Origin of the sequence: Bradyrhizobium cosmicum, assembly GCF_032290525.1 — a bacterium.
Taxonomy (GTDB): Bacteria; Pseudomonadota; Alphaproteobacteria; order Rhizobiales; family Xanthobacteraceae; genus Bradyrhizobium; species Bradyrhizobium cosmicum_A.
Map to the genome: position 1 here is coordinate 1 of NZ_JASXTA010000036.1, position 47,647 is coordinate 47,647.

Annotated in this window: 42 protein-coding genes and 5 pseudogenes; 30 read left to right on the top strand and 17 right to left on the bottom strand. The window is 62.8% G+C overall.

Translation table 11 applies throughout. The annotated features are described in order from the left end of the window. Positions 1 to 726: pseudogene (locus tag QSV46_RS36565) on the top strand (DNA-binding response regulator); the annotation flags it as partial. A 98-nt stretch (positions 727 to 824) separates the two neighbouring features. Here the strand turns inward: QSV46_RS36565 and QSV46_RS36570 are convergent. Then, positions 825 to 1,238: an SRPBCC family protein gene (locus tag QSV46_RS36570; protein WP_314963281.1), complete on the bottom strand. Its 414-nt coding sequence runs from the start codon at positions 1,236 to 1,238 to the stop codon at positions 825 to 827. A gap of 250 nt (positions 1,239 to 1,488) precedes the next feature. Here QSV46_RS36570 and QSV46_RS36575 point away from each other — a divergent pair, with 250 nt between their 5' ends. The 3 genes from QSV46_RS36575 to QSV46_RS36585 all read left to right on the top strand — a co-directional run bounded on the left by QSV46_RS36575 (position 1,489) and on the right by QSV46_RS36585 (position 4,950). Continuing rightward, complete coding sequence (locus tag QSV46_RS36575) at positions 1,489 to 2,937, top strand: GH1 family beta-glucosidase (protein ID WP_314963283.1); 1,449 nt, start codon at positions 1,489 to 1,491, stop codon at positions 2,935 to 2,937. A gap of 120 nt (positions 2,938 to 3,057) precedes the next feature. Next, the gene (locus tag QSV46_RS36580; protein ID WP_314963286.1) at positions 3,058 to 4,290 is read left to right on the top strand and encodes an acetyl-CoA C-acetyltransferase; all 1,233 of its coding nucleotides are present in this window, start codon (positions 3,058 to 3,060) and stop codon (positions 4,288 to 4,290) included. A 357-nt stretch (positions 4,291 to 4,647) separates the two neighbouring features. After that, a complete protein-coding gene (locus QSV46_RS36585) occupies positions 4,648 to 4,950 on the top strand; it encodes an HU family DNA-binding protein (protein WP_014493658.1) in 303 nt (100 codons plus the stop codon). Positions 4,951 to 5,022: 72 nt separating this feature from the next. Here the strand turns inward: QSV46_RS36585 and QSV46_RS36590 are convergent, their stop codons facing one another. The 4 genes from QSV46_RS36590 to QSV46_RS36605 all read right to left on the bottom strand — a co-directional run bounded on the left by QSV46_RS36590 (position 5,023) and on the right by QSV46_RS36605 (position 8,686). Next, positions 5,023 to 5,178, bottom strand: coding sequence for a hypothetical protein (locus QSV46_RS36590; protein WP_314963306.1), 156 nt, complete (start codon positions 5,176 to 5,178; stop codon positions 5,023 to 5,025). A 4-nt stretch (positions 5,179 to 5,182) separates the two neighbouring features. After that, a complete protein-coding gene (gene lon / locus QSV46_RS36595) occupies positions 5,183 to 7,576 on the bottom strand; it encodes an endopeptidase La (RefSeq protein WP_314963309.1) in 2,394 nt (797 codons plus the stop codon). 8 nt (positions 7,577 to 7,584) lie between these two features. Continuing rightward, on the bottom strand, positions 7,585 to 7,968 hold the full coding sequence (locus QSV46_RS36600; RefSeq protein WP_314963312.1) for an Hsp20/alpha crystallin family protein: 384 nt from the start codon (positions 7,966 to 7,968) through the stop codon (positions 7,585 to 7,587). Positions 7,969 to 8,119: 151 nt separating this feature from the next. Then, the gene (locus tag QSV46_RS36605; RefSeq protein WP_314963314.1) at positions 8,120 to 8,686 is read right to left on the bottom strand and encodes a ferritin-like domain-containing protein; all 567 of its coding nucleotides are present in this window, start codon (positions 8,684 to 8,686) and stop codon (positions 8,120 to 8,122) included. Positions 8,687 to 9,017: 331 nt separating this feature from the next. Between QSV46_RS36605 and QSV46_RS36610 the strand changes: the two genes are divergently transcribed. Both QSV46_RS36610 and QSV46_RS36615 read left to right on the top strand, forming a co-directional pair. Continuing rightward, on the top strand, positions 9,018 to 9,671 hold the full coding sequence (locus tag QSV46_RS36610) for an L-fuculose-phosphate aldolase (protein ID WP_314963317.1): 654 nt from the start codon (positions 9,018 to 9,020) through the stop codon (positions 9,669 to 9,671). Positions 9,672 to 9,675: 4 nt separating this feature from the next. Then, entirely contained in the window at positions 9,676 to 11,463 is a 1,788-nt protein-coding gene (locus QSV46_RS36615; RefSeq protein WP_314963320.1) for a chloride channel protein, read from the top strand. 7 nt (positions 11,464 to 11,470) lie between these two features. Here QSV46_RS36615 and QSV46_RS36620 read toward each other — a convergent pair whose 3' ends face one another. Continuing rightward, positions 11,471 to 11,728 carry a DUF2798 domain-containing protein gene (locus QSV46_RS36620; protein WP_314963323.1) on the bottom strand — a complete coding sequence of 86 codons (258 nt, stop codon included), beginning with the start codon at positions 11,726 to 11,728 and terminating at the stop codon, positions 11,471 to 11,473. A 305-nt stretch (positions 11,729 to 12,033) separates the two neighbouring features. Here QSV46_RS36620 and QSV46_RS36625 point away from each other — a divergent pair, with 305 nt between their 5' ends. After that, the gene (locus tag QSV46_RS36625; RefSeq protein WP_409997256.1) at positions 12,034 to 12,450 is read left to right on the top strand and encodes a hypothetical protein; all 417 of its coding nucleotides are present in this window, start codon (positions 12,034 to 12,036) and stop codon (positions 12,448 to 12,450) included. A gap of 531 nt (positions 12,451 to 12,981) precedes the next feature. Here QSV46_RS36625 and QSV46_RS36630 read toward each other — a convergent pair. Continuing rightward, positions 12,982 to 13,866, bottom strand: coding sequence for a hypothetical protein (locus QSV46_RS36630; protein WP_314963328.1), 885 nt, complete (start codon positions 13,864 to 13,866; stop codon positions 12,982 to 12,984). Between the two features lie 949 nt (positions 13,867 to 14,815). Here QSV46_RS36630 and QSV46_RS36635 point away from each other — a divergent pair. From QSV46_RS36635 to QSV46_RS36655, 4 genes and pseudogenes are all read left to right on the top strand, one after another. Next, positions 14,816 to 15,037, top strand: a pseudogene (locus QSV46_RS36635) (DNA/RNA helicase domain-containing protein); the annotation flags it as partial. Between the two features lie 300 nt (positions 15,038 to 15,337). Further along, complete coding sequence (locus QSV46_RS36645) at positions 15,338 to 16,813, top strand: hypothetical protein (protein WP_314963337.1); 1,476 nt, start codon at positions 15,338 to 15,340, stop codon at positions 16,811 to 16,813. Between the two features lie 14 nt (positions 16,814 to 16,827). Beyond that, positions 16,828 to 17,364: a hypothetical protein gene (locus QSV46_RS36650; RefSeq protein ID WP_314963339.1), complete on the top strand. Its 537-nt coding sequence runs from the start codon at positions 16,828 to 16,830 to the stop codon at positions 17,362 to 17,364. Beyond that, positions 17,327 to 17,512 (top strand): hypothetical protein, encoded by a 186-nt coding sequence (locus tag QSV46_RS36655; RefSeq protein WP_314963341.1) that lies wholly within the window; start codon positions 17,327 to 17,329, stop codon positions 17,510 to 17,512. The genes QSV46_RS36650 and QSV46_RS36655 overlap by 38 nt, the downstream gene beginning before the upstream one ends. Positions 17,513 to 17,846: 334 nt before the next feature. On the opposite strand, the pseudogene QSV46_RS36660 reads toward QSV46_RS36655, so the two are convergent. After that, positions 17,847 to 18,053, bottom strand: a pseudogene (locus QSV46_RS36660) (PRC-barrel domain-containing protein); the annotation flags it as partial. Between the two features lie 540 nt (positions 18,054 to 18,593). Between QSV46_RS36660 and QSV46_RS36665 the strand changes: the two are divergent. Beyond that, positions 18,594 to 18,815, top strand: coding sequence for a hypothetical protein (locus QSV46_RS36665; RefSeq protein ID WP_314963343.1), 222 nt, complete (start codon positions 18,594 to 18,596; stop codon positions 18,813 to 18,815). Positions 18,816 to 18,981: 166 nt separating this feature from the next. On the opposite strand, the gene QSV46_RS36670 is transcribed toward QSV46_RS36665, so the two are convergent. From QSV46_RS36670 to QSV46_RS36680, 3 genes are all read right to left on the bottom strand, one after another. After that, positions 18,982 to 19,551, bottom strand: coding sequence for a hydrolase (locus QSV46_RS36670; RefSeq protein WP_314963344.1), 570 nt, complete (start codon positions 19,549 to 19,551; stop codon positions 18,982 to 18,984). Between the two features lie 288 nt (positions 19,552 to 19,839). After that, positions 19,840 to 20,088, bottom strand: coding sequence for a hypothetical protein (locus QSV46_RS36675; RefSeq protein WP_314963346.1), 249 nt, complete (start codon positions 20,086 to 20,088; stop codon positions 19,840 to 19,842). Position 20,089: 1 nt separating this feature from the next. Continuing rightward, entirely contained in the window at positions 20,090 to 20,317 is a 228-nt protein-coding gene (locus tag QSV46_RS36680) for a hypothetical protein (protein ID WP_314963348.1), read from the bottom strand. 168 nt (positions 20,318 to 20,485) lie between these two features. Between QSV46_RS36680 and QSV46_RS36685 the strand changes: the two genes are divergently transcribed. Together QSV46_RS36685 and QSV46_RS36690 are read left to right on the top strand one after the other, a co-directional pair. Further along, positions 20,486 to 21,412 (top strand): Ku protein, encoded by a 927-nt coding sequence (locus QSV46_RS36685; RefSeq protein ID WP_314963349.1) that lies wholly within the window; start codon positions 20,486 to 20,488, stop codon positions 21,410 to 21,412. 20 nt (positions 21,413 to 21,432) lie between these two features. Continuing rightward, on the top strand, positions 21,433 to 21,654 hold the full coding sequence (locus QSV46_RS36690; protein ID WP_314963351.1) for a hypothetical protein: 222 nt from the start codon (positions 21,433 to 21,435) through the stop codon (positions 21,652 to 21,654). A gap of 102 nt (positions 21,655 to 21,756) precedes the next feature. Here the strand turns inward: QSV46_RS36690 and QSV46_RS36695 are convergent, their stop codons facing one another. The 6 genes from QSV46_RS36695 to fixL form a co-directional block, all read right to left on the bottom strand. Next, entirely contained in the window at positions 21,757 to 22,029 is a 273-nt protein-coding gene (locus QSV46_RS36695; protein WP_314963394.1) for a hypothetical protein, read from the bottom strand. A gap of 693 nt (positions 22,030 to 22,722) precedes the next feature. Beyond that, on the bottom strand, positions 22,723 to 22,932 hold the full coding sequence (locus QSV46_RS36700; RefSeq protein ID WP_409997257.1) for a hypothetical protein: 210 nt from the start codon (positions 22,930 to 22,932) through the stop codon (positions 22,723 to 22,725). A gap of 514 nt (positions 22,933 to 23,446) precedes the next feature. Then, on the bottom strand, positions 23,447 to 24,145 hold the full coding sequence (locus QSV46_RS36705) for a helix-turn-helix domain-containing protein (RefSeq protein WP_314963354.1): 699 nt from the start codon (positions 24,143 to 24,145) through the stop codon (positions 23,447 to 23,449). Between the two features lie 84 nt (positions 24,146 to 24,229). Further along, a complete protein-coding gene (locus QSV46_RS36710; protein ID WP_314963357.1) occupies positions 24,230 to 24,670 on the bottom strand; it encodes a response regulator in 441 nt (146 codons plus the stop codon). 43 nt (positions 24,671 to 24,713) lie between these two features. Continuing rightward, a complete protein-coding gene (fixJ, locus tag QSV46_RS36715) occupies positions 24,714 to 25,331 on the bottom strand; it encodes a response regulator FixJ (protein ID WP_314963359.1) in 618 nt (205 codons plus the stop codon). Between the two features lie 3 nt (positions 25,332 to 25,334). After that, a complete protein-coding gene (fixL, locus tag QSV46_RS36720) occupies positions 25,335 to 26,852 on the bottom strand; it encodes a sensor protein FixL (protein WP_314963361.1) in 1,518 nt (505 codons plus the stop codon). 208 nt (positions 26,853 to 27,060) lie between these two features. Here fixL and QSV46_RS36725 point away from each other — a divergent pair, with 208 nt between their 5' ends. From QSV46_RS36725 to QSV46_RS36800, 16 genes and pseudogenes are all read left to right on the top strand, one after another. Further along, entirely contained in the window at positions 27,061 to 27,894 is an 834-nt protein-coding gene (locus tag QSV46_RS36725; protein WP_314963363.1) for a universal stress protein, read from the top strand. A gap of 39 nt (positions 27,895 to 27,933) precedes the next feature. Then, the gene (locus tag QSV46_RS36730; protein ID WP_314963365.1) at positions 27,934 to 28,359 is read left to right on the top strand and encodes an HPP family protein; all 426 of its coding nucleotides are present in this window, start codon (positions 27,934 to 27,936) and stop codon (positions 28,357 to 28,359) included. Positions 28,360 to 28,570: 211 nt separating this feature from the next. Then, positions 28,571 to 30,220, top strand: a complete 1,650-nt coding sequence (gene ccoN / locus QSV46_RS36735; protein ID WP_314963368.1) for a cytochrome-c oxidase, cbb3-type subunit I — start codon at positions 28,571 to 28,573, stop codon at positions 30,218 to 30,220. Positions 30,221 to 30,230: 10 nt separating this feature from the next. Continuing rightward, positions 30,231 to 30,965: a cytochrome-c oxidase, cbb3-type subunit II gene (gene ccoO, locus QSV46_RS36740; RefSeq protein ID WP_314963369.1), complete on the top strand. Its 735-nt coding sequence runs from the start codon at positions 30,231 to 30,233 to the stop codon at positions 30,963 to 30,965. A gap of 13 nt (positions 30,966 to 30,978) precedes the next feature. Next, a complete protein-coding gene (locus QSV46_RS36745) occupies positions 30,979 to 31,143 on the top strand; it encodes a cbb3-type cytochrome c oxidase subunit 3 (RefSeq protein WP_314963372.1) in 165 nt (54 codons plus the stop codon). Positions 31,144 to 31,149: 6 nt separating this feature from the next. Then, positions 31,150 to 32,025, top strand: coding sequence for a cytochrome-c oxidase, cbb3-type subunit III (gene ccoP, locus QSV46_RS36750; RefSeq protein ID WP_314963375.1), 876 nt, complete (start codon positions 31,150 to 31,152; stop codon positions 32,023 to 32,025). A gap of 109 nt (positions 32,026 to 32,134) precedes the next feature. After that, positions 32,135 to 33,601, top strand: coding sequence for a cytochrome c oxidase accessory protein CcoG (gene ccoG / locus QSV46_RS36755; protein ID WP_314963378.1), 1,467 nt, complete (start codon positions 32,135 to 32,137; stop codon positions 33,599 to 33,601). Positions 33,602 to 33,616: 15 nt separating this feature from the next. Further along, positions 33,617 to 34,102 (top strand): FixH family protein, encoded by a 486-nt coding sequence (locus QSV46_RS36760; RefSeq protein ID WP_314963381.1) that lies wholly within the window; start codon positions 33,617 to 33,619, stop codon positions 34,100 to 34,102. An 11-nt stretch (positions 34,103 to 34,113) separates the two neighbouring features. After that, positions 34,114 to 36,306 carry a cation-translocating P-type ATPase gene (locus tag QSV46_RS36765; RefSeq protein WP_314963384.1) on the top strand — a complete coding sequence of 731 codons (2,193 nt, stop codon included), beginning with the start codon at positions 34,114 to 34,116 and terminating at the stop codon, positions 36,304 to 36,306. Beyond that, the gene (ccoS, locus tag QSV46_RS36770; protein ID WP_314963386.1) at positions 36,306 to 36,497 is read left to right on the top strand and encodes a cbb3-type cytochrome oxidase assembly protein CcoS; all 192 of its coding nucleotides are present in this window, start codon (positions 36,306 to 36,308) and stop codon (positions 36,495 to 36,497) included. The genes QSV46_RS36765 and ccoS overlap by 1 nt, the downstream gene beginning before the upstream one ends. A 485-nt stretch (positions 36,498 to 36,982) precedes the next feature. Then, positions 36,983 to 37,510, top strand: a pseudogene (locus QSV46_RS36775) (transposase); the annotation flags it as partial. 652 nt (positions 37,511 to 38,162) lie between these two features. After that, positions 38,163 to 38,365: pseudogene (locus QSV46_RS36780) on the top strand (cold-shock protein). A 787-nt stretch (positions 38,366 to 39,152) separates the two neighbouring features. Beyond that, on the top strand, positions 39,153 to 39,467 hold the full coding sequence (locus QSV46_RS36785) for a hypothetical protein (RefSeq protein ID WP_314963388.1): 315 nt from the start codon (positions 39,153 to 39,155) through the stop codon (positions 39,465 to 39,467). 821 nt (positions 39,468 to 40,288) lie between these two features. Then, positions 40,289 to 43,825: a DUF5801 repeats-in-toxin domain-containing protein gene (locus QSV46_RS36790; RefSeq protein WP_314963389.1), complete on the top strand. Its 3,537-nt coding sequence runs from the start codon at positions 40,289 to 40,291 to the stop codon at positions 43,823 to 43,825. A 448-nt stretch (positions 43,826 to 44,273) separates the two neighbouring features. After that, on the top strand, positions 44,274 to 45,917 hold the full coding sequence (locus QSV46_RS36795) for a type I secretion system permease/ATPase (RefSeq protein ID WP_409997258.1): 1,644 nt from the start codon (positions 44,274 to 44,276) through the stop codon (positions 45,915 to 45,917). Next, complete coding sequence (locus QSV46_RS36800) at positions 45,914 to 47,224, top strand: HlyD family type I secretion periplasmic adaptor subunit (RefSeq protein WP_314963391.1); 1,311 nt, start codon at positions 45,914 to 45,916, stop codon at positions 47,222 to 47,224. Before QSV46_RS36795 ends, QSV46_RS36800 begins: the two co-directional genes overlap by 4 nt. Positions 47,225 to 47,647 lie beyond the last annotated feature (423 nt).

Consider the following 47,647-nt stretch of genomic DNA (forward strand, 5'->3'; position numbering starts at 1 on the left):
GCGGATAAAGCGGACCACGGTTACTCGCAGCATGCGTCAGGGTCTGCAAAGCCGGCCACCGAGATGGCCGAAGCGAACTCCCTACCGGGCCATGGCGTCGGCGATGACGATGAGCATGATTCCCCTGCTTCGGACGGTTCGCCAGAGCTAGCGCGCATGGCAGAACCGGGCGACGCCAAACACGACAAGTCGGGGCACTCAAGCTCTGCAAACGCACCGCAAGCAGCCGAGAGCGTCGAAACGGCGGATAAAGCGGACCACGGTAACTCGCAACATGCGTCAGGGTCTACAATGACGGCCACCGAGATGGCCGAAGCGAACTCCATACCGGCCCACAGCGTCGGCGATGACGGTGAGCATGATTCCCCTGCTTCGGACGGTTCGCCAGGGCCAACGAGGACGGCAGAACCGGCCTTCGCGGAGCATGGCAATTCGGGGCAGGACTTACCGTCAGATGCCGCAAAGCCGGCTAAGGCAGCGCCCGAGACTGGCGGTGCGCATCGAGAACTGGTGTTCCACTTCGACGGCGGGGCAACGCCTTCCCCTCTCGTCGCGGGAGTCGAGCCTAGAGAGCTCCACGATTCGCGCGGCCCGCCCGGTCACGATGCGGACCTCGATGTCATCGTCAAAACTTCCCCCCATGCATTGGACGAACACGTGGCCAACCACGGCAATCATGCAACGCATCATGCCATTGTACCTGCGCCGCATGACCTGCTGATCTAAAGTGTTCGCCATTGACTAAGAAGGCGCGCGACAGCGAGGCCGGATGCTGAGCAGGTGGCCACTTGCTTCCCAAAGGCATGCGCTCTTCCTCCTCACATTCACGACGTTTTCTTCGCCTCCACGTACCGTGCGAAATTGTCGAGGATGGCCTGCCAGCCGCCTTGCTGCTGCTCGACCGAGTGCGTCGGCTCGCTGTCGAAGGCGACGCGGACGACAATGCCCTTCGGGCCGGGCACGAACTCGACTTCGGCCTTTCGATCGCCGAACGCATATTCGATCCGCTTGTGCTCGTCGATCTTCGTGTAGGTGCCGGCGAAGTCGAAGCCCATGCTGCCATCCTTGGCCTCCATGCGCGATGAGAAGGCGCCACCTTCGCGCAGGTCGACCGTCGCCTTGGTGGTATGCCAGTCGTCGGACGCGGCGTTCCACTTCATGATGTCGGCAGGCGTCGTATAGGCGCGCCAGACCTGATCGATCGGGGCTGCGACGCTGGTTTCGACGGTGATCCTCATGGGGCATTGCTCCTGGTTCGAATGTGTCCATCCAAGGACGGTCGAGACTGGACCATGCCGACAAGGTCGAGCCGTCAATCGGCAAAAATATGGAAAATGCGTTATCACATGTCCCTTGGGAGGCAGAGCGGCATGCTGCAACTCGGACAACCGGTCCGAACCCGGCGGGCGGTTCGGCCGCCGGCACTTTTCAAACCGCCCGCAAGCCGCCATTGTGCCGCCGCCATGACGCAGAAGCGGAGCAGTATCAATGTCGGACAAGGTCTCGCGTCGCCAGTTTGCCACGCTGGCGGGACTGTCCGCGGCCGGGATCGCACATCCTCTGCAGGCGGCGGAGACGCAGCGGGGCATGGACGGCTTCCCGGCGGGCTTCGTCTGGGGCACGGCGACCTCGTCCTATCAGGTCGAGGGCGCGGTCAACGAGGACGGGCGAGGGGCCTCGATCTGGGACAAGTTCGTCCGAATCCCCGGCAAAATCGAGGACGGCACCACCGGTGACCGCGCCAACGAGCACTATCACCGCTACAAGGAGGATATCGCGCTCATCAAGGAGCTCGGCTGCAAGGCCTACCGCTTCTCGGTCGCGTGGCCGCGGCTGTTTCCGGACGGTGACGGCAAGCCGAACCCGAAGGGACTCGATTTCTACAACCGCCTGATCGACGAGCTCCTCAAGAACGGCATCGAGCCGTGGCTGACGCTCTATCATTGGGACCTGCCGCAATCGCTCCAGGACCGTTTTGGTGGCTGGCGCTCGACGGAGACCGGCAAGATCTTCGGTGACTATGCGGCCTATGTCGCCGGGCATCTGACCGATCGGGTGAAGAACGTGTTCACGCTGAACGAGAGCGGACGCTTCGTCTATTTCGGTTATGGCATCGGCATTGACGCACCGGGCGTGACGCTGCCGCAAGCCGAGGTCAACCAGATCAGGCACAACAGCGCACTCGCGCACGGGCTCGCGGTGCAGGCGGTGCGCGCCCATGGCCGCCGCGGCACCCGCGTTGGTCCGGCCGAGAACATCGATGCCTGCGCGCCCGCGATCGACACGCCGGAGAACGTCCGCGCTGCCGAGATCGCGCTGCGCGAGATGAATGCCGGCTATCTCAACGTCATCATGACGGGCGACTACACCGACGCCTTCCTGAAATTCGCCGGGCGTGACGCGCCGAAATACACCGACGCGGAGCTGAAGATCATTTCCTCGCCGGTCGATTTCCTCGGCCTCAACATCTACGCGCCGCAGAACTACGTGGTGGCCTCCGACCAGGGCGCGGGCTTCATGCCGCTCCCCATCCCGAAATCGTTCCCGCACATGAATTCGGACTGGCTGCGCGTCGGGCCCGAGACGATCTACTGGGTGCCGAAGCTGGCCGCAAAGATCTGGAAGACGGATGCGATCTATATCAGCGAGAACGGCACCTCCGGCGACGACGTCGTCACGCCCGATGGCAAGATCTACGACACCGACCGCATCATGTATCTGCGCAACTACCTCGCCCAGCTCCAGCGCGCGACCGCCGAAGGGGTGCCGGTGCGCGGCTACTTCCTCTGGAGCCTGATGGACAATTTCGAGTGGGTGTTCGGGCTGAACAAGCGTTTCGGCCTCTATCACGTTAATTTCGACACCCAGGTCCGTACGCCGAAGCTCAGCGCGAGCTTCTATCGCAACGTAATCGCGAAGAACGCGGCGGGGGCGTAGCGCGGCCGGATTTTACGCGTAGCGGAAAATCCGGGTCGCGGGCGTAAACGCCGCGCATTGACTCCGCTTGCCCTGTGATTCAAAACCGCACTTGACACTCGTAACAAGAGGACAACGCCCATGACCGACGCGCTCATCATCGATGCCTGCCGCACCCCGCGCGGCGTCGGCAAGGCTGGCAAGGGAGCTCTCTCGGGCATTCATCCGCAGCAGTTGGGCGCGACCGTGCTGGGCGCGCTCGCCGAGCGCACCGGCATCAATACTGCTGATGTTGACGACATCGTCTGGGGCTGCAGCGCGCAGGTTGCGACGCAAAGCGGCGATCTCGGCCGGATGTCGGCGCTCGATGCCGGCTACGACGTGCGCGCCAGCGCCGTGACGCTGGATCGTTTTTGCGGCTCCGGCATCACCAGCGTCAACATGGCGGCATCCTCGATCATGGCGGGCTCCGAAGACCTCGTCATCGCCGGCGGCTGCGAGATGATGTCGATGGAGGGACGCCGCGGCGGCGGCCCGCTGATGATGGACGGCGGCAATCTGCGTCTGAGGGCAAAGCATCCGCAGTCGCATCAGGGCGTCTGCGCCGATGCGATCGCGACGATGGAAGGCATAACCCGAGGGGACGTCGACGCGCTTGGGCTGGAGAGCCAGAAGCGCGCGGCGCAGGCGATCGCAAACGGCCACTTCAAGAAGAGCCTTGTGCCCGTCCATCGCGAGGACGGCAGCCTCGCGCTCGACCACGACGAGTATCCCCGGCCGCAGACCACGATGCAGGGGCTGAGTGCATTGAAGCCGGCGTTCCCCGCGATCGCCGACTACGCGCTCGACGACAAGGGCACGACCTATCGCGGCCTCATTCTGCAAAAATATCCGGACCTCGACATCGATTTCATGCACCACGCCGGCAACTCCTCCGGCGTCGTCGACGGCGCCGCCGCGATCCTGCTGGCTTCACCGTCCTACGCCAGGGCGCATGGCCTTAAAGCCCGTGCCCGCGTGGTGGCGATGGCGAACATGGGGGACTCGCCGACCTTGATGCTGAACGCGCCGGTGCCCGCGACCCGCAAGGTGCTGGCCAAGGCCGGACTGACCATCGACGACATCGACCTGTTCGAGATCAACGAGGCGTTTGCGGTGGTCGCGGAAAAATATATCCGCGATCTCAAGCTCGATCGCGCCAAGGTCAATGTCAATGGCGGCTCGATCGCGCTCGGTCATCCGATCGGCGCCACCGGCTCGATCCTGATCGGCACGGTGCTCGACGAACTCGAACGGCGCGACCTCAGGCGCGGTCTCGTCACCATGTGCGCCGCCGGCGGCATGGCGCCGGCCATCATCATCGAGCGTATCTAGCGCGAGCGAAGCTCGTCGCGCCCCCGTAAAAACAGGGTGAGAGAGCAGCCGAGACGCCGCAACACGACGATCTAGCCTTATTTTTTAGGGTGAATCGCGACCGGCCTCGCACAAAGAGGCCGGTCGTCGCTTGTCGAAAGCAGCGAATCAGCTTTAGCAAGGCTGCTTGCGGGCCTTTGAAACAAGGCAAAAACCGCTGCCGGAGGCGCCTTCCGCTCAGGAAGTGGCTAAAAAGCAGGGTTTTTTGCCACAGGGGGCCAAAAAAGCCCGTAAAATCGCGACAAAACTGTGCAGAAGGCTCTAGTGCCTTCAACGGTTGGTCTACTATGCAACCGGCAACGAATCAGAGGAGACACGATGCCAACCCAAATGTCCAAATCGCAGCTGATCGAAAAGATTGCGACCGCCACCGAGCTTTCCAAGCGCGACGTCAAGAGCGTCATGGAGACGCTGACCGACGTCGGCCACAAGGAGCTCAAGAAGAACGGCCTGTTCCTGGTGCCGGGCTTCGCCAAGTTCGTGGTCATCAAGAAGCCCGCGACCAAGGCGCGCAAGGGCACCAACCCGTTCACGGGTGAAGAGATGATGTTCAAGGCCAAGCCGGCCCGGAAGATCGTCCGCGCCCGTCCGGTCAAGGCCGCCAAGGACGCGGTGGGCTAACAACGCAAAGGCCCCCTCGGATAGGTGGGGACCTTTTGTTTGGGGCTGCCGCGAGGGCTTGAGACGGAGGGCTCAACCCTTGCGGCGCTTCACCCGGACTGGCACGGGCTGAAGCCGCGGCCCGGGCGCCGGAAGCGCATCGCGAATCCGGTCGATGGCACGATCGAGCAATCGACGCAGCCGCTGCGTCTTCCGCGATCTTTTCGCGTCTTCCAGCAGTTTCTTCATCGCCTTACTCCGCCGCTTCGACCCTGGCATCCGCCGGCTCGAGCGCTGCGGCGATGGCCTCGTCGACGCGCTCCAGCCAGATGAATTCGAGGTTGTCCCGCGCGCTCTTCGGGATGTCGTCATAATCCCGCTTATTGCGCGCCGGCAGCATCACCCGCTTCAAGCCTGCGGCCGCCGCCGCGACCACCTTTTCCTTGATGCCGCCGACCGGCAGCACCAGGCCGCGCAGCGAGATCTCGCCGGTCATCGCCGTATCGCTACGCACCGTGCGATTGGTGAGCAGGGACGTCAGCGCGGTGAACATCGCGACCCCCGCGCTTGGTCCGTCCTTCGGGGTTGCACCCGCCGGGACGTGAACGTGGATGTCGCTCTTCTCAAACAACTGCGGATCGATGCCGAGCTGCGAGGCCTTGCTCTTCACCAGCGTCATCGCCGCCTGCACGCTCTCGCGCATGACGTCGCCGAGCTGGCCGGTCAGGATCATCCCGCCTTTGCCTGATACGCGCGAGGCCTCGATGAACAGGATGTCGCCGCCGACCGGCGTCCAGGCAAGCCCGGTGGCCACGCCCGGAATGCTGGTGCGCTGCGCGATCTCGCCCTCGAAGCGCGGCTGGCCGAGCACGGTGGCGATGTCCTTCGGGCTCACCACGACCTTGGCAGTCGAGCCTTCGGCGACCTGCACCGCGGCATGGCGAAACACCTTGCCGATCTCGCGCTCGAGGTTACGCACGCCGGCCTCGCGGGTGTAACCCTTGACGATCAGCTTCAGCGCCTCCGGCTCGATCTCGGCCTGTTCGGGCGTGAGGCCGTTGGCCTCCAGCTGCCGCCTCACCAGATAGCGCTTCGCGATCTCAAGCTTCTCCTCTTCGGTGTAGCCGGCGAGGCTGATCAGCTCCATGCGGTCCAGCAGCGGACCCGGAATCTGGTCCAGCATGTTGGCGGTCGCGATGAACACCACGCGCGACAGGTCGAACGGCACGCCCAGATAATTGTCCCGGAACGTCCCGTTCTGCTCGGGGTCGAGCACCTCCAGCATCGCAGCGGAAGGATCGCCCTGCACGCCGCGGCCCATCTTGTCGATCTCGTCCAGCATCATGACGCAGTTCCTCGCGCCCGCCTTCTTGATGCCCTGGATGATGTTGCCCGGCAGCGCGCCGATATAGGTGCGCCGGTGGCCGCGGATCTCGGCCTCGTCATGCACGCCCCCTAAGCTGACGCGCACGAAGGGGCGATCCATCGCGCGTGCGATGGACTGGCCGAGCGAGGTCTTGCCGACGCCGGGCGGACCGACGAAGCACAGGATCGGCGCCTTGCCCTGCGGGGCCAGCTTGCGCACCGCCAGATATTCGATGATCCGGCTCTTGATTTTCTCCAGGCCGAAATGATCGGCGTCGAGGATGCGGCGCGCCTCCTTGATGTCGATCGGCTTCTCCGCGGGCAGTGCCCAGGGCAGCTCGATCAGCCAGTCCAGATAAGTGCGGACCATGCCGGCTTCGCCGGCAGCCTCGGGCATGCGCTCGTAGCGGCGCAGCTCCTTCCTGGCGTGCGCGTCCGCCTCGGGCGGCATGTCGGCCTTGGCGATGGCGGCCGTCAGCTCGGCGACCTCGGCCGCCTTGCCGTCGCCTTCGCCGAGCTGGCGCTGGATCGTCGCCATCTGCTCGCGCAGGATCGCCTCGCGCTGCCGCTCGTCGAAGCTGGCGCGAGTCTTCTGGCCGATCTCGTTGCTGATGCGCAGCACCTCCAGCCGCTCGGCCAGATGCTTCGACACCTTCTCGACGCGCAGGGCGAGATCGATGGTCTCCAGCACCTCCTGCTTGTCCTGAGGTTTGATGTCCATGAACGAGGTCGCCAGATCGGCCAGCGCACCGGGTGCGGTGGTGCTCTGGAACATCGCGACCAGCTCGGGCGGCGCCTGCGGCAGCAGCTCGATCGCCTCGATGGCCTGGCGCTGCAGGTTCAGCGCGTGCGCCTCGATCTCGGGCGAGCTCGTGGTCGGCTCCGGAATCTGCTGGAAGCGCGCAGATGGGAACGGCGTCCCCGGCAGAAAGTCGAGGATGCGCGCGCGCTGTACGCCCTGGCAGACGATGTGGTGGGTGCCGTCGGGTGCGGTGATGTAGCGCACGATGTTGGCGATGGTCGCGACCCGGTAGAGATCGTCAGGCCCGGGCTCCTCGATCTCGGGGCTGCGTTGCAGGACGATGCCGACCGGCCGCTGCTCGCGCAGTGCCTGCTGCGCGGCGGCGATGGACTTCGCCCGGCCGATCGCGATCGGCGCAATGGCGCCGGGAAACAGCACCATCTCGCGCACGGGGATGATGATCAGTGCGTCTTCGGGAATCTTCACGTCAGGACCGTTTTGGGAATTCGTCTGTTCGTTATTCATCTGTTCGGGGGCCATGATCGACCTCAGGATTTGGCGAGGCGCAGTGCGACGCAGCCGTCCATCACGAAGCGGCTGATGGCGTAGCGGCCAAGGGGCAATGCAATGCGGCGCTCAAAACGTCCCTGCGGCAGCTCGAGCCGGTGGATGCGGGCGTTGCGAAGCTCCGGCGGAAGCGTGCGGTGGCCGGAGATGACGAGCACGCCGTCAAGGATCACCGTCTCGACATTGTCAGGGTTGACGCCCGGAAGCGCGACCAGGATCAGAAGCTCATGCTCGGTCTCGAGCACGTCGATCGGCGGCTCCCAGCAGGCTTCCTGGCGGCCGAACTGCTGGCGCATGCGTTCGCCGCGGGTCAGTTGGTCCAGGGCTTCGGACAGCATCCAGTCGAAGGGATTTTTGGGTTGCATGATGCGGGCTCGGCGGTGGGAAAGCCAGCATATGGGGCTGGTTCCGGGGAAATCCAGTCCAGCGGCGCGCACGTGCCATGCGCCATCGTGCGATCCGCGAAAAGCAACGCCGCGGCCCTGCCGCGGCGTCCGTTATCAGACGATATCCGGCTCAGGCCGCTTGGCGATATTCTTCTTCCGCCTCGAGGTTGATGACGGAGGTGGCGAGCTCGGTCAAAGCGTGGTCGGTCGCCTCTTCCTCGTCCAGCGTGTCCTGGAGCAGCCTTGCGGCGTCCTGCATGCCGAGCTCCTCGGCCCAGGTACGTAACGTGCCGTAACGGGAGATTTCGTAGTGCTCGACCGCCTGCGCGGCTGCGAGCAAGCCGGCGTCGAGGGCAGGCGCGTTCTTGAACTCCTTCATGATCTCGGCGCCCTCGTCGGTGATGCCGTTGATCGCCTCGCAGGGCTTGCCGCGCGCCGGCTTGCCCAGCATCTTGAAGATCTGGTCCAGACGTTTGACCTGACCCTGCGTCTCGCGCAGGTGCTTGTTGAAGGCGGCTGCGAGATCCTTGGAGTTGGCCGCCTTGGCCATCTTGGGCAAGGTCTTGATGATCTTGTTCTCGGCGAAATAGATGTCCTTGAGCGTCTCCAGGAACAGGTCGCTCAACATCTTTGGCGCCTGACGGGCGCGGCGCGTCGATGACTTCTTGGTTGCGCGTTTCTTCGTTTTCTTGGCCATAAATCCTCCTGTCGAGGTGAACGGGAAGGCCCCTCCTTCCTCTATCCTCGCGCGATCAAGACGCGGCGAAGCCAAAGGTTCCCATTTTGCGAGGCCCGTCAGTTTTCACGCCTGGTCAGGCCGCGCGCTTTGGCTGCCCGGGGGTATCAAGCCAGACCGAGCAGGGATTGCCGCACCGAATTGCCCTTCGGCTCGCCGCCCCGTGCGGTGAAGTCGCCCGCCGTCGGCAAGACGGGCCTTGATCCGGCCGCTTTCGCTTGCACTGCCACATTGCTTTGACGTACTCCCGGTCTAACAAACGTCCATCGCAAGAAATCGAGATGAAATCGGGATGTCGGTGACCGCGGACGAACTCGCCAAAAGACAGGCCATCATCGACGCCTGCCGCCGCATGAATGCGCTCGGCATCAACCAGGGCACCTCGGGCAATATCAGCGTCCGGCATGTGGACGGGCTTCTGATCACGCCGACCAGCGTGCCCTATGACGCCATGACGCCCGACCAGATCGTCTTCATGGCGATGGACGGCTCGCATGCCCCCAGCCAGAAGCCGTCCAGCGAGTGGCGCTTTCATCTGGACATCCTGAAGGCGCGGCCCGACGTCGACGCCGTGGTGCACGCCCATCCGACCTACTGCACCATTCTGGCGATCATGGGCAGGGAGATCCCCCCCGTGCACTACATGATCGCGGCAGCCGGCGGCGACAGCATCCGCTGCGCGCCCTATGCCACCTTTGGAACAGCGGAGCTTTCTGAGCATGCGGTGCGGGCGCTGGAGGGCCGGCTCGCCTGCCTGCTCGACCATCACGGCATGATCGCGGTCGGCAAGACCTTGGAGAAGGCGATGTGGCTTGCCGTCGAGGTCGAGACGCTGGCAAAACAATATCACGGCTGTCTCCAGATCGGGACACCGCCGCTGCTCTCGAGCGACGAGATCGAACGGGTTCGCCAGCGCATGTCCGGCTACGGCATGTCGGAAGGGTAGGCGGGTGTTCGTGCGGATCAGACACCTCGTCGATCGCAAGGGGACAAACCGCACCATGGTTCGGCTGCGGGCGCTGCTGCGCAGCAACGAATTCTATTTGATCCCGCTGGCGCTGGTGATCGGCACGCTGGCCGGCGCGATCGTGACGCTGATGGCGGAGATCGCGCAGATCGCCCATGTGGTGATCTACGGCATTCCCATTGACGTCCGCCTGTCGGCCAATACGCACGTCAGTCCCTGGGCCGCGCTGATCGCGCCCGCGCTGGGCGGGTTGGCGCTCGGTATCATGGAGTGGTGGCGGCGGCGGCTGAAGATCTCCAACGCGGTCGATCCGATCGAGGCGAACGCGCTGCGTGGCGGCAATCTGTCGATGCGCGACAGCGTGGTGGTGTCGAGCCAGACACTGATCTCGAACGGCTGCGGCGCCTCGGTCGGCCTCGAGGCCGGCTATACCCAGATCGGCTCCGGCATCGCCTCGCTGTTCGGCAAGTTCTTCAATCTCCGCCGTAACGATCTGCGCCTGATGGTCGGTTGCGGCGCCGCCGCTGCGATCGCGGCGGCGTTCGGCGCGCCGATCACCGGGGCCTTCTATGCCTGCGAGCTGATCGTCGGCGTCTATTCGGTCAGCAGCGCCGCCCCGATCCTGGCGGCTTCGCTGGCCGGCGCGCTGACCGCGCAATGGCTCGGCGGCGCGCCGTACTCCCTCGAAATTCCCAAGGTCAGCGCCGTCGGCGTCGAGCAATATCTCGCACTGATCGGGCTCGCGCTCGTCACCAGCGGCGTCGGCATCGCGGTGATGCGCTCGTCCTCGACGTTCGAACGCCTGTTCAAATGGCTACCGGTCTGGCTGCGCCCGGTGATCGGAGGCCTCATCGTCGGTGGCTTTGCGATTCTCACGCCGCAGGTGCTGGCGGCTGGCCACGGCGCCATGGTGCTCGATCTGTTTCACGACATGACGATCGGCCTGATTGCGCTGATCATTGCCCTGAAGGTGACGGCCTGCCTGATCTCGCTTGCGTCGGGCTTCCGCGGCGGGCTGTTCTTCGCCTCGCTGTTCGTGGGCAGTCTGATCGGAAAGTTTTTTGCCGCGGTGTTGCTCTTGATCAGCCCGAACTTCGTGATCGACCCGCTGGTGGCGATGCTGACAGGCATGGCGACGCTCGGCGTTGCCATCGTCGGCGGTCCCCTGACCATGTCGTTCCTCGTGCTCGAGATGACCCGCAATGTCGACGTCACCGCGGTGGTGCTGGCCGGCTGCATCGTCACCTCGATCTGCGTCCGTTTCATGTTCGGCCACTCGTTCTCGACCTGGCGCCTGCATCTGCGCGGCGAGACCATCCGCAGTGCCAACGACGTCGGCTGGCTGCGCAACCTCACCGTCGAGCGGCTGATGCGCTCGGACGTCGGCAAGGTGCCGTCGACGACGACGATCGCCGCGGCCCGCCGCGAATTCGCGCTGGGCTCGCGGCCCGGAATCGTCATCGTCAACAATGCCGATGAATATGTCGGCCTCGTCCTGCTGCCGGACCTGTTCTCCGGCGATCTCGACACCATCGCCGACGACATCCAGGTGATCGAGCTCGCACGCCTGACCGAGATCGTGCTGATCCCGGAAATGAACGTGAAGTCGGCGATGGCGGTGTTCGACGAAGCCGAGGCCGAGATGCTGGCGGTGGTCGATTCCACCGACAGCCGCAAGGTGGTCGGCTTCCTCACCGAGACCTTCGTCCGCCGCCGCTATGTCGAGGAGATCGATAAGGCGACGCGCGGCGTGCTGGGCGCGCTGACGTAGGCGCCTTTTATCGGCCTGGCTGAGATGGTGGAGCGACGAGGCAGGCCACGATCCGGCGGACCAGCGGCAGCACCATCAGCAGCGTCGGAAACGCGACGAGCCATGACAGCGCCCAGGCGCCGGGCCAGGTGGCCAGGAACGCCGGCGTTGCGCCGAGGCTGCGCAGCGTCGAAATGACCGACACCACCGCCGTCATGAGGATGGACAGCACGAATGGCATCACGATCGGCGCATAGCGCGCCGGCAGTTTGCGAACCGCAATCATCTGATTTCTCTTGGGGAGTAGGACGCGTCAGTCACGGTGAACCCTGAAAAATGGCATCGATCCCGACGGCGTCGGTTGATGCGTTGGTTCACGTAAACGCTTACGGCGACCGCAAAACGGCGCGGCTGTTCATTATCCGCTCATGTTGAATGGCGCAAGGTGCATCAGGTCGTTCGGTTTACAATCGTTCAAACGTGGCAGATTGCCGCGATCATGAAACCATTTCAGTGCTTTGCGCGTTGTAGACTGTTTACTTATGTCTCTTTGGGCGAGAACAGAGGACCGTCAAAATGAGTGTTAGACCCATGATTTTCGCGTCCGGCCGCAGCACGCTGATGGCCGCGTTCGCAAGCCTCGCCCTGGTCGCGGCTGCCGCATCGCCGTCCACCGCGGCCTCGTCGGGAACGCTCGTCAAGGCGGCCGTCGCGGGCCAGGCCGCGTCCGACGCCACCGATTTCAGCGCCGCCAGGCGCCGTTACTATCGCCGCGGACCGAACGGGGCCGCCCTTGCCATCATGGGTGCAGCGACTGGACTGGCGATCGGAGCGATCGCCGAAAGCCGTCGCCGCGACTATTACGAGAACCAGTACTACTATGATCGCAGTCCGGGCTATTATGGTGGTCACACGTATTACGGCGGTGGTTACCGGCAGCCCTATGCCGGCGGCTGGACTCCCGCCTATCGCCAGGACCCGCGCGTCTGGGGTGATCCGCGCTATTGATGCGTGGTCGGCCGTGGCCGGATTGCACTTCGCTGCATCCGGGCGATAGGCCCGCGTCCTTGGCCGGCGGCCAAAACACCCGCCGGGCTGTCAATCCGTCCGCGCGAAAATATTTCGCTTTACCGAAATTCGGTTTTAGCGTATCTCTCGCCTATCCCGGCTCATCCTTGAGGGGCGATCGTACGTCGTCACGATACGCGAGCCGGGCTTGCGGTGGACGCGGCAGCGTCGGCATGAGAGGTGCGGGCAGGGCGGGTAGTCCCTGTGAGCTCGCGGCCGCGTGCGGACGAGCGGCGCTGTCAGGTTCGTCTCGCCAGTAAGTTTCCGGCTCCGTCGACAGGGCCGGGAATACTGCGGCGAAATGGCGGGCCGCGCGTACGGCAAAACCGTGTGGTCCTGGCGTCCAGCGAATACTTCGGTTCCGCGATTGTTAGAAAATTGCTTTAGAATCAATCTCTTATGATTTTGAGGGTGCCTAAGTGTGGCACGCTCGGCGAAGAGCGGGCCCCATTAGGCCCTAGCCCGGTTCAGTTAGGGATCGACGGACACCTCTTCCCCGTCGTCCCAACGATTGAAGTAGACGCGATAACTCGAGCCCGAGAGCTCTTCTGATCCTTGGCCTGATTTAGCGTCCTCCGGGCGGCACACCGTGGCTGTGGTGTACTCTTCATCAGCTCCCGATCGCGCCTTCGCGAAAGCGCTTGGCGAGCTCTTCACCGCCCGCGCCACTGTGTCCAGCCACTCCTGCCAACGTGAATCCGCGCGCTTGCCGCGTCCCGTCCAGAGACCGAGGAACCGTCCCTTCGAATCGCAGAGAAGTGACGTCTCAACGTCGGCGTACGTCTGGAAATGCTCGGCCCTTAGGTGAGCAAGGCCCGTAGTCCTTGCGATGTTCTTGACGCCACCGCCCAGGGCATCTTTGATCGCCTGACAAGACAAGCGAGGCTGCGTCTCGATGGGCGGCCGGTACGAGAAGTGGGTGTCGAAACTGGGTTGAATAGAAAGATGGGCGCGACGCAGACCCTTGCCCACTGCCTTCTTGTACTCAACCTTATACGCCGCGATTGTGATCTCTGAAGACCCGCTAACCGGCGTTGGGTCACTAGGGCACGCAGTGGTCTGCCCATCCGCGATGGCATCCTTTTCCAGTCGAATGAATATGCTCTGGACGGCGTCCGGCGTCTGGTCGGAATCCACTGCGAAGATGATGGCCTTGGCGTAGGAGGCCCACTTGGCCTGCGGAGAGGGACCGTCCTCGTAAAGTCCCGTTCCGATATGGGTAAATCCGTTCTCGTCGCAGCTAAGACCGGTTTCCACCTCCGGGAAGTTCTCAATCTCGTACGATTCCTCCCCTTGGAACTGCTTCTTCTCAAGCTTCCACCTCAGTGGTGGCACAACATCACCGAAGATCCTCAAGCCCTCGTTTAAGCGCGTTTGAAATGCAATGCAGCCGGCAAGTCTGCCAGTCGCCGTCGCTTGGAATGTCGAGGCTGTCGGTTCTTCCGTCCTCCGAGTAGCTGTCGAAGGATATGACGTCGCCAACTCAGCCGAAGCAGGCTCGCGGTCGAGATAATGGAGAAGTGCTCCGACCAAAATTGCGGTACCCACCGAGATCAAACGACCAAATGAACCTAGTCGGGCAGGAGGATTATCCGTCCTCTTGGCGAGCTAACCTCATTGAGGTCTCGGGAGACCTCGAGAAGGGGGATGACAATCTGTTTGCTGCAAGAACATCAAACGTAACTAGGGCTGTCGTTACTTTTCGAAGTGATGGGGGAAGTTTGCTAGCCAGGATTGGGATCGGTGAGCTCATCCGCTCGAAGGGATTTTCCACTCTGGTCCCGGCAAACGCGCGGTGTGCATCGGCGTGCGCGCTCGCGTGGCTCGGCGGTACACGACGCTACATGTCGCCAGACGCAAGAGTCGGATTCCACGCCGCCTACAACCGGACTTCGGGCAACGAGACGGGCGTTGGAAATGCGCTTCTAGGCGCATACGTCAATAAGCTTGGTTGTCCTATTTGGCGGTAGTTTACATCACGCAAGCGTCGCCGACATCCATGACATGGCTAAGCGCAGAGGATGCCAAGAAGAATGAGATCGATGTCACGCTCGTCGAGCCGGCCTCGTCGACATCAAGTGATCGCGGCAAGGAGGGAGACGCGTTAGCCGCGCGGGCCTCGATCAAGAAGCTGGACCAATACCCCCTCGTCGTAACCCGAGATCTGGAAGCAGCTCGGGCATGGCTTCGTAGCCGGGCGCGGGGGGGCAGAGCGCATTGGACTAGTTGCATCTTTCAATGCCATCCGTCTCAAGCCAGTCGGCATATTTGTTAAGGCCAAGACTGACCGGCCACCTGGCTCCTCGATGGCAAGGATGATGTGCGTTCATCGTACGCGCTCGAGCATGTCGCTACCGAGTTTGATGTTCAGGGCTCGACGCTCGACTGGGTCGGAATGTGTTGGGATGCAAATTCCGACGCGAAAGCGGTGCGTGGAAGCCGTATTACTTTCGCGGTCCTCGGTGGGAGCGCGTCCAAGATCCCACTCGAGCGGCTTACTTGGCTAACGCGTATCGCGTGCTCCTAACCAGGACTCGGCAGGGCATGGTGATCCTGGTGCCGCACGGGTCGGAGTTGGATTCGACACGGGCGCCGAATTTCTACGACGACACGTTTTCGTTCCTGCTCGACTGCGGGATAGGGCGGTTGTCGTCCCAATCAAGCGATCGCGCTCGGCTCGATCGCGAAGAACATCGTCGCTCCCGTTCATATCGTTACGAAAGGCCGCATCAACGAGAGCCCCGGTTGCATTGCCCGGACCCGCGACTTCATCGACTATCGGTCGGGGGTACCGTCTTGGGTTCTGATTGATTTTGACTCCAAGGGCATGCCTTCGGAAGTCAAAGCCGAGATCGATGCCAGCGGCGGCATGTGGGAGTGTCTGCTTAAGATCGCTCCTGGTCTCGCGCGCGCCGCCCGCGTCAGCCGCTCCAGCACAAGCGCTGGATTGGCTCGTGGCGACACCGGTGAGCTGATCCCCGGCTCGGATGGCGAACATCACTACTTGCTCGTCGCTGACGGTGGCGACATCGAGCGCTTCTTGAACGATCTGCACGATCGATGCTGGTTGAATGGATTCGGCTGGCACATGATCAGCCGTGCGGGCACCTTGCTCGAGCGGAGCATCGTGGATCGCATGGTGGGCTTTGGCGAGCGTTTGTGCTTCGAAGGTGCCCCCTTGCTCATCCCGCCGCTTGTCCAGAACTCTTCGAAGCGAGAGCCCCGCGTCTTTGACGGCCAAACGGTTGACTCCACTCGCGTCGTGCCGGCGCCGACCGAATACGACCGGCACCGGATCAACTTGGCAAAGGATGAAAGCAAGCGAGCTTTGAGCAAAGCTGCCGCCGAGGTCGCGAACAAGCACGACCAAGATCTCGCCAAGGCCGTCTCAGCTCGGTCAGGCACGCCGATCGCTACCGCGTTGCGTCTGATTAAAGCGCGGCACCAGGGCGTGCTCTATCCGGACATTGAGTTGGAGTTTGATCGCCTTGGTAGCGTCACCGTCGGCGCCGTCCTGGCGACGCCGGAGCATTACGTGAATGAAACGCTTGCCGATCCGCTGGAGGGTGTGTCGTACGGTCGCTGCAAAGCCATGGTCATGCTAGGACGCGAGGGCGATCTCGTGATCCATTCATTTGCTCATGGTCGTTCGTTCTATTCCCTGCGTTACGATCTGGCATCAGCAAAGGCGACCATCACCGCCGGAACCGCTGCTGGGATGGTGGATCACGCGATGGCGATCCTCGCCCAAGCCAAGCTCGAGCTGAACGAGCTCGACGAGTTTGCTGCGTCCGTGGCAAAGGCGGCCGGCGTGAGCGTGCGCACAGTCAAGGCGCGCATGAACAACGAACTCGCTGAGCGAAAGATCCAGGCGCGAAAAGTTGCTGCGGAAGCGGCGACCGATGCGCGTATTGTTCGCCCGCTTCCGTACGCAAATGAGGAATTGTTGCCGACGGTCACATTCATCGACACCGTTCTCGCAAAAGACAACAGCCCTGAACCCCCGATGCGCAACGCAAACGGTGTTCCTGTTCGGATTGACGAAAAAGAGCCATGGGCTCTCCATCTTCTGACGTCCGCGTCGGCGAACGCAACTGCTCGACCCGACGAACTGATGAAGGCGCCGACCCAGCCGGTGATCACCGAGCTGACGGCGAGCAGTCTGCAGATGCTGATCGAGAAGCATCTCCGCTGGGAGAAGGCTCGCTGCATGAAAATTGTCTCGATCGGGTCCTTCCCAGGCCCAAGCTACTGCGGGTCACACTTGTGCATGACATATTTGTACGGTATGGTACAAAATTAGGGGTCAGTAGGAAAATGGCTACGATAGCTCAAGCGGCAGCTCACATCTGTTGCTCGCGGTCTCAGTTCGATCAATACCTCGCCGAGGGCGTGATCACCCGGCAGCCCTCCGGCAGATATGTTCTCGACCAGGTCCGTCGAGAGGTTTTGGCGCACCTGCGGTCTGTCGCCGCCGGTCGCGGAGGTGCAGCGGGCAATAATCTTACCGAGGAGCGCACGCGCCTTGTCGCCGCGAAACGTCGCCGCGAGGAGCGCCAGGACGCCATTGAGGCAGGCGAGGTTGTGCAGCTTGACTTAATTTGCCGCTGTCTCGAGCAAACTCTCTTGGGCATGCGCAATCGTCTGCTCAACCTGCCAGGCGAGACTGCCTATTTGCTTGCATTGCGTCCGCAGGCCGAATGCTACGAACTTATGAACGACGCCGTGCGCGTCGCACTCGAAGAGATTGCCGATCCGGCTTGGACTGCGGCTCAGATCGCCTCTGCAGGCCTCGTGAGCAAGGGAGTGAAGACTGATGGCAAAGAAGAAGATGACGTTGCCGATGTTGCTTGAGAGTGAACCGCGCGCCGGCTTTCGTATTCTCGCCAACGGCGAGGTGGAGATGATGACGGAGACTGAAACGTACGCGCTGGTCATGCGCGCTATCCGCGAGGGTATGCGGCGTACTGGCTGGCCGCCGTTGAAGCGGACACTGCACTGATACGCCTGAGCGGTTCTATCGGTCACAGCCATGTGGTGGATGGAGTGATATTAACCGGTGGTCCGCTTGCATAGCCCGCGCGCCAGTATGCCGGGTAATGAGCGCAGCCAGTTGCTCGGGCGGGCGATCTCGGTTGATCTGCATGATGGAAGGAATTCTCTACGAGAGTGCCAACGTCGACATCTGGCGGCTGATGCGTGATCAGCGGTCCGGAGCCGCACTGGTGGGGTATCAATCGTCAGTTCCGGTGGGCGGACGTCCTGATCGAAATCGGAATGACGATTCCGAGCTCATCGCGGCGACGATCTCGAACGGGCATCGCGAGGCCGGGCTAGTAGCCGCCAAGGTTGGTGTCGTATTTCAGCGATTGCCACGGAAGCGAGTAATGGTCGTCACCGATTCCGAAGAAGCGGCCAAAGCCCAGCACCGCATTAGCGACTTTGCCGCTGATCTTGTCGATCATCACCCGTTCGATCGAGCCGATGCGCTGACTGTCGGCACCATAGACCGCGGTCCCTTCGACCTTGTCGCTGCCGATCAGATTTCCTGTTTCGCGTACTTCTTAGGCCATGCGAGATCTCGTCCCATGATTGGGAGCAACCTGGGGCAGTCTCGCTCGATCCTACTGAATCCTATCTGCAGTGTCGCAGGGGCCTGTCCGCTGGCGAGGCTCGGACGGTTGGACCTCACATGAAGGCGATGGCGACCCCAGTCCAGAGTGTACAGGCCGGTCATGGTTGCGCCGAGACATACGTCCGCCATGATCCGCGGGGAGTTTAAGGAGCCTCGGCACTCGCTGTTCCGTTCAGGTTGCTCAGCGGATCGACGCGCCGCGCCCGACATCGTTCCGGCAACGCCGGCTTGCTCGAGTCGAGGCAGCCCGGCTGACCGTTTGGGCGAAGGCGCCGAGCGGACGGAACGATAACGCGACGACATCTTTGACTCGCTGGACCACAGCCCGCCGTTTGAGTACGGCGCCTGTAGCGGATAGCCAAAGGCTCGAAGGCCCGCTGTTCAAAAACATGCGCTCGCGCGGATAGCCAAAGGCGGTGGTCCCGTTCCGGGCGGTGAAAGAATCAGCTTGAAGAAACCGGCGAAAACGCGCGAAGAACTCGAAGCCGCGATTAGGCTGGAGATGGAAGATATCTGCGAGTTGCCGACGGATATCGCCATCTCGGTCGTGCCCTCTCAGGACACCTGGAAGGTAGCGATCATGACGGACGGACAGCTGGATGCGGGGCGGGCCGAGATGATCGAAACCATCGCGGACCGGCTGCGCACCGAGTTCGACTTGAGAAGCTGAACAAAGGGCTTCGCAGCGTGCTCAGGTCGTCCGGCAAACGGCCGCGGCGGCGAGGAGTGCCGAGATGGCGTGGCCTGTAACTCCGCCCCCAAAGCCCCTAGGAGTCCCAACGCGGGGCTTGCTCATCCTTCATCTCAGGCGAGCGCTACCTTGCCATGCGCATCCGTTAGGCTGATTGGTGCAGACGGCGGTGACTTGGGAAATACCACCTCATGACCTGTCGCAGCTTGTCGGAATCTTCCCGCGCCCAGTTGCGCATGATCTCGCACCCGAAGGAGATCGCAGTAATGGGCCATGCCCCCGCCTGAATCATTCGGTCAAACGCGCGCTCATGCGCGGCCGGCGAGATGCCGCCCACGGCATCGGCAACCGGATAGACCTCATAGCCTTCAGCCAGCATGTCGAGGGTCGGAAAGGCCAGGCAGACCTCGGTCCAGAGCGCGCCGATAACCACCTTGCGCCGCCCCGTGTCCTGGACGGCCTTGCGGAAGTCCTCGTCCTCCCAGGCATTGACGCCCGTGCGGTCGATCTCTTCCACGCCCGGCAGCGCCTCTCGGATCGCCGGAATCGTGCCTTCGTTCACGCCCATCGCCACTGCGACCGTCGAGAGCACGACTGGGATATCGTAGGCTCGCGCGAGTTTGCACAGCGCAACCGCATTGAGGGTGATCTCCTCACGCGAGGACGACGTCACGGACGAATATTGCTCGGGCTGATAATCGATCAGGACCAGCACGCAGTTTTGCGGGGTCAGAAGATGATCGGCCTTGGGATCGCGGACGGGTTCGGGCTGGATCTTTGCCACGTTGTTCCTCTCGAGTTCTAACTGAAGCTGTCGCCATTGATGATCTGAACTTGTAGCAGACACAATCACGTAGCGGGTCGCTGGAGAGCGACGGGAGTAGCAGACTATCGGATCATGGCAAGGGAGCCGGCGCCACATTGGACGGGGTGGCGATGCGGAAGATGCATCCCGCCATGTTCAAGCAACCTCCGCACGCTCCGTGCGAACGAACCTCGAGCTTCACAACGTGCTCAGATCGTCGGGCACCTCGCCGAACTTCAGGATCACGGTCGCGTCTCCGAAGTCGCCCGTCGCAGGATCCCCGCTGCGGCTGAACGCGACGGCGCCGACGACGCCGGGCTTCCGCCAAAGCGCCTCGGCTTTCATCACGGCCGCGTTCGGGTTGAAGCATTCGACCGCCTCGCCGGCAGCGACGCCGTCGTCGGCGGACACGAAGGGTAGAGCGACGTAGTAGGTGACCTCGGACATCTCAGCCGTACCAATCCTTCCGATCGCGCGGGAGGTCGAACCGGCGCCGCGAGTAGCCTGCGGAAACCGAAGCCAGAAGCTCCTCGACCTGCGCCTCAAGGAAGCCGTTCGCAACAATGAGCGCCTTGAGCGCTTCTCGGGCGTCGCCGCCGCAGGCCGCGATGGCCTGGTCGGCGGCGGCATCGAGGACGTCGGGGGCCGGTCTGGATGGCTCGGGGGCAGCGCTCATCCGATTATGTTCTCATTTTGTTCGCAAGAGTCAAGCGTCGGCGCGGTGTTTCGCCGGCGGCTGCTGCAGGGGCGCGGTTGAATTGCGTGGATCGCGGCCGGAGCTGTCGGAACCGAGCCGCGCCGTTCGTCTTGAGTCCGTGTCCCGTACCTGGAGCGTTGCGTAACAATGGCCCCCCGCGCGAACTGGAAAGGCTTTCTGCGTCTATCCCTAGTGACCTGCCCGGTGGCGCTCTACCCGGCGACGTCGGAAAGCGAGAAGATCTCGTTCAATCAGCTCAACCGGCAGACCGGGCACCGCATCAAGTACCTTAAGGTCGATGCCGACACGGGCGAGGAGGTCCCCAACGAGGACATCGTCAAGGGATACGAGCTCGACAAGGGCCAATACATTGAGGTCTCCAAGGAGGAGCTGGAGGAGATCGCGCTGGAATCCACCCGCACGATCGAGATCGACGAATTCGTTGACCGCAGCGACATCGACCCGCGCTACCTCATCCGTCCCTACTACATCCGTCCGGACGGCAAGGTCGGGCACGACGCCTTCGCCGTGATCCGCGAGACCATCCGCGAGATGGACAAGGTCGCGATCGGGCGGGTGGTGCTGACGAACCGCGAGCACATCATCGCGCTGGAGCCGATGGACAAGGGACTGGTCGGCACCCTGCTGCGCTACCCTTACGAAGTCCGCAGCGAGCAGGAATACTTCGACGAGATCCAGGACGTGAAGGTGACCAAGGACATGCTCGATCTCGCCAGGCACATCGTGAACCAGAAGGCGGGCAACTTCGAGCCGGAGAAGTTCGAGGACCATTACGAGACCGCGCTGATCGAGCTGATCAACCAGAAGCGCGCCGGCAAGCCGATCAGGCCCAAGGAAAAGCCCGCCGCGACCAACGTGGTCAACCTGATGGAGGCGCTGCGGCGGAGCGTGGGTCAGGTATCCCCGTCGGCGAAATCGAGCAAGGCCACCAAGAAGCCGCGGAAGGCGACGGCCGGACAAAAGGAGATGCTGATGCCGATCGCCGGCAAGAAGCCGGCCAAGGAAGCGGTGGCAAAGAAGCCTTCAGCAAAGCCGCAACGAAAGTCGGCCTGACGACAGAGCAGGAGAGCCGCATGGATATGAAAGAAACCTCGGCGATGACGGAAGCGTCCGGGCTCGTGAGCGACGGGGAGGGTACCGAGACGTCTGGAGTGCGCAAGCGGCCGCTTCGGTTGTCTTCGGAGGAGTCCACGATGCGCTGGGCCGATCATCTGCGCGAGATGACGATGAAGGCCCCCTTGCAGTCGCTCTTCGTTGCGTTCCTGCTCGGAATCTGGGTCGCGCGCCGGCGATAGGAAGCTTCAAAGTTCGCGAGCTTCGTACCGAAAGGGCGCGCTCCTCGGGATTGTGGAGGCCATGAGCCGATTGTGGCGGCCTGACACTAGATGGTCGCCAACTCAGCGGCCGTGTTCGGACAGGCATTCGGGGCAGGTGTCTCCGATCCCGTCCAGGACCTCCGCTACTGCGAGGGCAGCCGCATCTGGCGAAACCCCGACGGGAGGGTGCTGCCGAGCAATCTTGAAAGCGCGATCGCGGGCGTGAGGATCGGCACGATCTTGCATCCAACCGTGCTCTTCGCATTCCCGGATTGCACCAGCTTCCAACAACACCGACTGAGCCCAACCATCGACCGTGCGATAGGCGGGGCGTCGCTCCCGGAACATCAACATCGCGAACTCCATGAACGCGGAAGGAATCGCCATCCAACCCCGTGGTTCCGGCGCATAACACAGAGCTGGGATTCGCAAATGTACAGGCTTGACCTTCTCCACCTGTTCCAGTGAGGGGTGTGGACAGCTATCGTTCAGATTTCATGAGTTGCCGCGGGAGAACGAGCACTACATTGATCTGGCGATCGAGGATCTTCGAGGCAATGATCGAAATGTGCAGCGCGAACTCGTCTCCATTTCAGCTGCGGCATCCTCCTCTCGTGCATAGACGTACAGCATATCGCCGTCCACCGAGCGTCGGGTGTAATCAGGATCATTCCAAGCATGACCCTTGTAACACCGGAGCGGACGCGTAGAACTTACGCCTCAAGGATTTCCTTCGGGACCGGCCTTTTAGGGAGCCGCGGCTTGCAGGCGGTCCACGCCTGCGCCTTTTCGCTTACGGCAGGCAGACTGGGATCGCGAGGACCACGTCCGCGCCGAGATCGCCCGAGCACATCGACAAGAAAATTCCGCCACCAGCGCCATTGCAGTCAATTGGAGCGCGATCATTTGAGATCCCTCATCAGTGAGGAGACTAAGCCCGGACCGTTTCGGGACTGTTTCGGGCGGGCGGCAGATGGTTTCATTCACCAACCGGTTATCTGGCCTCACGCTGGCGGCCAGCCCACCAGTGCAACCTTGTGGACTGAGCTAAGCCAAGCGGCTGTCCGGGGCTCGTGGTCGGTCGCGGTGCGCTTCGGTTGAGACCGAGTTGAACAATATCTCCGGCTTGGACTTCTCTTCGTTCAAACGCTTTTCGACAAACTGACGCTCGAACTCTGTCAGGCTAGTTTGCAATAAGTGGCTATAGCGTCGAATATTGTTGCGATGTGCACGCGCCAACTGGTCGTCAATCATCATCGTCTTCCTTTGACGGCTACTATCTCATTCCTTTTTGCTTCACGGGGTGAGGTGACCCCGAGGCAACATTCCAAGACGTCGCTGGAGCGGAGTATCTTCGCTCCGTGACGCCGGCAATCCCCGGCCATTTTAAATCCCGGCCTCTAATTCTGTCGGACTTCGATGACAGAAACAAGAAATACTCGACGAGGGCGGCGTGCCAGCTTTTTTGCGATCTGTGAACCAGCTCACATTGTAGCGGGGTGTTGGCTGCTAGCCGGCGAAAAGTCCCGGACAAAGTCCCGGACTCAATAACCTGTTCACCGGCCGTTCTGGAGCGCTCGGCTAGCGCTTCTCGTCATGGGGCGCTTCCTAGCGCCGTCGTGTAAAAATGCGATGGTTGAGATATCAATTATTTAGCGTGCCAGAACCCGCGTGAGGCTCGACGGAACGTAAGACGAAATCGCCAGTTCGATAACGTGATGCGAGAACGGATAATCACCCCTTGGGGGGAAGCGCCTGTAGCGAGGAGCGATCAAGACTCAAGATTATGCAGGCGCTGGCGGTTGCGCAGCACGATCTGGCGGGCGCCGGAGAAACCCAGAATGCCTTCGGCGTGAAGCTGCGACAGCGCGCGCGAAACGGTCTCCAGCGTGAGGCCGAGATAGTCGCCGATATCGCGGCGGCACATCGGCAGCGCCATCATGCCGGCAACGGCGAGACGGCGGTCCATTTCGAGCAGGAAGGTTGCGACACGCTCCATCGCGGTCTTGCGGCCGAGCAGCAGCATGTGGTCTTCGGCGTGGCGCAGCTCGCCGGCCGTCATGGCCCAGAGCTTGCGGGCGACCTGCACCTCGTTGCCGGCAGCCTTCTCCAGGCTCGCGCGCTTCACGAGGCGCACGGTCGTGTCGATGATGGCTTCAGCGGCGAGACGGTGGGTCGGGCCGGATTCGAGGCCGAACACGTCGCCGGTAAGATGGAAGGCGCCGATCTGTCGGCGGCCGTCGGAGAGGAGCTTGTAGCTGCGCACGGCGCCGGTGACGACTTGGTAGACATATTCGGCTGGCTCGTCCTCGCCGTAGATCTCCTCGTCCTTGCGGTAGGAGAACTCGGTGGCGACGAGGCCGACATGGCTGGTGATCGCGCCGAACCGGTCGGAGACGGGATGGGCGGGGGCAATCTTGCCACGAACTTGCGTGTTGATCGCCTGGGTGTCGAGCGTCTGGGTGAGCATCTGCGCCATCTCCGTTGTGATGACGCTTTCGTACGCGGTATCGGGGGAGGCGAAAATTTCGAGCGATATCTTAAGGAGGAGCCCTTACGTAGAATCCCGTAGGTCAATTTCCCCGGCGGCCCGGATGGCGTGGCGGATGCGTTTGACCAGGTTTTCGCCGAGAAGCGGCTTCAAAATCACGTCCTTGACGCCTGCGGCTGCCGCCCGGGCCGAGATGTTGCCGTCCGGATATCCGGTGATCAGGATCACCGGGATGTCACCGTCAGCCTGGCGGAGCCGGCCGGCCAGCTCGATGCCGTTAATGTTGGGCATCTTGTAGTCGATCACGTAGCAGTCGGCCCCCGGCCTGCCGCTGGCAGTAAGCAGCGCCGTGCCGCTCCGGAAGGTCCGCACGGCAAAATCATCGGTCTCCAGCAGGAAACGCAGGGATCCCAGCACGGCTTCATCGTCGTCGACCACGTAAACCGTGGGCCTCGGCGATGGGGCCGTTGGGAGCTGCTGATGGTGCGAGCCGATCTCGATCATGCTGAGTGGCTAGCACAGGCTGGCGCAACGGCCTTGACCTGCCTCAATCCTTCAGCATGCCGGCGCGCATTGCCAGCCGCACCAGCTCGGACAGGCTGCCCGCCTGCATCTTGGTCATGACGTTGGCCCGGTACACCTCGATGGTTCGCGGGCTGATGTCGTATTCACGGGCGATCAGCTTGTTGGAGAGGCCCGCGATCAGCCCCTCCATGACCTGGCGCTCCCTCGGGCTCAAGGAGGCAACGCGGGCGGCGATGTCCTGCGAGACCGCCTCGTGCCTGGCGGCAGGCTCGGCCTGACGGATCGCGGATTCGATCATGCTGGTGAGGCGATCGTCCTCGAACGGCTTCTCGAGAAAGTCGACGGCCCCTAACTTCATCGCCTCGACCGCGAGCGGCACGTCGCCATGTCCGGTCATGATCAGGATCGGGAACGGGCTTTGCTGCGCATTCATCCGCTTCAACAGCTCGATGCCATCGAGGCCGGGCATGCGCACGTCGGAGACGACGCAGCCAAAGGTGAGGCCGGGCAGGGCGTCGAGAAAGCTCTGCGCGTCGTCGAACAGCGTGACGCCGAAGCCCGCTGCATCCAGCAGGAAGTTCAGCGAGTCCCGCATCGCTGCGTCGTCGTCGATGACGTAGACATGTCCATTGGTCGTCATTGATCAGTTCTCGTCGGCTGCCGGCAAGGTGAAGCGGAATGTCGCGCCGCCCGATGCGTTGCTCTCGGCCCACATGCGGCCGCTGTGAGCCTCGATGATCGAGCGGCTGATGGACAGTCCCACGCCCATACCGGTGTCCTTGGTGGTGAAGAAGGTCTGGAACAGGCTTGGAATGACGTCGTCCCGAAAACCGGAGCCGGTGTCGGAGACCTCGACCTCGATCATGTCGTCGCCGGCACGGCTGTTGACGACGACGAGCTCGCGCTGCGGTGACTGCGCCATCGCTTCCAGCGCGTTGCGGAACAGATTGACCAGCACCTGCTGGATCTGCACCCGATCGGCGAGGACGAGATCGGCGTCGGGATCGAGGCTGAAGCGGAGCTGCACGTTCTGCTCGCGTGCGCCAGCCAGCCCGAGCGCGCCGGCCTCCTCGACCAGCTTGGACAGGCTCTCGACCCGCTTTTCGGATTCGCCGCGGGAGACGAAGTCGCGCAGGCGCCGGATGATCTGGCCGGCGCGCAAGGCCTGCTCCGCCGCGCGATCGAGCGCGCTTTCGACCTTGGGCGCGTTCGGGTCGGTGCTGCCGGCGAGCAGGCGCCGCGATCCCTTCATGTAATTGCTGATCGCGGCCAGCGGTTGGTTGAGCTCGTGGGCGAGCGCAGAGGCCATCTCGCCCATCGCGGTCAGCCGCGAGACGTGGACGAGCTCGGACTGCAATTCCTGAAGCCGCGCCTGGGTCTGCTGGTGCTCGGTGAGGTCGCGAACGAAACCGGTGAAATAGGGCTCGCCGCCGGACTGCATCTCGCCGATCGACAGGTGCATCGGAAAGGTCGTGCCGTCACGGCGCTTGCCGGTGACGATGCGGCCGATGCCGATGATGTGCGGATCGTTGGTGGTGCGATAACGGGCGATGTAGCTGTCGTGGCGGGTGCGATCTGGTTCCGGCATCAGGATGCTGACGTTCTGGCCGATCGCCTCGTGCTCGGACCAGCCGAACAGGCGCTCCGCGGCCGTGCTGAACAGCTGCATGATGCCGCGGCCATCGATGACGATCATCGCATCGGGAATGGTGTGGAGGATGGAGCGCAGGTGGGTCTCGCGGGTGCGCAGCGCCTCCTCGACCTGCTTCTCCTCATCGATGTCGAGGAAGATGCCGGAGAGATGACGGGCAACGCCCGTGTCGTCGCGAATGACTCCCGCCCGGGCGCGAATCCACCGTCCGCTGCCGGAATGGTTTGCGACTCGAAAGGAAACGTCGAAGCCGCCTCCGTGTTCGGAGACGCGCTCGATTGCGGTCTCCACGCGTTCGCGATCCCCGGTCTCGACGCGCGACAGGAAGAGCTCGTAGCTCGCAGGTCTGCCCTGTTCGATACCAAGCAGGCTCCTGGCGGTATCCGACCAGTCCAATTCGCGCGTCGTGAGGTCGAGATCCCAGGTGCCGACGCCGAATCCCTCGATCCGCACCCGGAAATGCTCGCCGCGACCGTCGTCTGGCGGATGCGTGACACGGGTCGGCGACAAGCGATGGCTCCAATTGTCTCGTGGCCGGCTGATTTGCCGCCACCATCGCGGCAATTTCGCTCAGGCTACCGCCGGAGGCAAGGTCGGATGTCTGATTCCATTGGCGGATTTCCGTAGGCCCCGCGCCCGGCGGTTTGATCTACCTCATCTTGCCCTTGCGACGGTGAGGCTAGATTTCGCGTCAGTTCATGACTTCCGGAGATTCCCGATGACATACGCGACCGTGATGGTCAGCCTGGCGCTCGATCAATCCAACGAGGCGCGTCTTCAGGTCGCGGGCGAGCTTGCCGAACGGTTCGAAGCGGCCATCGTCGGGGTTGCTGCCGCGCAGTTCGCGCCGCCGCTCTATTTCACCGATGGTGCCGCGGCTCAGGGGCTGGTCGAGCAGGAGGAAGCCTCCATCAAGAGACGCCTTGCCGATCTGGAGGCGCAATTCCGTACCGCGACGAAAAATCGCGGCGCACGCGCGGAATGGCGCAGCGCCATCGATTTTCCGTCGCGATTCATCCTGGCGCAGGCGCGCTGCGCCGACCTCGTCGTCAGTGGCGGACAAAGCCCCGCCTTCTCCGACGCGTTCGCGCTCGCAAGCCCCAAGGATCTGGTGATGCAGGCCGGCCGCCCGCTGGTGGTCGTGCCGGACCGGGTCAACTGGCTCGATCTGCGCAGTGTGCTCGTGGCCTGGAAGGACACGCCGGAGTCGCGGCGCGCGGTGGCGGACGCACTGCCGCTGCTGCGTAAGGCGAGGGACGTTGCCATCGTCGAAATTCCAGAGCAGGGTGAGGAACGTTCGGCTGCGATGGCTGGCGTCGCCGACGTTGCCGCCTGGCTCGTCCGCCACGGCGTCACCGCGACCGCGCGCGTCCCGGAAGCTGGGGGCAACAAGACCGCCGCCATGCAATTGGAGAAGGTTGCCGGCGACGTCGGGGCGAGCCTGATCGTGGCTGGCGCCTACGGCCATTCGCGCTTTCGCGAGCTGATCCTCGGCGGCGTCACCGAATATCTGGTCACGCAATCCGTCCGCAGCGTGCTGCTGTCGCACTGACCGCCGGTCGGCCGAAAGCGATTTCGAGGAGGACGCGCCGTGTACAAGTTTCTTGAAGAGACCGTCGAGGACAACATGACGCGCAACGTCAAGACGGTGCAGCGCGACCGAGACCTGCTCGCGCTCAGCGAGATGTTCGAGACCGACGATTTTAACTCCTATCCGGTCGAGGACGACGGACAGGTGGTCGGCATCGTCACCAAATTCGACATCCTGAAATGCTTCGCGTTCTCGCCGAGCCAAATGCTGCCGCGCTATCACAACCTGATGAGCCGCAGGATCGGCGACGTCATGACGCCCGAGTTCATCTATGTCAGCCCCGACACGCGGCTGACTCGCGTGCTCCAGATCATGGTCGAGCACCGTATCAGGAGCATTATCGTGCTCGACGGCGCCGAGAAGCTGGTCGGAATCATTGCCCGCGAGGACGTCATCAAGGCACTCAAGGCCACCGCGCGCGATTGAGGAGGCGCCTTGGATCCTGCGATTGCGGGCTCCGTGATTTCACGGAGGCGAGCGGTCGCCCTGCGCGCGACGCTGGGAACAAGCGACTGATATCGCTCTTTGATGCGCAACTGTCTCACATCAATAGAAATCCATCTCCCTTGATTTCAATCAATTCCCCGCGAGGGTGAATGTGGTTTCTGGCGCAGTGTTCTTTCGAGAGAGAATCCGCATGAGCCAGCCCCCCATCTCCAAATCCATGACGTCAGGTGAAAGCGGCCTGGCTGTCGTATTCGCACTCACCGCCTTTCTCTGCGTGATCGCCTCGGCCAAGGCGCTCGATGCGCCGTTCGCCTTCCACGCTGCGCTCAGCGCGGCGGCGAGCCTGGCCGCGGTGTTCTGCATCGTCAACCGCTACTTCGATCGTCCGGCGGTGCTGCCGCCCGCGGAGATCAACGGTCGCCCCAACTACAATATGGGGCCGATCAAGTTCACCGCCGTCATGGCGATGTTCTGGGGGATCGCCGGCTTCCTCGTCGGCTTGATCATCGCCTCGCAGCTCGCCTGGCCGGCGCTGAACTTCGATCTGCCCTGGACCAGCTTCGGCCGCCTCCGGCCGCTCCACACCTCCGCGGTGATCTTCGCTTTCGGCGGCAACGTGCTGATCGGCACGTCCTTCTACGTGGTGCAGAAGTCCTGCCGCGCGCGGCTCGCCGGCGATCTCGCGCCCTGGTTCGTCGTACTCGGCTACAACTTCTTCATCCTGATCGCCGGCACCGGCTATCTGCTCGGTGTCACCCAGTCCAAGGAATATGCCGAACCGGAGTGGTATGCCGATCTCTGGCTCACCATCGTCTGGGTCACCTATCTCCTCGTCTTCCTTGCCACCATCATCAAGCGGAAAGAGCCGCATATCTTCGTCGCGAACTGGTTCTATCTCGCCTTCATCATGACGATCGCCGTGCTGCATCTCGGCAACAATCCGGCGCTTCCCGTCTCGGTGTTCGGCTCGAAGTCGTATGTCGCCTGGGGCGGTATCCAGGATGCGATGTTCCAGTGGTGGTACGGCCATAACGCGGTCGGCTTCTTCCTGACTGCCGGCTTCCTTGCCATCATGTACTACTTCATCCCGAAACGCGCCGAGCGGCCGATCTATTCCTACCGCCTCTCGATCATTCACTTCTGGGCGCTGATCTTCCTCTACATCTGGGCCGGACCGCACCATTTGCACTACACGGCGTTGCCGGACTGGACGCAGACGCTCGGCATGACCTTCTCGATCATGCTGTGGATGCCCTCCTGGGGCGGCATGATCAACGGCCTGATGACGCTGTCGGGCGCCTGGGACAAGCTGCGCACCGATCCCGTGCTGCGGATGCTGGTGGTCTCTGTCGCCTTCTACGGCATGTCGACCTTCGAAGGTCCGATGATGTCGATCAAGGTGGTCAACTCGCTCAGCCACTACACCGACTGGACCATCGGCCACGTGCATTCCGGCGCGCTCGGCTGGGTCGGCTTCGTCTCGTTCGGCGCGCTGTACTGCCTGGTGCCGTGGATCTGGGAGCGCAAAGGCCTCTACAGCCTCAAGCTCGTCAACTGGCACTTCTGGATCGCGACGCTCGGCATCGTGCTCTACATCTCGGCGATGTGGGTGTCCGGCATCCTCCAGGGCCTGATGTGGCGCGCCTACACTTCGCTCGGCTTCCTCGAATATTCCTTCATCGAGAGCGTCGAGGCGATGCATCCCTTCTATATCATCCGCGCCGCCGGCGGCGGGCTGTTCCTGATCGGCGCGCTGGTCATGGCCTACAATCTCTGGATGACCGTTCGCGTCGGCGAAGCGGAAGTCCAGGTGCCCGTCGCGCTTCAGCCGGCGGAATGAGGAGCTTTCGATGTCGTTCTGGACACGCCACCAAATCTTCGAAAAGAACTCGATCATCCTGATCGTCGGCATCTTGCTGGTGATCGCGATCGGCGGTCTCGTCGAGATCACCCCGCTGTTCTACCTTAAGAGCACGATCGAGGCGGTCGATGGCGTCAGGCCCTACACGCCGCTGGAGCTGGCGGGCCGCAACGTCTACGTCCGCGAAGGCTGCTATCTCTGCCATTCGCAGATGATCCGCCCGCTGCGCGACGAGGTCGAGCGCTACGGCCACTTCTCGCTCGCCGCCGAGAGCATGTTCGACCACCCGTTCCAGTGGGGCTCGAAGCGCACCGGTCCCGATCTTGCCCGCGTCGGCGCCAAATATTCAGACGACTGGCACGTCACCCATCTTATCAACCCGCGCGCGATCGTGCCGCAGTCGGTGATGCCCGGCTATCCGTTCCTCAGCGCAACCGAGGTCGATCCCGATACGATCGCCGATCACATGCGCACGCTGAGGACCGTCGGGGTGCCCTACACCGACGATCAGATCGCCAGCGCCGGCGCCGATCTGAAGGCCCAGGCCGATCCTGACAGCGCCGGCTCCGACGCCTTCACCAAGCGCTACGCCAAGGCGGGCGTGCGCAATTTCGACGGCAAGAGCGGAACGCCGACCGAGATGGACGCGCTGATCGCTTATCTGCAGATGCTCGGCACGCTGGTCGATTTCAAGATCTACAACGAGAAAGCCAATCTTCGCTGAGAAGGCACGAACGATGAAAGCCATCCTGACACTCGACAATCTCGCGTCCGGTCTCGTGACCACGATCTGGACCCCAGCGTTCATCGCGATCTTTCTCGCGATCATCGCCTACGCATTCTGGCCCCGCAACAAGGCAGCGTTCGACGAGGCGGCACAGCTGCCGCTGCGGGAGGAGTGAGACATCATGGCCGATCATCATGGCGACATCGATTCCGTCTCCGGCAGGTCCACGACTGGACATGAGTGGGACGGCATCAAGGAGCTCAACACGCCGCTGCCGCGCTGGTGGGTCATCACCTTCTACCTCACCATTGTCTGGGCGCTCGGCTACTGGATCGTCTATCCGGCCTGGCCACTGATCTCCAGCAATACGACGGGGCTGTTCGGCTACTCGACACGCGCGGACGTCGCGCTCGAGCTCGCCAACCTCGAGAATATCCGCGGGGCCAAGATGGTGGCGCTCGGCGCGGCCTCGCTCGCCGAGATCGAAAAGGACCCCGCGCTGCTGGCGCTGGCCCGCGCCAAGGGCAAGACCGTGTTCGGCGACAATTGTGCGCCCTGCCACGGCTCGGGCGGCGCCGGCGCCAAGGGCTATCCGAACCTGAACGACGACGACTGGCTGTGGGGTGGCACGCTCGACCAGATCATGCAGACCATCCAGTTCGGCGTGCGCTCGGGCCATGCCAAGACGCATGAGGGCCAGATGCTCGCCTTCGGCAAGGACGGCGTGCTGAAGGGCGACGAGATCGTCACGGTCGCCAATTACGTGCGCGCGCTGTCGGGCCTGTCGACCCGCAAGGGCTATGATGCCGCCAAAGGCGAGAAGATATTTGCGGAGAATTGCGTCGCTTGCCACGGCGACGGCGGCAAGGGCAACCCGGAGATGGGCGCTCCTGATCTGACCGACAAGATCTGGCTCTACGGCTCCGGCGAAGCGAACTTGATCGAGACCATCAGCCTTGGCCGCGCCGGCGTCATGCCGGCCTGGGAAGGGCGGCTCGATCCCGCCACCATCAAGGCGATGGCGGTCTATGTCCACTCACTGGGCGGCGGAAAATAGCAGATCGGCCGTAAACGGGGGCGAACAAAAGTACCTCGTTTGCGCTGGATCAACTGACGCAGCGGCGCCGGGTCTAGGTTTAATCGCACCTCTCGAAAAGCTATCGGTGATGAACGAGACCGTGAAACCGAACGACCTCACATCGGATGACGACAGCGGGCCGCTCTACGCAGCCCGCAAGAAGGTCTATCCGCAGAGCGTCTCCGGCACGTTTCGCCGGATCAAATGGGCCCTGATGGCATTCTGCCTCGGCGTCTACTACTTGCTGCCATTCGTGCGCTGGAATCGCGGTCTTGGCGCCCCCAGCCAGGCGGTGCTGATCGATCTGCCCAACAGCCGCTTCTATTTCTTTTTCATCGAGCTGTGGCCGCAGGAGGTCTACTACTTCACCGGCCTCCTGATCGTCGCCGCGGTGGCGCTGTTCCTGATGAACTCCGTCGGCGGCCGGATCTGGTGCGGCTATCTGTGCCCGCAGACGGTGTGGACCGATCTGTTCTATGCCGTCGAGCGCCTGGTCGAGGGCGATCGGCGCGAACGGATGAAGAAGGACAAGTCCTCCGATCCGATGAAGCTTGAGCGCATCTCCGAGATCGTGCTCAAGCATTCGATCTGGCTTTTGATCGCCTGGTGGACCGGCGGCGCCTGGGTGCTCTATTTCAACGACGCGCCGACGCTGGTGAAGGAACTCGTCACCTTCCAGGCGCCGATGATCGCCTATATCTGGATCGGCATCCTCACCGCTACGACCTATGTGCTGGCCGGCTTCATGCGCGAGCAGGTCTGCACCTACATGTGCCCGTGGCCGCGCATCCAGGCCGCGCTCACCGATGAATGGGCGCTCAACGTCACCTATCGCTACGACCGCGGCGAGAAGCGCACCTCGGTCAAGAAGGCCGCCGAGCTGCGAGCGCTCGGCGAGCAGATCGGCGACTGCGTCGATTGCTATCAATGCGTCGCGGTCTGCCCGACCGGCATCGACATCCGCAACGGGCCGCAGCTCGAATGCATCCAGTGCGGGCTCTGCATCGACGCCTGCGACAACGTCATGACCAAGATCCGCCGGCCGAAGCGGCTGATCGGCTACGACAACGACATCAACATCCAGCGCCGCCAGGAGGGCAAGGCGCCGGTCTACCGTATCGTGCGGGCCCGCACCGTCGCGTACAGCGCGATCATCGCGGCTGTCGGCGGGATCATGATCTACACGCTCGCGACCCGCAGCTTGCTCGACGTCAACGTGCTGCACGACCGCAATCCGGTCGCGGTCAAGCTCAGCGACGGCTCGATCCGCAACGCCTACACGGTCCGGCTGCTCAACAAGAGCGGCTACGACCGCGTCATCGCGATCGACGCGAACGGTCCGGCAAACCTGACTATTCACGTGATAGGCATCGATTCGGTGACGCCGGACCGGCCGATGATCGTGATCCCCCGCGACTCCAGCAGCGAACTGCGCCTGCTGGTCACCGCGCCGGCGGAGGGCAATCCAGAGAAGTCGATTCCCGTGCGCTTCCACGTCACCGATATCGGCCTTGGCGAAGTCGCCACCGCCACCGACAATTTCGTCGCGCCGTAAGGCCAGGAGACTGCCATGGCAACCAAGCCGCTGAGCGGAACGAAAGTGTTTCTGATGCTAGTCGCCTTCTTCGGGCTCGTGATCGGCGTCAACGTCACCATGATGAAGCTCGCGATCGCGACGCTGCCCGGCACCGACGTCGACAGCCCCTATGCGGCGGGCCTCGCGTATGACCACGAGATCTCGGCGGCGCAGGACCAGGCCGCGCGAAAATGGCAGGTCAATGCCCATATCGAGCGCGGCGCCGATGGCGGCGCCGTGCTCCAGGTCGAGGCGCGCGATGCGAGCGGCCGGCCTATGAGCGGCCTGAAGTTCGGCGGTCGTCTGGAGCGGCCGACCGACAAGCGCGCCGATCTGCAGGTCGAGCTATTGGAAGCCGGCATCGCCATTTATCGCGGCAACGCCGCGTTCGTCGCGCCGGGACAGTGGGATCTGGTAATCGAGGGCGAGGCGCGAGGGCAGCGCGTGTTCATGTCGCGCAACCGCGTCATCCTGAACTGAAGAATATCGTCATGCAGGTCACGCGGGATTTCTCTCACTATGTTCGGAATGCGGGCGCGGGTGTCCAGCATATCGATCTCGCGGTCGAGGGCGTTCACTGCGCCGGCTGCATGGCGAAAATCGAGCGCGGATTGTCCGCCATCCCCGACGTCACGCTGGCGCGCGTGAACCTCACCGATCGCCGTGTCGCGCTGGAGTGGAAGGCGGGCACGCTCGACCCCAGCCGTTTCATCGACCGGCTCGAAGAGCTCGGCTACAAGGCCTATCCTTTCGAGACCGCGAGCGCGGAGGTGGCGGAGGTTGCCGAATCCCGCTTCCTGCTGCGCTGTCTCGGCGTCGCCGCCTTCGCCACCATGAACGTGATGATGCTGTCGATCCCGGTGTGGTCCGGCAACGTCTCGGACATGCTGCCCGAGCAGCGCGACTTCTTCCACTGGCTGTCGGCGCTGATCGCGCTGCCGGCGGCGGCCTATGCCGGCCAGCCGTTCTTCCGCTCAGCCTGGCGCGCGCTGTCGAACAGGACAACCAACATGGACGTGCCGATTTCGATCGGCGTGTGCCTTGCGCTCGGCGTGTCCGTGGTCGAGACCATCCACCATGCCGAGCACGCATATTTCGACGCGGCGATCATGCTGCTGACCTTCCTGCTGGTCGGACGCGTGCTCGACCAGAACATGCGGCGGCGGACCCGCGCGGTTGCCGGCAATCTCGCCGCGCTGAAGGCAGAGACGGCGGCGAAGTTCGTGGGCCCGGACGAGATCTCGCAGGTGCCGGTCGCGGCGATCCATCCTGGCGACATCGTGCTGCTGCGTCCGGGCGAGCGCTGCGCGGTTGACGGCACAGTGATCGAGGGACGCTCCGAGATCGACCAGAGCCTGATTACCGGCGAGACGCTCTACGTCGCGGCCGGGCAGGGCACGGCGGTCTATGCCGGCTCCATGAACATCTCAGGCGCTCTACGCGTCCGGGTCTCGGCGGCCTCGGAGGCGACGCTGCTGGCCGAGATTACGCAGCTTCTCGACAACGCGCTCCAGGCGCGCTCGCGCTACATGCGCCTCGCCGACCGGGCCTCGCGGCTCTACGCCCCGGTGGTGCACGCGACCGCGCTCATCACTATTTTCGGCTGGGTCCTATTCGGTGCAAGCTGGCACGATGCGATCGTCACCGGCGTTGCCGTGCTGATCATCACCTGTCCCTGCGCGCTGGGGCTTGCGATTCCGACGGTGCAGACGATCGCCTCGGGCGCGATGTTCAGGTCGGGCGTGCTGCTCAATTCGGGCGATGCCATCGAGCGGCTGGCGGAAGCGGATCAGGTCATTTTCGATAAGACCGGCACGCTGACCCTGCCCGACCTTCAGGTGACGAACGCGGCCGACATTCCCGCCGATATCTTCGAGCTTGCCGGGCGGCTCGCGTTGTCGAGCCATCATCCCGTGGCCGCCGCGGTCGCGCAGGCCGCCGGCGTAAGGTCGCCTGTTGTCGGTGCAGTCGAGGAGCCCGGCCAGGGCGTGCGCGCAACGGTGGACGGCATCGAGATTCGCTTGGGCCGTCCGTCCTTCTGTGACGCCGAGGGTCTCGTCGGGTTGACGGACGATCTCGACCCCGAAGCCTCCATCGTCGCGTTCAGCAAGGGCGGTTCAAGGTTCATCCTTTCGGTGCGCCAGGGCCTGCGGTCGGATGCGCAGGCCGTGATCGCGGCGCTGAAGGCGCGCAATATCGGCATCGAGATCCTCTCGGGCGACCGCGAGCCGGCGGTGATCGCGGCGGCCCATGCGCTCGCCATTCTCGAATGGCGCGCCGGCGTCACGCCGGCCGACAAGATCGCACGGATCGAGGAATTGAAGCGGCGCGGCATGAAGGTGCTGATGGTCGGCGACGGCATCAACGACGCGCCCTCGCTGGCGGCGGCCCATGTCTCGATGTCGCCGATCTCGGCCGCGCATCTCAGCCAGGCCACCGCTGATCTCGTCTTCCTCGGTCGGCCACTGGCGCCTATCGTCGCGGCGATCGATTCCGCGCGCAAGGCGCTGCATCTGATGCGGCAGAACCTCTGGCTTGCGATCGGCTATAACGTCCTGGCCGTGCCGGTCGCGATCAGCGGCGTCGTGACGCCCCTGATTGCCGCAGCGGCCATGAGCGGATCTTCGATCCTGGTCATGCTGAATTCGCTGCGCGCCCGCAGCGCGTCGCGGGAGAGGCTGTGATGGAAATCCTAGTCATCCTGGTCCCGCTGGCGCTGATGCTCGGAGGCGCAGGACTGGCTGGCTTCCTCTGGTCGCTCCGCAGCGGCCAGTACGACGATCTCGACGGCGCCGCCTGGCGCGCGATTTCAGACGACGAGCCGCCGCAGGAGGGGCTGCGGGCCGGTAAAGCCGGAGCGCCCCCAGTGCCTTAATCGCCGTGCTCAAGAGCGCCGTGGCTAGGGCCGTAGATTGTTCAGAGCGTGCAAGAAAAAGACGAGCAATTCCGAGAGGATTAACAGACACCCCTAGCTCCGAACACATCGAGGCTAGCGCACTGCTGAAGACGCGCGGGAGGCCGCTGCCGAGGTTGTCGTGGACCTGCGGCATCTTACCAAAGTCGGAACAAGCTTGAAGAGGACATGCGGGACGTGAGGAATGGCCCGAGAGTGACATTGAGGTGTCCGCTACGCGAAAGCTTGTCCATTCGTCAACTCGTAAGGTTTGGTCGCAAACCTTACCAGTCTCACGAAAAGCTTATTCGGTCACCCAGCAGGCCTTAAGATCTGTTATGCGTTAAGGTCCGCTCCTTGTGAAGCAGACGAAGGGGATGGCATGCCGATGGTCCGTCGCCTTCTGACCCTGGCTGTGTGAAAAGTCACGAGTCCATTCCTTCGTTTCCTGATTTTGGGGGATACGGATGGGACGCTTCGTTGAAGGCGCGGACAGATCCCAGCTGACGCTCTTGCCGGACTGCCTGGGCGATTGGGTAAGCGAGGACAACGCGGTCCATGTGATCGATGCGTTCGTCGAGGCGCTCGAGCTGCATGAATTGGGGTTTGAGCGTGTGATCGCCAAGGAGACGGGCCGGCCCTTCTATCATCCAGCGGTCCTTCTGAAGCTTTACATCTACGGTTATCTCAATCGGGTGCAATCCAGTCGCCGCCTGGAACGTGAGGCTTGCCGCGATATCGAGGTGATGTGGCTGATCGGCCGCCTGGCTCCCGATCACAAGACAATCGCCGACTTCCGGAAGGACAATGACGCGGCGATCCGGAGGGTTTGCGCTAAGTTCGTTGCCCTATGCCGGCAAATGGGCCTGTTGCAGACCCCAAGCGTGGCAATCGACGGCAGCAAGTTCAAGGCGGTGAACAACCGCGACCGCAACTTCACGCATGCCAAGATGGCGAGGCGGATGGCCCAGATCGAGGAAAGCGTCGGTCGATATGGGTGCGACACACTTCCTGATGAAGCGCCTTGGGAATGTAGCCGCTGAGATGGCGCTGCATGTTCTCGCCTATAACCTCACACGGGCGATGAACATCGTCGGCAAACCGAGCCTGATTGCAGCCATCCGCGCCACTTGAAGGCGGGGAAGTGCGTCCAAAGGCGACGCCACGCGTCGCTATAACCACCTTGGCCGGCTACTTAGACGATCCGACGCGAAAACATTGGCGGCGTGCAACGATTGTCGACCACGGCCGCCTCTGAGTTACCCGTTTCCACACACCCAAGACCCACTGCAGACATGAGCGGCTGGCTGATGATCAGGCATGATTGAAGGACCTGCACTCATCTATTCGGTGGTGTTCCCAGCACGCCCCGTCTCCGAACGTCGGCTCGTCGCGCAAATTGTCGGTTCCGGAGTATCTGTCGATCCGCACGAACCACTGCCCGTCGTGATCCGTTAGGTATTCAATCGTAACGATAAATTAGAAGCTGAAGTTCAGGCTGTTCCTGCTTGGGCCTCGCACACCCGAGCTATCTTTTTGGTACGCTTGGACCCAGCTCCGACCTCGCCCCGGTGCTGGGTATTTGCGTTCCCTTGCCCTAGGAGCCTCGAGCGCTCTAGCCTATCCCGGTCGAAGGAATTTTGGGGCGTGGCAACGGGTACTGTGAAGTGGTTCAACGCGACGAAGGGTATGGATTCATTCAGCCCGATAACAGTGGCAAGGACGTCTTCGTGCACATCTCGGCCGTCGAAAAGGCGGGACTGAGCACGCTCAATGAGGGAGCGAGGGTGAGCTACGAGGAAATGAGCAACAAGGGCAAAACGTCAGCTCAAAATCTGAGGGTCGGCTAGCCCATATGGAGCGCAGGCGCTTCAAAGGGTTAGGCACTAGTGAGCCGCGCTTACTAGTCTCAAAATCAAAGCGCGGGGTCCGCGCTGGACTGCGACTCTGCTAAGCCAATCCAGTGATCGGTGCCCGCCGGTCGCCAACAATCTCAATCAAACTCCGCCGGCTCCCAAAGCCGGCGGGTTTTTGCGCGCCAATTTACTCAGGCGGCGCGCTCCGATTCCGGCGGGAAGATGCTATCCAATTGCTTCTGCAGAGTGACCGCTATTCTAGCGCGAACGTGGCTGACTCTTTGTTTGATTTGAAGTCAAGGAGCGGCAAAGCCGGCAGATCGATCGGCTCGTCAGAAGGTGGGGCAACTTCGTCCGGCTTCCTTTTGCTGAGCAGGACACCACCTGAACCAATGAGCAGGAGCAGTGCCCCTGCCATGATTAGCCAATGCGGCAATTCGAACCATTCGATCGGAGAATACACCATTTCTTCGGTGGCCTCGGCTCGGGCTGGCGGGATATTCGGAAAAAATCGGCCCCAACTTCTACGGGGTGGAAGCTGAGGCCGAGGCGCCGGACCGTTCAAGGCTTTCGCACGGTCCAGGGATTAAACATGCGCCCCTAACAGCGCTGAAGCGATCGGTGCAATGGGCTTACCTCCGATTTGGGAGGACAGTATTACGCTCGGTAGTTATCCGGAATCGCCCAGGTATCTCGGTGCCTCTTACGTGAGTGTCGCCTGCTGCTAAGTCGGTGCAACTTGCACGGAATGAAAAAGCCGGCGCCATGAGGGGGACGTGACATGCTGGACGCCATGCAGATCAGCTGTGCGCTTTGGGGAATGATCGTCTGTAGCGCTCGCGGAACGGAGCTGTGTGCGCTGTTCGGTTGGTCAAAATTTGAGACTGCAGAAATCTACATTCGGGAGGCGAACAAGCGTGCCAGGGTCGACAACGCCTTCGCTCGTCTCGATGAGCATCGAAAACGGAAAACTGTCTCACTGAAAGGATCAAAACCTGAGAGTGAGACAAAACGGAGAAATACGCCAGAAAATCAGAGCCGCAATAGTCGGATGGTGGGCCCGGCAGGACTCGAACCTGCAACCAGACCGTTATGAGCGACGGGATATCGATCGGCTTCAGTGATTGTGCTGCGTTTTCGTTTGATTTCGATCGCGTTCGCTATGGTTTGTTCAGATCGTTTCTGGTGCGAAACTGGTGCGGTGCCAGGAGGGTTGATTACGGATGCTCTTGTGTTTGAGAAGTCCGTTTCCGGATCAGAGCAGGCGATGGCCCGCCTTGGGCCAAGAGTTGATGTTCTGGCAGCCTGCTTTCAAAACATCAGTTGCATGATCATCGCGCGGACTTGTCAGCATGCTGTGGGCAGCATCCAGTGTCATCTGCATACCTTTCCGGCAACATCGCAAATGTCCTGTCAGAACAGATCGTGCGGCGATGCGTCTCGCCCCGAAGTGAGTACTACTTCTTCACCCATTTACCCGAAGCCTTTAAACTCACCTACTAACAAGGTTCCATTCGTAGGCGTGGCTCGATTTGGTCCGTAAGCCTACGCGTCAACGATTGCTGATTTTACGTTTGATCAGCCGGGCAGAACCGCTGGGTAGTATAGATGTCGCGATTTTAGCGACAACGTTTAGTTCACTTCTCCACCTGCGTTCGCAGCAGTTTGAGGGAGAATGGCATGCAAAATTGTCTGGTTGTTTTCTTGCCGGTACTTCTCTCCCCGAATGACCTTTCAAGCAGGGTAGAGAGGGCGAACGCGAAATAGACGCAAGCTTCGCTACGCCCCATTTCCTTTGGCCTGTCGTCTTCAAAGAACCGACGGCTCCTCGTGGCAACCGCGGTGGATCGTCGAAGAGCCGGCGCTTGGAATTTCTGGAGTGCAAACCCATCACGGTTATTTTTGAGGAGAGCTCTCATGCCACTTTCTGTCACTCTTACCGGTACAACCGTTACTCTCGACGAAACCTCCGGCCTGCAGAATGACGATACCAGCACGGCCCTCCCGACCGCGTTTTCAAGTCGGCTGACGGCACTGGGCGCTCCGGCCACAGTGATTAACCAGGCGGTCAGCAACGGCAACGTCATTACCATCAGCGGCGTCACGGGCGCGATCGGCAACATCGCCTTCACCGATGCGAATGGAGGCGCCCTCGACGGTGACTCAAGCGGTCTCTTCACCAACGACGGCGAGGCGATCTTCCTTTTCACTGACACCGCGAACGACAATATCGTGCTCGGCAAGACGGCCGCGGGTGTCATCGCCTTCGCGGTCTACCTCGAGGAGACCGCGACCGGCGGCAAGCTCTGGAGCATCCAGTACGAGGCGCTCGAGCATCCGGACGGCACCAACGCCGATGACTCGATTGACCTCGGCAGCAATCTCAAGGTCGCGGTCAGCGAACAGATCAATTTCGGTTTTGCCGGAGCGCCGTCCGGCAGCAACCTCTTCATGACCTTCGGCGATCCGAACTCCACCCAGATCGTGGTGATCGGCAAGGACCCGCTCAATCAATCCCAAGGCGGCAACATCACGACCAAGGACGTGCTCAATATCAGCCAGGCCGGCAGCACCACCTCGTTCGGCGTCAACGGCAACCAGATCAACTCCGGTGAAGGTGCGTACATCACCTATGTCACGGGCACGAACACGAACTTCCTCGTGCCCAATCTGGACCAGAACGAGGCCGATGTCGAAGCCAACATCGACTTCCAGAACGTCTTCAATGCGACCGGTGCGTCCTTCACCGTCAATCAGACCAACCCTGGCGTCGGCCCCGTCACCGTCAAGATCACGGCCTTCAACACCGCCGCGGAACAGGGGGTGAATTTCGTCGACGGACTCACCAACGACACGCACGTCAGTATCACGTCATTCTCGATCACCGACTTCGTCGTCAAGGCAGGCAAGACGCAATTTACTCCGCAAGCCACGATCGACAACGACGGCAACCTGATCATCACCGGCCTCAGCAGCGGCGACACGGTGCATTGGACGACGAGCGGAACCCATGACCGCGTCCTGATCGAAAACATCAGCGCCAATGATGGTGTTTCGGGTAACGACAACAACACCTTCGATATCGGCGGGTTCGGTCTGGTCAGCGCCAACGCCGCGAGCGCCGTGGTCGGCACGGCCGTCCACTTCGAGGATGACGGGCCGACGGCGGGGATCGTGCAGGGCGCGCCGGTAGTGGCACACGACGAGACCGCGGGTGCCCAGGGCGACGCCGACGATACCACCGACGCCACGGTGGCGGCGCTGTTCACGGGCGTCGGCAATGTCAGCACCGACCTGAGCCCGGCCGGCTTCGCGCGGGATGCGACGGCTGTCGTGAGTTCGACCGGAAGCTCGTTCGGTACCGACTCGGTGGGCGGGACGACCGCGTTCTCGCTGGCGGTGTCCTCCGCAGGGGTGGATTCCGGCCTCGACACGACGGCCGGAACCAGCATCTTCCTGTTCAAGGAGGGCAGCCTCGTAGTCGGCCGCATCGGCGGTGCCGCCGGGGCGGCGGCGTTTGCGGTGGCGATCAACAGCACGAGCGGCGTCGTTAGTGTGGCGCAGTACGCCTCGCTTAAGCATCCGGGAACCACCAACCCTGATGATTCGGTGTCGATCACCGACGCTGCCCTGCTGGCGGTGGTGACGGTCACCGACGGCGACGGCGACACGGCGACGAGTTCGACCGGCATCGGCGATGCCGTGCAGTTCCAGGACGACGGGCCGACGGCAGCGATCGTCCAAGGCGCGGCGACGGTCGCGCACGACGAGACCGCGGGCGTCCAGGCGGATGCCGACGATACCACCGGCGCCGCAGTCGGGACGCTGTTCGTGGGCGTCAGCAATGTCAGCAACGACCTCAGCCCGACCGGTTATGCGCAGGACGCGACCCCTGTCGTGAGCTCGACCGGAAGCTCGCTTGGCGCGGACCAGGAGGGCGGGACGATCGCGTTCTCGCTGGCGGTGTCCTCCGCAGGGGTGGATTCCGGCCTCGACACGACGGCCGGCACCAGCATCTTCCTGTTCAAGGAAGGCAGCCTGGTGGTCGGCCGGATCGGGGGTGCCGCCGGGGCGGCGGCGTTTGCGGTGGCGATCAACAGCACGAGCGGCGTGGTCAGCGTGGCGCAGTACGCTTCGCTCAAACACCCAACAAGCGGTGCCAGCTACGATGAGGCGATCAACATCGCCGACGCTGCGCTGCTGGCGGTGGTGACGGTGACCGACGGCGACGGCGACACCGCGACGAGCTCGACCGGCATCGGCGATGCCGTGCAGTTCCAGGACGACGGGCCGACCATCGGGCCCATTGCCGATGGGCAGGTGGACTTCGCTGCCGGCGCCACCGTAACCAAGACGCTCAACGGAGTGGTCGGAGCGGATGACCCGGCGACGTACAGCCTCACGAGCTCGCCCGCGAGCCTGACGATACTTGATGGCACGGTCTCGCAGACAACGCTGCTCCGGGACCTCACGAGCAGCAATACTGTCGCTACCTACTACAAGGACGTTGATGGCAGCGGCACACACACCGCGGGTGACATCGACTTCTTCAAGCTGACCTTGTCCGGCGGCAACTACACCTTCGATGTCCTCCAGAATCCCCCGCCTGCGGAGGTCAGCTTCAGCTTCGCCGGAGCGCCCTCCGGCAGCAATCTCTTCATGACCTTCGGCGATCCCAACTCCACCCAGATCGTGGTGGTCGGGGAGAACCCGCTGAACCAGTCCCAGGGCGGCAATATCACCACCAAGGACGTGCTCAATATCAGCCAGGCCGGCAGCACCACCTCGTTCGGCGTCAACGGCAACCAGCTCAATGACAGCGCCAATTACCCCACTGAAGGCGCGTACATTACCTACGTGACGGGCACGAACACGAACTTCCTCGTGCCGAATCTGGACCAGAACGAGGCCGATGTTGAAGCCAACATCGACTTCCAGAACGTCTTCAATGCGACCGGCGCGTCCTTCACCGTCAACCAGACCAACCCGGGCGTCGGACCCGTCACCGTCAAGATCACGGCCTTCACCACCGCCGCGGAACCGGGGGTGAATTTCGTCGACGGGCTCACCAACGACACGCACGTCAACATCACGTCGGCCTCGATCACCGACTTCGTCGTCAAGGCGGGCAATACGACATTTACGCCGGCCGCCACGATCGACAACGACGGCAACTTGATCATCACTGGCCTCAGCACCGGCGACAAGGTGCAGTGGACAACGAGCGGAACCCACGACCGCGTGCTGATCGAAAACATCAGCGCCCATGATGGCGTCAGCGGCAACGACAACAACACTTTCGATATCGGCGGGTTCAGCCTGATTCAGTCGCAGCCAGCGCCCGACGAGAAGCTCGACTTCACCGTCCAGATCGCCGATGCCGATGGGGATACGGCTTCCAGCACTTTCTCCGTCGGGATTGACGGAAACCACAACGGCGTCATCACGATCTGAATCGCATGCTCGCCGGCTGTACGCCTCTTTGGCACGCAGCCGGCATCCCTCATCGTACACCGGACGGGCTCGGTTGCATGAACGTCAAGGAACCTGATTTTACGGCGGTGATGTCCCTGGTCGGGCGCCAGGCGCCGGCGCTGCCCGTGCTCGGTTGCTTGGAGTAGATCCGATGTCGGATAGCGTCACCACTTGGTGCGGCCATCTCCCCGGATCTGCTGCCGCGTGGTGTGACCAGGTCCTCGGATATCCAGAGGAACTGGTGAGGTTCACCATACGTGTCGGCCCGTTCGTCGCGGCGGCCCTGATTTTGATTTGGCTGCTCTGGAAGCGGCGGCGGGCGCCGGCGGTGGCCGCGCGCGAGAACCAGCCATCGCGCGCCAATCGGCATTCCTCGCCCCTTCACGCCTGCCGCGGCGTGTTGGTCGGGCTCGGCCTGATCACCGCAATGTTGAACGTGCTGTACCTGACCGGCTCGTTCTTCATGCTGGAAGTCTACGACCGCGTGGTGCCGAGCCACAGCGTGCCCACCTTGATCGGCCTCGCCGCGCTGGTCGGGGCGCTCTATGTGTTCCAGGCGTTCCTCGACATTCTGCGCGGGCGCATCCTTGTCCGCATCGGCGAGTGGCTCGACCGTGCGTTCTCGGCGCGCGCCTATGATATCGTCGCGCGCTGGCCGTTGCGGGCGCGCGCGAGCGGCGACGGGCTGCAGCCGGTGCGCGACCTCGATCAGGTGCGCAGTTATCTCTCCGGGCTCGGCCCCACCGCGCTGTTCGACCTGCCGTGGATCCCGTTTTACCTCGCGATCTGCTTCCTGTTTCATTCGCTGCTCGGGCTCACGGCGTCGATCGGTTCGCTGATGCTCGTTTTCCTGACCCTTCTCACCGACCGCCTGACGCGTGCGCGCACGAAGGAAGTCACCGGCCAGATCGCGCAACGCAACGCACTCGCCGAGGCCAGCCGCCGGAACGCCGAGGTATTGCAGGCCATGGGCATGCGCGACCGCCTTGCCACCCGCTGGGCGAACGTCAATGACAGCTACATGGCCACCCAGCGGCGCGCCGCCGATATCGCCGGCGGGTTCGGCTCCGCTTCCAAGGTGCTGCGCATGGTGCTGCAATCGGCGGTGCTGGCCGTCGGCGGCTATCTCGTCATCATCCAGGAGGCGACGGCCGGAATCATCATCGCCGGCGCCATTCTCACCTCGCGCGCGCTCGCTCCGGTCGAACTCGCGATAGCTCACTGGAAGAGCCTGATCGCGGCCCGGCAGAGCTGGAAACGTCTGCAGCAGTACTGGGCGCAACTCCCGGCCGAGGAGGAGAAGACGCCGTTGCCGCCGCCGTGCAAAGCCCTCGCCGTCGAGGCCGTCTCCGTGGTGCCACCGGGCGAACAGACCGCCGTGGTCCTGGAAGCCTCCTTTGCGTTGAACCCAGGACAGGGGCTTGGCATCGTCGGCCCGAGCGCATCGGGCAAGTCGTCGCTGGTGCGCGCCGTCGTCGGCGTGTGGGTGTCTGCACGCGGCAAGATACGGCTGGACGGCGCCGCGCTGGAACAATGGAGCTCTGAGGCGCTCGGCCGCCACATCGGCTATCTGCCACAGGACGTCGAGCTGTTCGCCGGCACGGTGGCGGAGAATATCAACCGTTTCGAACCGGTTCCCGACATGGAGGCGATGATCGCTGCCTCGCGCGCCGCCAGTGTGCACGAGATGGTGCTGCGATTGCCGAAAGGCTACGACACGCCGATCGGTGAAGGCGGCGCGGCGCTCTCTGCCGGGCAGCGGCAGCGCATCGCGCTCGCCCGTGCGCTCTACCGCGCCCCCTTCCTGGTCGTGCTCGACGAGCCCAACTCCAATCTCGACGCCGAGGGCGACCAGGCCCTGACGCAGGCCATTCACGGCGTGCGCGCGCGAGGCGGCATTGTCATCGTCGTCGCGCATCGCACCAGCGCGCTCGCTGCCGTAGACCAATTGATCGTGATGGCCGAGGGGCGCGTGCAGGCGTTCGGACCCAAGGACGCGCTGCTGGCCAAGATGACGCAGCCGCGGCCGGCAGTGCCGCTCAAGATCGTAACCGAAGGAGCGAGCCCTTGAGCCGTGAGCCGATGAACGAGGTTCCGCACACCATCCGCCAGCACCTGCGCGCTGGCCTCGTGGGGGTCATCGTTCTCGCCGGCGGCGTCGGCGGTTGGGCGGCGACCACGGAATTGGCCGGAGCCGTCATTGGCTCCGGCACATTGGTGGTCGACAGCTACACCAAGAAAGTGCAGCACCCCACCGGCGGCGTGGTCGGCGAACTCAACGTCCGTGAGGGCGCCCGGGTGAAGGCCGGTGACGTGATCGTGCGCCTCGACGAGACGGTGACGCGGGCCAATCTGCAGATCGTTGTAAAGAGTCTCGACGAACAGGCGGCGCGCCGGGCACGGCTCGAGGCGGAGCGCGACGATCAGGACTGGTTCGACTTTCCCGCGGACCTCATTGGGCGTGCCGCCGATCCGGACGTCAATCGGTTGATCGTCGGCGAGCGCAAGCTGTTCGATTTGCGCCGTACCGCCCGTGCCGGCAAGAAGGCGCAGCTCAACGAGCGCGTCGGCCAGCTTCGGGAGCAAATCCGCGGGCTCGAAGAGCAGATCCAGGCGAAAGACCGCGAAACCACCTTCATCGACCAGGAGCTTCTGGGCGTGCGCGATCTGTGGCGAAAGAATCTGGTCCAGATCACGCGCCTGACAACGCTTGAGCGCGATGCGGTGCGCCTGCATGGCGAACGCGGCGCTTTGGTCGCCGCCATCGCCGAAGCCAGGGGCCGGATCACCGAGATCATGCTGCAAATGATGCAGATCGATCAGGATCTGCGCACCGAGGTAGGAAAGGATCTCGCCGAGATTCGCGCCAGGACCTCGGAATTGGTCGAGAAACGGGTAGCCGCCGAGGATCAGCTCAAGCGCATCGATATTCGCGCGCCACAGGACGGCACAGTGCATCAACTGGCGCTGCACACCATCGGCGGCGTCATCAGCGCCGGCGAGCAGATCATGCTCATCATCCCCTCCAACGACGCGCTCGTCGTCGAGGTGCGGATTCCCCCGCATGAGATCGATCGTCTGTCGGTCGGCCAGCCGGTGCTGTTGCGCTTCACGGCCTTCAACCAGCGCACCACTCCCGAACTCGACGGCGAAGTGAGCAACGTGTCCGCCGACGTCGCAATCGACCAGAAGAGCACGACGAGCTTCTACGTGGCCCGCATCGCCGTTCCCGAGGCGCAGATCGCACGCCTGGGCGACCTGAGGCTGATCGCCGGCATGCCGGTCGAAGCCTTCATCCAGACCGGTCAGCGCACGGTGATGTCGTACCTCGTCAAGCCGCTCTCCGACCAGTTGATGCGCGCCTGGCGCGAGCGCTAGCTGCTGAAATATAGTGACGAACACCGAGGTGAGGTGTTTCTGGTGCGGTAATCCAACGGACGGCGAAATCAAGCCCGCCTAAGCCCTGATCCGCTGGTGGGCCCGCCAGAACTCGAACCTGCAACCAGACCGTTATGAGTGCGCGGCTCGCGCGTACGATAGTGCCATTGTCGGTACGGTCGACCACGGCGATCGGGCTGGGTTGCCGCAAACGGAGGGTGTGATTTACTGTTGAGCTAACGAAAAGCTTATCAGTCCCCAATCAACAGAGACTCCTGAGACTGTTCAGCTCTTTCGGAGTCCGCTCCTGGCCCCGCAGCCGACCTGCCGTTTGCATTGGATCGACGTCCGCTTTTGATGCTGTGGACGGCTCCTCCACGGGCACGAGAGTGCCAAAGACTGGGCGCCGTTTAAGGCTCCCAC

Excerpts from the sequence above, each read along its gene's own strand:
- ccoS (WP_314963386.1), top strand. The coding sequence starts at position 36,306 with ATGGAAATCCTAGTCATCCTGGTCCCGCTGGCGCTGATGCTCGGAGGC.
- QSV46_RS36785 (WP_314963388.1), top strand. The coding sequence starts at position 39,153 with ATGCTGGACGCCATGCAGATCAGCTGTGCGCTTTGGGGAATGATCGTC.
- QSV46_RS36745 (WP_314963372.1), top strand. The coding sequence starts at position 30,979 with ATGAAAGCCATCCTGACACTCGACAATCTCGCGTCCGGTCTCGTGACC.
- QSV46_RS36725 (WP_314963363.1), top strand. The coding sequence starts at position 27,061 with ATGACATACGCGACCGTGATGGTCAGCCTGGCGCTCGATCAATCCAAC.
- QSV46_RS36655 (WP_314963341.1), top strand. The coding sequence starts at position 17,327 with ATGGCAAAGAAGAAGATGACGTTGCCGATGTTGCTTGAGAGTGAACCG.
- fixJ (WP_314963359.1), bottom strand. The coding sequence starts at position 25,331 with ATGACGACCAATGGACATGTCTACGTCATCGACGACGACGCAGCGATG.
- QSV46_RS36620 (WP_314963323.1), bottom strand. The coding sequence starts at position 11,728 with ATGATTGCGGTTCGCAAACTGCCGGCGCGCTATGCGCCGATCGTGATG.
- QSV46_RS36700 (WP_409997257.1), bottom strand. The coding sequence starts at position 22,932 with ATGATGATTGACGACCAGTTGGCGCGTGCACATCGCAACAATATTCGA.
- QSV46_RS36680 (WP_314963348.1), bottom strand. The coding sequence starts at position 20,317 with ATGAGCGCTGCCCCCGAGCCATCCAGACCGGCCCCCGACGTCCTCGAT.
- ccoO (WP_314963369.1), top strand. The coding sequence starts at position 30,231 with ATGTCGTTCTGGACACGCCACCAAATCTTCGAAAAGAACTCGATCATC.
- ccoP (WP_314963375.1), top strand. The coding sequence starts at position 31,150 with ATGGCCGATCATCATGGCGACATCGATTCCGTCTCCGGCAGGTCCACG.
- QSV46_RS36580 (WP_314963286.1), top strand. The coding sequence starts at position 3,058 with ATGACCGACGCGCTCATCATCGATGCCTGCCGCACCCCGCGCGGCGTC.
- QSV46_RS36795 (WP_409997258.1), top strand. The coding sequence starts at position 44,274 with ATGTTGAACGTGCTGTACCTGACCGGCTCGTTCTTCATGCTGGAAGTC.
- QSV46_RS36610 (WP_314963317.1), top strand. The coding sequence starts at position 9,018 with ATGTCGGTGACCGCGGACGAACTCGCCAAAAGACAGGCCATCATCGAC.
- QSV46_RS36600 (WP_314963312.1), bottom strand. The coding sequence starts at position 7,968 with ATGCAACCCAAAAATCCCTTCGACTGGATGCTGTCCGAAGCCCTGGAC.
- QSV46_RS36605 (WP_314963314.1), bottom strand. The coding sequence starts at position 8,686 with ATGGCCAAGAAAACGAAGAAACGCGCAACCAAGAAGTCATCGACGCGC.
- QSV46_RS36765 (WP_314963384.1), top strand. The coding sequence starts at position 34,114 with ATGCAGGTCACGCGGGATTTCTCTCACTATGTTCGGAATGCGGGCGCG.
- ccoN (WP_314963368.1), top strand. The coding sequence starts at position 28,571 with ATGAGCCAGCCCCCCATCTCCAAATCCATGACGTCAGGTGAAAGCGGC.
- QSV46_RS36760 (WP_314963381.1), top strand. The coding sequence starts at position 33,617 with ATGGCAACCAAGCCGCTGAGCGGAACGAAAGTGTTTCTGATGCTAGTC.
- QSV46_RS36790 (WP_314963389.1), top strand. The coding sequence starts at position 40,289 with ATGCCACTTTCTGTCACTCTTACCGGTACAACCGTTACTCTCGACGAA.
- lon (WP_314963309.1), bottom strand. The coding sequence starts at position 7,576 with ATGGCCCCCGAACAGATGAATAACGAACAGACGAATTCCCAAAACGGT.
- QSV46_RS36695 (WP_314963394.1), bottom strand. The coding sequence starts at position 22,029 with ATGTTGATGTTCCGGGAGCGACGCCCCGCCTATCGCACGGTCGATGGT.
- QSV46_RS36705 (WP_314963354.1), bottom strand. The coding sequence starts at position 24,145 with ATGCTCACCCAGACGCTCGACACCCAGGCGATCAACACGCAAGTTCGT.
- QSV46_RS36675 (WP_314963346.1), bottom strand. The coding sequence starts at position 20,088 with ATGTCCGAGGTCACCTACTACGTCGCTCTACCCTTCGTGTCCGCCGAC.
- QSV46_RS36585 (WP_014493658.1), top strand. The coding sequence starts at position 4,648 with ATGCCAACCCAAATGTCCAAATCGCAGCTGATCGAAAAGATTGCGACC.
- QSV46_RS36645 (WP_314963337.1), top strand. The coding sequence starts at position 15,338 with ATGCCTTCGGAAGTCAAAGCCGAGATCGATGCCAGCGGCGGCATGTGG.
- ccoG (WP_314963378.1), top strand. The coding sequence starts at position 32,135 with ATGAACGAGACCGTGAAACCGAACGACCTCACATCGGATGACGACAGC.
- QSV46_RS36690 (WP_314963351.1), top strand. The coding sequence starts at position 21,433 with ATGGATATGAAAGAAACCTCGGCGATGACGGAAGCGTCCGGGCTCGTG.
- QSV46_RS36625 (WP_409997256.1), top strand. The coding sequence starts at position 12,034 with ATGATTTTCGCGTCCGGCCGCAGCACGCTGATGGCCGCGTTCGCAAGC.
- QSV46_RS36570 (WP_314963281.1), bottom strand. The coding sequence starts at position 1,238 with ATGAGGATCACCGTCGAAACCAGCGTCGCAGCCCCGATCGATCAGGTC.
- QSV46_RS36650 (WP_314963339.1), top strand. The coding sequence starts at position 16,828 with ATGGCTACGATAGCTCAAGCGGCAGCTCACATCTGTTGCTCGCGGTCT.
- QSV46_RS36710 (WP_314963357.1), bottom strand. The coding sequence starts at position 24,670 with ATGATCGAGATCGGCTCGCACCATCAGCAGCTCCCAACGGCCCCATCG.
- QSV46_RS36685 (WP_314963349.1), top strand. The coding sequence starts at position 20,486 with ATGGCCCCCCGCGCGAACTGGAAAGGCTTTCTGCGTCTATCCCTAGTG.
- QSV46_RS36590 (WP_314963306.1), bottom strand. The coding sequence starts at position 5,178 with ATGAAGAAACTGCTGGAAGACGCGAAAAGATCGCGGAAGACGCAGCGG.
- QSV46_RS36575 (WP_314963283.1), top strand. The coding sequence starts at position 1,489 with ATGTCGGACAAGGTCTCGCGTCGCCAGTTTGCCACGCTGGCGGGACTG.